Here is a 42,832-nt window from a genome sequence, read left to right as displayed (position 1 = left end):
GAGATGTGTATAAGAGACAGCGCGAAGGTCGTTCGCGAGCAGGCTCGCTCCCACAATAGGGCTTGACCTGCAACAGAGTATCTACAGGGTGTGGATCAACCGCGAGCCTGGTTGATCAGCTCGATGTACTCGTCAGCATTGCGCTGGTCCTTGATGATGTCCACGAACGTCTGGCCCTGTTCGTCTTTGCCATCCAGGTCGTAGCCAGCTTCCTTGAAGAAAGCCAGGAAGCGCCCGAAGTCATCGATGCGCAGGCCACGATAAGCCTTGATCAGTTTGTGCAGCGACGGTGAAGTAGCGTCCACAGGCTCAAAGTCCAGGAACAACTTGATCTGCTCGTCGCCGATCTCGTCACCAATCAAGTGCTTTTTGTCTTTACGCATGTCCGGCTCCAGCCTGTTGATACTTCACGGGGCCCGCAGTTTACCCAAGGCTTATCGTGCGCGCACGCTGCCGGTGTGCAAGTCGGCCCAAATATGGCCATTGGCATAGGTCAAGAACTGGACATAAAGCGTGTCATTACGCAGCAAATCAATCACGACCCGGTACTGGCTCTGTGGATAAGACAAGCTCAGGGTTCGCGTCTTGCTGTCGAACACGGGCTTTTTCAGGCTTTTGCTTTCGCCATCAAATGAAATCAGCACCTGGCGCACGGTAGCGCCCTGGCTCATCGGCTTGCCCTTCAAGCGCACCAGCAGTGGCGAAGTCACCGGGATAGGCTGCTGATTGGACTGGCGCTGGCTACCCACCACCACCGAGTACGAAGTCACCAGCATCAACTGCTGTTGCTCGGGTACTTCGCTGCGCACTTGCAGATCATCGGCAGGCAGAAACTGCCCGTGCAACAGCGGTGTGGCCACAGGAGCCGCCGCCAGAGGCAAGCTTGCCAGCAGCAGGCTCAGGGCAACACTGCGAAATAGAAGACTCATGTCAGGTTCCAGAAAGCGGGAAGCAGCACTCTAGCATGTCGCGCGCCCGCCTCTTCTACTGTGCAACCAGTTGCCCCGCCACGATCCGCACATGCTGCGGATGAAAGCGCGCCAGGCTGCTGCGATGGCCCACGCTGACAATGCTCAAGCCCGGCAGTTGATCGATCAGGGCCTGGTACACCATGGCCTCGTCTTCCTCGTCCATTGCCGAGGTTGATTCATCCATATACAGCCACTGCGGGCGATACAGCAGCGCGCGGGCAAAAGCCAGGCGCTGCTGCTCACCACCGGACAGCAAGCGTTGCCAGTGATTGATCTCATCAAGCTTGGGAATCAGGTGCTCAAGCCGGCAAGTACGCAGCACCTCTTCATAACGCTCAAGGGTGTAGGTGTCCCCGGTCTGTGGATAACTCAGGGCATCGCGCAAGGTGCCTATGGGCAAGTAGGGTTTTTGCGGTAGAAACAGCGCACGCTCGCGGGGCATGCAGATCGCCCCGCCCCCTCTAGGCCAAAGCCCGCCCATCGCCCGGAGCAAGGTACTCTTACCACTGCCGGAGCGACCGCTGAGCATCAGCCTCTCACCCTCCTGCACCTGCAGGCTGGCGTCATGCAGCAGCGGGCGACCATCGGCCAGATCCAGGCTCAAGTCATGGATCTGCAAGTTTTCGCCCAGATGCTGCACATCAATCGCCGGGCTACGCTGCTCGTTGTCGGTCATGGCCTGACGAAAACTCAGCAACCGGTCGCAGGTGGCACGCCATGCCGCCAGAGTCACGTAGGCATCGATAAACCAGCTGAAGTTCTCTTGCACATTGCTGAAGGCCGAGTTGATTTGCATCAGCTCACCCAGCTCGATCTTGCCGGAAAAGTAACGCGGGGCCGCGACGATAAACGGAAAGATAATGGCGATCTGCGAGTAACCGGCGGTGAAAAACGTCAGGCGTTTTTGTACCTTCATTTGCGTCCAGAAGTTTTTCCAGACCTTGTTGAAACGCGTGCTCAGTTGCTCATGCTCATTGGCTTCGCCGTTGTACAAGGCAATGCTCTCGGCATTCTCGCGCACCCGCACCATCGAGAAACGCAAGTCAGCTTCGAAGCGCTGTTGCTGGTTGCTCAAGCCAATCAGCCGCCGACCGATCAGATGCGCCAGCCAACTGCCCACGGCGGCATACAACAGCGCGCACCAGAACATATAGCCGGGGATGGTGACGCCAAAGACTTCGATGCTGCCCGAAACGCCCCACAGGATGATCGAAAACGACACCAGGCTGACCACGTTACGGATCAGCCCCAGGCCCAGGGTCAAGGTGCTGTCGGTGAACGAATTGATATCTTCACTGATGCGCTGGTCAGGGTTGTCGGTATAGCCGCCCTGCTCCAGCTGGTAATAGTTCTTGTGGGCCAGCCAGCGTGCGAAGTGCTGCTCGGTAAGCCAGCGGCGCCAGCGAATGGTCAGCATCTGGGTCAAATAGAGCCGATACACCGCGCCGACAATACCCGCCGCGGCAATGATGCCGAAGTAGCCGATCAGGCTCCAGAACGCCTTGGCGTCCTTGTTTTCCAGGGCATTGTAGAAGTCCTTGTACCAGTGGTTGATCCACACCGAAATGCCCACGCTGACCAGCGACAAGGCAACCACGGCGATCAACAGCAACCACGCCCTGGCGCGTTCTTCACTGCGCCAGTAGGGGGTTATAAGGCGCCACACCCGAGGGATGAAATCCCCACGCACAGCATCATTCACGACAGAAGGCTCGGCGTTCTGATTCATCGTTCAGGCTCGTTCGGAGTAAAGAGCAACCTGCAAGCCGGTCAGGACAACCGGCCCACGACGCTGGGACACGTCTTGTTACAGGTTAGAAGCTGTAGCCGTCAGCATGCAAGGCGCAATGCAAATGCTACAGCTCCCGTTCAGCGTCGCACCGGACGCTTCTGCAATTTGCGCTGCAAGGTACGCCGATGCATGCCCAGGGCGCGGGCAGTGGCCGAAATATTGCCTTCATGCTCACCCAGCACGCGCTGGATGTGTTCCCACTGCAGGCGGTCAACCGACATCGGGTTGTCCGGCACCAGGGTTTCCAGGTCGGCATGCTGGGACAGCAAGGCGGCGAGCACGTCATCGGCATCGGCTGGTTTGCACAGATAGTTGCAGGCTCCGCGCTTGATCGCCTCAACGGCGGTGGCGATGCTCGAATAACCGGTGAGGATCACCACCCGCATCTCCGGGTCGAGTTCCAGCAGCTTGGGCAGCAGGACCAGGCCGGAATCGCCGTCCATTTTCAGATCCAGCGCGGCAAAATCGGGCAGATCCTGTTGTGCCAGGATCAGCCCCTCTTCGGCGGAACCTGCCGTGCTCACGCGAAAACCGCGTCGGCTCATGGCGCGAGCCATCACACGGGTAAAAGTGGCGTCGTCATCTACCAACAACAAATGCGGCAGTTCTTCGCCTTCGACCTGAATTTCTTCACTCATTTTCATTTCCTCGGGCGACACGTGGCAGGCGCAGCTCAGTGAGCGTACCGCCATCCTCATGACTGTAGAGTTTTACCGAGCCGCCAGCGCGGGTCACGCTGGCCTTGCTCAAGAATAGGCCCAGACCGAAGCCTTTGCCCTTGGTAGTAAAAAAGGGTTTGCCGATTTGTTCGGCGATGGCCAACGGTACACCCGGACCGTGGTCACGAATACTGATTGTCAGATCAACCGCATCCCAGTCGACTGTCACTTCCAGCCCTTCCGGGCAGGCATCGGCGGCATTGTTGAGCAGGTTGAGCAGCGCCTGGGTCAAGTCAGGTGGCGGCGCCAGGCGCGGAACCGGCGCGTGGCCCAGGCACTGGAAGCGGTAAGTGGCTTCAGGCCGCATCAAGTGCCAGCGGTTCAGGGCTTCATCCAGCCATTGCGTAACGTCCTGAACCTCGATCGCCAGCCGACGGTTGGCCTCGGCGGCACGCACCAGTTGCTGCAGGGTTTCCTTACACAGTTTGACCTGATCCTGAAGCACGCTCAGATCGTCCTGCAAATCCGGGTCAAGGTGATCGCGACGCATCTCCTTGAGCAGCACGCTCATGGTCGACAACGGCGTCCCCAGTTCATGGGCTGCGCCGGCCGCCTGCGTGGCCACGGCCAGCAATTGCTGGTCGCGCAGGCCTTCTTCACGGCGCAGGGCGCGCAGTTCTTCCTGACGGCGCAGTTCCTCACCCATTTTGGCGGCAAAGAACGTGATCACCGCAGCTGACAGGGCGAAACTCAACCACATGCCATAAATCTGCAGCTTTTCGCGGAAGAACGGCACGGTATCTATAGGGTAGAACTGCATCAACAGCAGCGTATACAGCGCCAGCGCAATCCCGGTCAGCACCAGCGAATAGCGCCAGGGCAGCGTGACGGCGGCGATAGTCAGCGGCACCAGATAATACGAAACAAACGGGTTGGCCGAGCCACCCGAAAAGTACAGCAGGGCACTGTGGATAAACAGGTCACAGGCCAGTTGCAGCGCATATTCCAGCTCAGTCACCGGCCAGGTGGTGCGCAACCGGATTGCGGTAAACGCGCACAACAGCATGGAAAACCCAAGGGTGATGCTGAGCTGAAACCAGGGTAATGGCAGCAGGTTGAACAGATAGGCAAAGCCCACTGAACCCGCTTGCGCGGCCAGCACCAACATGCGGATAAACGTAAGACGCCAGAGGTTCTGGCGTGTTGCGGACAATAACTGAACGGGGGCGAGCATGAGCTCTCCTGATGAGCGCTCCAGGCGGATCACCGGGAGTATAACCAAGCAGGCGGCCCCGCAGGCAAAAGTGCGGCAAACAGCCACAGTGTTTTTTATGAAAATGCGGCTAAAAGCCTGCGTAAAAAACGCCCTCGTAGCAGCTGCCGAAGGAACGAGGCTGCGTTCGGCTGCGAAGCAGTCGCGAAATCAGACATTGCGATCTATCAGTTAAACCTGGTTCTCAGCATTGACGACCGCTTCGCGCTCGAACGCAGCCTCGTTCCTTCGGCAGCTGCTACGCAATCTGTGGAGACCATATGTATCGAAAATGTAATTGGGCGAACTGATGGCCACTGATTAGAGTCATATGGCCATTGCTGTTCTCAATCAAGGAGCCTCCATGTCCAACTTCCAACGCACCGCTGCCCTTTTGACCCTGAGCATCGGCGCACTTGCCAGCCTGCCGGCCCTGGCAGACGACATTCATTACAACCAGATTTCCCTGCGTGCCGAAGCCAGCCAGGAAGTGCCTCGCGACTTGATGATCGTGACGCTCTATACCGAAGCGCAAAATACCGACGCCGCCAAGCTGGCCGCAGAAATCACTACGTCGATGAACAAAGCCATCGGCCAGGCCAAATCCGTCAAGGAAGTCACCCTGCGCCAAGGCAATCGCAACAGCTACCCGATTTACGACAACAAAACCCAGAAGATCACCGGCTGGCGTGAACGCGCAGAACTGCGCCTTGAAAGCACCGATTTTGCAGCTCTGTCCAAGCTCACCGGCGATCTGATGCAAACCCTGAAAATGGGCAGCATGCAGTTCACCGTCGCCAATGCCACGCGCAAAACCAGCGAAGACGCGCTGCTCAAGGACGCTGTCAATGCGTTCAAGGCCCGCGCCCAGTTGGCCACCGACGCCCTGGGCGGCAAGGGTTACAAGATCGTCAACCTGAACCTCAACACCAACGGCTACCCGCAACCTTACCTGCGCAGCGCAATGATGATGAAGGCCGCAGCCCCGGCGATGGACTCGGCGCCTACCCCGGAAGTCGAAGCCGGCACCAGTGAAGTCAGCATGAGTGCCGATGGCGTGATTGAAGTGCAGATGCAGTAAGCCTGATACGCCCTGCCAACCCCTGAAGCCAGACCGTTTCAGGGGTTTTTTTATGCCCCCGGGAAAACGCCTGCAATCGTTCTAGAATTTCAAGGTGATTACCTGCAGCAGCGCTGCCCTTCACAACAATGTTTCCCGCACAGGGGTATTGATTAGTAACAACACTGTCCTAAAACAGTGCAAGAAGGTCGCAAAAGCCCCCCGCAGATGTAAGCAAATGAGTCGAAATGCCATGCGCAAACGATCAAATGCGTCATAAGTTATATAAAAGCGACATTCCTGTACGATCGTCCCACCTTTTCAAGCTTCAACTGCTTCCACATATTGCATTGGGTATGGGCTGTGCATAAGTATCGCCGGGTCGACTCATAAGGTCGCCCTCAAACCAAAAATGACAAAAATCATGAGGCCACCATGTTCAAACACGCGGTCATTCCGTTTTTAGTAGGCGCCAGCCTGTTGGCAAGTGCACCTTTCGCCCACGCTGCTTCCAACCTGGTGTTTTGCTCTGAAGGCAGCCCGGCAGGTTTTGACCCTGGCCAGTACACCACCGGTACTGACTTTGATGCGTCGGCCGAGACCATCTTTAACCGCCTGAGCCAGTTCGAACGTGGCGGCACCAAGGTTGAGCCCGGCCTGGCGACCAGCTGGGATGTCTCGCCAGATAACCTGACATGGACCTTCCACCTGCGTGATGGCGTCAAGTTCCACACCACCCCTTACTTCAAGCCAACCCGCGATTTCAACGCCGACGACGTGCTCTTCACGTTCAACCGCATGCTCGACAAAGACATGCCGTTCCGTAAGGCTTACCCCACCGAATTCCCTTATTTCACCGACATGGGCATGGATAAAAACATCGCCAAGGTGGAAAAAATCGACGACAAGACCGTCAAGTTCACCCTGAACTCGGTCGATGCCGCGTTTATCCAGAACATGGCGATGCACTTTGCATCCATCCAGTCCGCCGAGTACGCCGACAAACTGCTCAAGGAAGGCAAGCCTGCCGACATCAACCAGAAACCGATCGGCACCGGCCCGTTTGTGTTCAAGAGCTACCAGAAAGACTCGAACATCCGCTACACCGGCAACAAGGACTACTGGAAGCCAGAAGACGTCAAGATCGACAACCTGATCTTCGCCATCACCACCGATCCCTCGGTACGCGTCCAGAAGCTCAAGAAGAACGAGTGCCAGGTCACCCTCTTCCCGCGTCCGGCCGACCTCAAGGCCCTGAGTGAAGACCCGAATCTGAAGATGCCCCATCAAGCGGGCTTCAACCTCGGTTACATCGCCTACAACGTGATGGACAAGATCAAGGGCAGCAACGAGCCAAACCCGATGTCCCAGCTCAAGGTCCGCCAGGCCCTGGACATGTCGGTGAACAAACAGCAGATCATCGACTCGGTGTACCAGGGTGCAGGCCAACTGGCGGTGGGTGCCATGCCACCGACCCAATGGTCCTATGACACCAGCATCAAGGACGCACCTTTCGATCCGGAAAAAGCCAAACAACTGCTCAAGGAAGCAGGCGTCAAGGAAGGCACCGAGATCGTACTGTGGGCCATGCCGGTGCAACGCCCGTATAACCCCAATGCCAAGCTGATGGCTGAAATGCTCCAGTCGGACTGGAGCAAGATCGGCATCAAGGCCAAGATCACCAGCTACGAATGGGGCGAGTACATCAAGCGCTCCAAAGGCGGCGAGAACGGCGCGATGCTGATTGGCTGGAGCGGCGACAACGGTGACCCGGACAACTGGCTCGGCACCCTGTTTGGCTGCGACTCGCTGGAAGGCAACAACTTCTCCAAATGGTGCGACCCGGAGTTCGACAAACTGGTCAAAGCCGCCAAGGCCACCACTGATATTGCAGAGCGCACAAAACTGTACCAACAGGCGCAGCAACGACTCAAAAGCCAGATTCCGATGACACCTATCGCACACTCGACGGTGTATCAACCGATGCGCAAAAACGTAGAAGATTTCAAGATCAGCCCGTTTGGCCTGAACTCCTTCTACGGGGTCAGCGTCGGCAAATAACAAGGACCGGTGAATGCGGCTACAAGGCTGCATTCACTTATCTACCAGGACGGTGGAAATCACCTACAGCCTAAAGCCATATCTGACTACATCAGAGGCTATAGGAAGCCAAGACGATTCCTACAAGATTGTCAGATCCCATGTATTTACTGCTGAGCGCCGGCTGCTTAACTTCGGCCAAGGGCAGTCTATTGCAGCGGGTGAGGCGCAGTAGTTGATGGCATCGACGCCCTGAACCGTACGCCTTCGATCAAGGCGCGCTCAGGACTCAAAAATAAAAAAAGGATAGGGAACGCCATGCGCAACCCTCTGGTTTTATCAGTATTGATCGGCGCCGGCGTACTTGCCGGCAGCCCACTCGCAAACGCAGCCAACAGCCTGGTGTTTTGTTCCGAAGGCAGCCCGGCCGGTTTTGACACCGCGCAGTACACCACCGCCACCGACAACGACGCGGCCGAGCCCATTTACAACCGCCTCGCTGAGTTTGAAAAAGGTGGCACCGCAGCCGTTCCGGCCCTGGCAACGAGCTGGGATGTTTCCGAAGACGGCCTGACGTGGACGTTCCACCTGCGTGACGGGGTCAAGTTCCACACCACAAAATGGTTCACCCCGACCCGCAACTTCGATGCCGATGACGTGCTCTTTACGTTCAACCGTATGCTCAACCCGGACCATCCCTTCCGCAAGGCCTACCCCACCGAGTTCCCGTACTTCAACGGCATGAGCCTGGACAAGAACATCGCCAGCGTCGAAAAAACTGGTCCCATGACCGTGGTCATGAAACTCAACTCGGTAGACGCCGCTTTTATTCAAAACCTGGCCATGAGCTTTGCCGCCATCCTGTCGGCCGAATACGCCGACCAGTTGCTCAAGAGCGGCAAGCCCAGCGATATCAACCAGAAGCCTGTCGGCACCGGCCCGTATGTGTTCCAGCGTTATCAGAAAGACTCGAACATCCGCTACGCCGCCAACAAGGACTATTGGGCCCCCAGCCAGGTCAAGCTCGACAACCTGATTTTCTCGATCAGCGTCGATGCCTCGGCGCGCATGCAAAAGCTGCGTAAAAACGAATGCCAGGTCTCGCTCAACCCGCGCCCGGCCGACGTTGCCGGCCTCAAGGCCGATCCGAAGCTGCAGGTGATTGAAAAGCCCGGCTTCAACCTCGGTTACATAGCCTACAACGTGCAGCACAAACCGTTCGACCAGTTGCAGGTGCGCCAGGCCCTGGACATGGCGGTCAACAAGGACGAGATCCTCAAGGCGGTGTATCAGGGCGCAGGCCAAAAAGCCGTCAACGCCATGCCGCCAACGCAATGGTCCTACGACGAAACCATTACCGACGCCCCCTACAACCCGGAAAAAGCCAAAGAGCTGCTCAAAGCCGCTGGGGTCAAGGACGGCACCGAAATAACCCTGTGGGCCATGCCCGTACAGCGCCCCTACAACCCGAACGCCAAGCTGATGGCCGAAATGCTGCAGTCGGACTGGGCCAAAATCGGCCTCAAGGTCAAGATCGTCAGCTATGAATGGGGCGAGTACATCAAACGCACCAAAAATGGCGAACACGACATCAGCCTGATCGGCTGGACCGGCGACAACGGTGACCCGGACAACTGGCTCGGCACCCTCTACAGCTGCGACGCAATCGGTGGCAACAACTACTCCATGTGGTGCAACAAGGAGTACGACACCCTGGTCAAGAATGCCAAGGTCGTGACCGATCGCGATCAGCGCACAGTGCTCTATAAACAGGCCCAGCAGTTGCTCAAGCAACAGGTGCCGATCACCCCCATTGCGCACTCCACGGTCAACCAGCCGCTGAGCGCCAAAGTCGAAGGATTCACGGTCAGCCCCTTTGGCCGTAACGCCTTCTCAGGTGTCAGCCTCAAAGACTGAGTACTCCTATAGAGCAGTGCCACTGTGGGAGCGAGCCTGCTCGCGAAGTCCTCAAGAGCAGCGCGGTATCGCCAACGACCTTCGCGAGCAGGCTCGCTCCCACAACAGAGATCACAAACAACACCGCTCTTTCAGCAGGTCACTTAACCCATGGCCCGCTAAAACTTCGCCAAATCTGCACCAGGCAAACGTTTGCAATGCTTTAAATCGTTTCACAACAGCCGAGTCATCACAAAAAAAGACCGGCCATAAAAAGAAGAAACCAAAGAGGAGCCTCAACCATGAAACTCACCAGCCGCGCGTTATTGGCCTTGTCCATCAGCAGCATCACTGCGATGGCCAATGCCGATGAATTCATGCCGACCGAACTCAAAGCCAGCAGCGCTCAAAGCGAGACCAAGGGCTTTGTCGAAGACCAGACCCTAAGCGGCACTACCCGCAACTGGTACGCCAACGAGCTCAAACGTCGCGATGACCGTTTCAGCTACAACAACCACGGCACCCGTGAATCCACCCCGCGCCGGATCAACTGGGTACAGGGCACCATCCTCGACTACAAGTCGGGCTTCACTGAAGGCACCGTAGGCTTCAGCACCCAGGTCGCGGCTTACAACGCCATTGCCCTGGATCGCGACGCCAAGGACATCGCCGGGCCAAACAACCGCACCCTGACCCACAGCGACGGCGACGCCGTCGGCCAGTGGAGCAAACTGGGCCTGGCCAACCTCAGCGCCCGCATTTCCAACACCACGCTGACCGTGGGCCGACAGAACTTCAGCAGCCCGACCATCGACGTGATCGGTAACCGCGCACTGCCTTCCAGCTTTCAAGGGGTGGGCCTGCACAGTGAAGAGTTCAACAACCTGTCGTTCGATGCCGGCTCCTTTGACCGCGTGTCCCCGCGTACCGAGTCGAGCCTGAGCAAGTTCCGCAGCGAATACGGCGCAACCGGGGTTGAAACCGATCGCGCCAGCGTCGCCGGCCTCAACTACCAGCCGTTCAAGAGCCTGAAGACCACGCTGTACGCAACCCACGTTGAAGACTTCTGGAACCAGTACTACTTCGGCGCCGTACACGACATGGGCGACAACGCCACCCTGGGCCTGAATACCAACTTCAACTACTACAAGACCCTGGATACCGGCAGCAAGGCCCTGGGCAACATCAACAACGACGCCTACAGCCTGGCCTTCGCCCTGACCCACCAGGCCCACACCCTGAGCCTGTCGTTCCAGCAGATCGTCGGCGACGAATACTTCGACTATCTGCACGAAACCAACGGTATTTACCTGGCCAACTCCCTGCTCTCGGACTTCAACGGCCCGAACGAGAAATCCCTGCAACTGGCCTACAGCATCAACATGGCCCAGTACGGCATTCCGGGCCTCAAGTTCAACGCCTACCACGCCCGCGGCTGGGATATCGACGGCACCAAGTACACCGGCACCGCCTACGACGTGAAGAACATGGACGGCGAAACCCATTACGAGTACAGCGTTGGCACGTCCTATGCAATCCAAAGTGGCCCGCTGAAAGCCACCGCGATTCGCGCGACGTACACCACGCACCGCGCCAGCAAAAACCAGTCTGACGGCAACATCAACGAATTCCGCCTGGTGACCACCATTCCGTTCAACATTCTGTAAAAAACTGCTCAAACCCGAAGGCTGCGGCTGATTCGACGAATCAGCCGCAGCCGTTACGCTGGCTCACCCGACTCTGGAGAGGGTTGCAATGAAAAGATTCCCACTACGCACTGCCCTGGCCGCGGCACTGCTCTGCACCACTGTGAGTGTCAGCGCGAAAACCCTGGTGGTCTGCACTGAAGCCAGCCCTGAAGGGTTCGACATCGTTCAGTTCACCACCGCCGTGACTGCCGATGCTTCGGCCGAGACCATACTCAACCGCCTGGTCGACTTTGCCCCCGGCACCACGGATGTGGAGCCCGCCCTGGCCGAGCGCTGGGACATCAGCCCGGACGGGCTTGAATACACATTTCACCTGCGTCCCGACGTAAAGTTTCACACCACTGATTATTTCAAACCGACCCGAACCCTGAACGCCGATGACGTGGTCTGGAGTTTTCAGCGCCAGCTGGACCCGAATCACCCGTGGCACAAACTGTCGCTGGTCGGTTACCCCTACTTTGAAAGCATGGGTTTCAAGGACCTGCTCAAGAGCGTCGAGAAAGTTGACGACCTGACGGTAAAAATCACTCTCAACCACCCTGAAGCGCCGTTTCTGCGCGACGTGGCCATGCCGTTCAACTCCATCTACTCCGCCGAATACGCCGACCAGTTGCTCAAGTCCGGCAAAACCGCCGACCTCAATACCAAGCCGATCGGCACCGGCCCGTTTATCTTCGTGCGCTACAACAAGGATGCCCAGGTACGCTTCAAGGCCAACCCGGACTACTTCCGTGGCAAACCGCCCAGTGATGCGCTGATCTTCGCCATCGCCACCGACAGCAACGTGCGCCTGCAAAAGCTCAAGGCCAACGAATGCCAGATCGCGCTGTACCCCAAGCCTGATGAGGTCAAGAACATCCGCAAGGACCCCAACCTCAAGGTCGATGAGCTGGCCGCCCTGATGACCAGCTATATCGCCATGAATACCAGTCACAAGTACCTGAGCGATGTGCGCGTACGCAAAGCCATCGACATGGCCTTCGACAAGCAGACCTATCTGAACTCCGTCCACGGCGAAGGCAACGCACTGCTGGCCGTCAACCCTTACCCGCCGACCATGCTGGGCTACAACACCAGCATCCAGAGGCCGCCCCGCGACCTGGACAAGGCCCGGGCCTTGCTCAAGGAAGCCGGGGTACCTGAAGGCACGGTACTGACCCTCTTCACCCGCAACGGCGGCGGCCCGACCAACCCCAACCCGATGCTGGGTGCGCAGTTGCTGCAGTCCGACCTGGCACAAATCGGCCTCAAGCTGGATATCCGGGTCATGGAATGGGGCGAAATGCTCAAACGCGCCAAAAATGGCGAACATGATCTGGTGTCGACCGGTTGGGGCGGCGATAACGGCGACCCGGATAACTTCCTGACCCCGCTGCTTAGCTGCGAGGCGGCCAAAAACGGCGAGAACTACGCCCGCTGGTGCAACAAGGACTTCGAAAGCCTGATCACCAAAGCCCGTGGTATCACTGAACCCTCGCAACGGGCCGAGTTCTATCAACAGGCACAGATGATTTTTAATCAGGACCAACCCTGGATCAACGTAACCCATCCTATGCTGTTCACGGCGATGCGCAAAAACGTCGAGGGCTATACCCTTAGCCCCCTGACCAACAACAACTTCGCCACAACCCAGGTGAAGTAGAACAATAAAAACCCGCCAGGGTTTACCTCAACCCCGGCGGACCTGCCTGACCGGCTGATAAGGAACACCACACGATGTTTAGTTTTATTGCCCGCCGAGTGGGGTTGTTGATCCCCACGTTCTTCGGCATCACCTTGCTCACCTTTGCCCTGATTCGCATGATCCCGGGTGACCCGGTCGAAGTCATGATGGGTGAGCGCCGGGTAGACCCTGAAATGCACGCCCAGGCCATGGAGCGCCTGGGTCTGAACAAGCCGCTGCACGAGCAGTACATCGACTACGTCAGCAAACTGGCACATGGCGATCTGGGCGAGTCATTGCGCACCCGTGAAAGCGTGTGGAGCGAATTTTCCGCACTGTTCCCCGCCACGCTGGAACTGGCCAGCGCCGCCCTGTTGTTCGCCGGCATCCTCGGGCTACTGGCGGGAGTGATCGCGGCACTCAAACGCGGCTCATTGTTTGACCACGGCGTGATGGGTATCTCCCTGGCGGGGTATTCGATGCCGATCTTCTGGTGGGGCCTGATCCTGATCATGTTCTTCTCCGTGGGCCTGGGCTGGACCCCGGTGTCCGGGCGTATCGACCTGCTCTACGACATAGAGCCCAAAACCGGCTTCATGCTTATCGACACCCTGCTCAGCGACGAGCCCGAAGCCTTCTGGGACGCGTTGCACCACCTGATTCTGCCGGCCATTGTGCTGGGTACCATTCCGCTGGCCGTGATCGCGCGGATGACCCGCTCATCCATGCTTGAAGTGCTGCGCGAAGACTACATCCGTACCGCCCGCGCCAAAGGCCTGTCACCCGCCCGCGTGGTGTTCGTGCACGGCCTGCGCAACGCCCTGATCCCGGTACTGACCGTGGTCGGCCTGCAAGTGGGCACCCTGCTGGCCGGTGCAGTCCTGACCGAAACCATTTTTTCGTGGCCCGGTATCGGTAAATGGCTGATCGAAGCCATTGGCGCCCGGGACTATCCCGTGGTGCAAAACGGCATCCTGCTAATCGCCTGCCTGGTGATTCTGGTCAACTTCGTAGTCGACATCCTCTACGGCTTTGCCAACCCACGCATCCGTCACCAGCGCTGAGATCCTGACCATGAGCACCTCCCCAAGCACGACCGAAGTGGATCAAAGCCTGCTTTATCCATCACCGTACAAAGAATTCTGGCATGCCTTCTCCCGGAACAAGGGCGCTGTGGCGGGTCTGATTTTCATGACCATCATCGTGTTCTGCGCGATCTTCGCCCCGTGGGTCGCCCCCCATAGCCCGAGTGAGCAATACCGCGACTTTCTGCTGACCCCGCCGGTCTGGCTGGAAGGCGGCAACTGGCAATTTCTGCTGGGCACCGATGAACTGGGTCGCGACCTGCTGTCACGCCTGATCGAAGGTTCACGGCTGTCGCTGTTGATCGGTTTGTCGTCTGTGGTCATCTCGCTGATTCCGGGCGTGATCCTGGGCCTGTTTGCCGGCTTTTTTCCGCGCCTTCTCGGCCCGGGCATCATGCGGTTGATGGACATCATGCTGGCCCTGCCTTCCTTGCTGCTGGCCGTGGCGATTGTCGCCATCCTCGGCCCTGGCCTGATCAACACCGTGATCGCCATTGCCGTGGTGTCGTTGCCATCGTACGTGCGTCTGACCCGTGCCGCCGTGATGGGCGAGCTGAACCGCGACTATGTGACCGCTGCCCGCCTGGCCGGTGCCAGTCTGCCGCGCCTGATGTTTATCACTGTGCTGCCCAACTGCATGGCGCCGCTGATCGTGCAGGCCACCCTGAGTTTCTCCTCGGCGATCCTCGACGCCGCAGCACTGGGCTTTCTTGGCCTCGGCGTACAACCGCCAACCCCTGAGTGGGGCACCATGCTGGCTTCGGCCCGCGACTATATCGAACGCGCGTGGTGGGTCGTCAGCCTGCCTGGCTTGACCATTTTGCTCAGCGTGCTGGCAATCAACCTGATGGGCGACGGCCTGCGCGATGCGCTGGACCCGAAACTCAAGAACGCCGCCTGAGGAGATTCCCATGTCACTGTTAGAAATCAAGAATCTCAATGTCCGTTTTGGCGACGCTACGGCCGTGCCGGTGGTAGACGGCCTGAGCCTGTCTGTGGATAAAGGCGAAGTACTGGCAATTGTCGGTGAGTCGGGGTCGGGCAAGTCCGTGACCATGATGGCGCTGATGGGCCTGATCGAGCACCCCGGTATCGTCAGCGCCGACGCGCTGACCTTCGACGGCAAGAACATGCTGACCCTCAGCGCGCGTCAGCGCCGCCAGATCGTCGGCAAGGACATGGCGATGGTCTTCCAGGACCCCATGACCGCACTGAACCCCAGCTACACCGTGGGTTTCCAGATCGAGGAAGTGCTGCGCCTGCACCTGAAAATGTCCGCCAAGGCGGCGCGCAAACGGGCCATCGAGCTGCTGGAAAAAGTTGAAATCCCGGGGGCTGCCAGCCGCATGGACGCCTACCCGCACCAACTGTCAGGCGGCATGAGCCAGCGCGTGGCGATTGCCATGGCGATTGCCGGTGAACCCAAACTGCTGATCGCCGACGAACCTACCACTGCCCTGGACGTAACCATCCAGGCGCAGATCATGGACCTGCTGCTGAGCCTGCAACGCGAACAGAACATGGGCCTGGTGCTGATTACCCACGACCTCGCCGTAGTCGCCGAAACCGCCCAGCGGGTATGCGTGATGTACGCCGGCCAGGCCGTGGAAGTCGGCAACGTGCCGGGGCTGTTTGATGTGCCCGCGCACCCGTACAGCGAGGCGCTGCTGGCTGCGATCCCGGAACACAGCATGGGCGCTGCCCGTCTGTCGACCTTGCCCGGCATCGTGCCCGGTCGCTATGACCGACCCAAAGGCTGCCTGCTGTCACCGCGCTGCCCGTATGTACAAGAGCAATGCCGTCAACAACGTCCTGCGCTGGAGCAACAGGCTCACAGCCAGGTGCGCTGCTTCTTCCCCTTGAATCAGGAGGTGGCGTAATGACTGTTGTTCTTACCGCCCGCGACCTAACCCGTCACTACGAAGTATCCCGTGGCATGTTCAAAGGCCATGCGCTGGTGCGCGCACTCAACGGCGTGTCATTTGAACTGGAAGCCGGTAAAACCCTTGCCGTGGTGGGAGAGTCCGGTTGCGGAAAATCCACCCTGGCCCGCGCGTTGACCTTGATTGAAGAGCCCTCCTCGGGCTCGCTGAAAATTGCCGGGCAAGAAGTTGCAGGGGCCAACAAGGCCGAGCGCAAACAACTGCGCAAAGACGTGCAGATGGTGTTCCAGAGCCCCTACGCCTCGCTCAACCCGCGGCAGAAAATCGGCGATCAACTGGCCGAGCCACTGCTCATCAACACCAGCCTGAGCGCCAGCGAGCGCCGCGAAAAAGTCCAGGCCATGATGAAACAGGTCGGCTTGCGCCCCGAGCATTACCAGCGCTACCCGCATATGTTCTCGGGGGGCCAGCGCCAGCGTATCGCCCTGGCTCGGGCCATGATGTTGCAACCCAAGGTGCTGGTGGCGGACGAACCAACCTCGGCGCTGGACGTGTCGATCCAGGCGCAGGTGCTTAACCTGTTTATGGATTTGCAGCAGGAGTTCAACACTGCCTACGTGTTCATTTCCCACAACCTGGCGGTGGTGCGACATGTGGCCGACACGGTACTGGTGATGTACCTCGGTCGCCCGGTAGAGATGGGCCCCAAGGAAGAGATCTACACCCGGCCGTTGCACCCCTACACCCAGGCGCTGCTGTCGGCCACGCCGACGATCCACCCCGATCCGCTCAAGCCAAAAATCAAGATCGTCGGCGAGCTGCCCAACCCGCTGAACCCGCCATCAGGTTGCGCCTTTCACAAGCGCTGCCCGTATGCGACCGAGTTGTGCAGCACAGACGAACCTGTACTGCGCCTGCTCGACAACCGCCAGGTTGCCTGCCATCACGCGGAGCAGTTTTTGCAGAGCTAAACACGACCCGTAGCAGCTGCCGAGGAACGAAGGCTGCGTTCGGCGGCGCAGCCGTCGTAAAATCGAGGCCCGCGGAGTAACAGACATACCGCAAGCTCAGGTTTTACGATTGCTTCGCAATCGAACGCAGCCTTCGGCAGCGGCTACACATAGGGGTAATGCATTACGTCTGGCTATCGCCTTCATCGCCCTCATCGCCGTTATCCCCACCGTCACTGCCGCCATCACCATCGGTCTGGTCATCATCCCCCGAACTGCCGCCCTGCCCCTGGTCCCCAGGTTCGGAATCCGACTTGTAGATGGCATGAAGTGTCGGCCCCGGCACGCCTGTTACTGAAAACCCGGCCCCCGTGCTGCTCAGCGGGTTGCTCGCCCAAGCCGCCGAGGCACTCACCGTCAGCAGCACCAGCACCTTGAGCAACAGCACAATGCGTTGAAAAAGCTTCATCGCGATTTCCATCCTGTTATGAGAAAAGCACCCTTTAAACCTAGTCCGCCCCTCTCAGCTTTTCCAGAAACTCACAGGCTGGGATATACCCATTCGGAGTAACACAGCCGCGTTTGTCGATACTGTGTGGTGGGCCATACGCTCCCTTGTAGCCGTTGACGAGCAGCGCGAGGCTGCGTCCGGCTGCGTAGCAGTCGTAAATTGCTTCGGGCGCGATCGCAGCCTTCGGCAGCGACTATAAAGTTCGCGGGCAAAAAAAAGCGAAGCCCAAGGGCTTCGCTTTATTTCAACCAGACACCGAAGTGTTTAGTGATGCTCACGGGTAGCGCGGAATTTCACATCCGGCCAGCGCTCTTCCATCAACGCCAGATTGACGCGGGTCGGGGCCAGGTAGGTCAGGTGACCACCACCGTCCACAGCCAGGTTTTCCACCGCCTTGACGCTGAACTCTTCAAGCTTCTTCTTATCGTCGCAATCAATCCAGCGCGCCGAGTACACGGTGATCGGCTCGTAGGAGCATTCCACTTTGTATTCTTCTTTCAAGCGGCTGGCGACCACGTCGAACTGCAGCACACCCACGGCGCCCAGAATGATGTCGTTGCTGCGCTCCGGGAAGAACACCTGGGTGGCGCCCTCTTCGGCCAGTTGCTGCAAACCCTGGCGCAATTGCTTGGACTTGAGCGGGTCACGCAGGCGTACACGACGGAACAGTTCCGGGGCAAAGTGCGGAATACCGGTGAAGCTCAGGCTCTCACCTTCGGTGAAGGTGTCACCGATCTGGATGGTGCCGTGGTTGTGCAAACCGATGATATCGCCTGCAAAAGCTTCTTCGAGCTGTTCACGCTCGGAGGAGAAGAACGTCAGCGCATCGCCGATACGAACATCTTTGCCGGTGCGCACATGGCGCATTTTCATGCCCTTTTCGTATTTGCCCGAGCAAATGCGCATAAAGGCGATACGGTCGCGGTGTTTCGGGTCCATGTTCGCCTGGATCTTGAACACGAAACCGGTGAATTTCTCTTCAACCGGCTCGACGGTACGCTCGTTGGCAACACGGGCCAGCGGCTTCGGCGCCCAGTCCACTACCGCGTCGAGCACATGGTCGACACCAAAGTTGCCCAGTGCGGTACCGAAGAACACCGGGGTCAACTGGCCGTCGAGAAATTCCTGCTGGTTGAATTCATGGCAAGCGCCCTGAACCAGTTCCAGTTGATCAACAAAACGATCGTACTCGTCGCCCAGGTGCTCACGGGCTTCATCGGAATCAAGTTTTTCGATGATTTTGGTTTCGGTGCGCTCATGCCCATGACCGGCGGTGTAGACGATGATGTAGTCGTCTGCCAGGTGGTAGACACCCTTGAAGTCGCGGTAGCAGCCGATCGGCCAGGTGATCGGCGCCGCCTTGATTTTCAGGACCGCTTCGATCTCGTCCAGCAACTCGATCGGGTCGCGAATATCGCGGTCGAGTTTGTTGATAAAGCTGACGATTGGCGTGTCACGCAGACGACACACGTCCATCAGGGCGATGGTACGTGGCTCAACGCCCTTACCGCCGTCGAGGACCATCAGCGCCGAGTCGACCGCGGTCAGCGTGCGGTAGGTGTCTTCGGAGAAGTCTTCGTGGCCCGGGGTGTCGAGCAGGTTGATCATGTTGTCGCGATACGGGAACTGCATGACCGACGTGGTAATCGAAATACCCCGTTGTTTCTCCATTTCCATCCAGTCGGAGGTGGCATGGCGGTCGGACTTTCGCGATTTCACCGTACCGGCGACAGCAATCGCCTTACCCATCAGCAAGAGCTTTTCGGTGATGGTGGTCTTACCCGCATCGGGGTGGGAAATAATGGCGAAAGTGCGGCGTTTCGCGACTTCGGCGGCCTGGTTGGTCATGGGAAATCGCCTGACGATTGATTCAAAAAAGGGCGCGGATTATAGCTCAAATCAGGCGCCTACAGCCACCGTTGGAACCGTGGCTCGTCGGACAAGGGTGGCAATGTGCCGTAAAAAATGTGAACCTTTTAAACAGTGGAGGCGTCCACTCTCCTGATACGACAAAGCGTCAGGGGCTGAAATATCAGCAAGTTAGCCTGACGAGGCTGCGCTAATGACAGGTGTTGAGGGCGCATTTTCGCCACCACCTGTTGCTCTTCGCGAACATATTGCCGGCAGCCAGGAATGGCCTTGCCACACGACGATGTGTTCGCCGACTGAAAAAAAAGGAGTCCGTCTATGGCGAATCGCTATGGAAAAGGGCTTATAGGATGCGCGGTCGTTATCGCGCTTCTGGCCCTGTTGGTCCACTGGATCGGCATCAGCACTATCGAACACTATCAAGATGATTTGTTGTTCTACCTGCAAGCCCACCTGTACCTGGTACTCGCTTCAATGCTCGCCGCCCTCCTTGTAGGGATACCTGCCGGCATTTTCCTCAGCCGACCTTCAATGGCCGGACGTGCGGAACGCTTCATGCAAGTCTTCAACATCGGCAACACCGTGCCTCCTCTGGCGGTACTGGCCATTGCCCTGGGTTTCCTGGGCATCGGTAGCGGCCCTGCCATCTTCGCCCTGTTTCTCGCCTCGTTGCTGCCCATTGTGCGCAATACCTACGAAGGCTTGAAAAACGTCCAGGGTTCGCTCAAGGAAGCCGCCGTCGGTATCGGCATGACCCCGCGCCAGGTGCTGTGGCGGGTCGAGTTGCCCAACGCCGTGCCCATCATCATGGGCGGTGTGCGCGTGGCACTGGCGATCAACGTCGGTACCGCCCCGCTGGCGTTCCTGATCGGCGCCAACAGCCTGGGCAGCCTGATTTTTCCAGGCATTGCCCTCAACAATCAGCCGCAACTGATCCTCGGCGCCGCCTGTACTGCGCTGCTGGCACTGCTGCTCGACGGCCTGGTGATACTCATCAGCCGCCAGTGGTTGGAACGCGGTCTGCGACCTGCTTAAGGTCTGGCTGAGCAAAGGAATAACCATGAAAAAAATTAGCTTTTTACTAGGCTGCATCCTGCTGTGTGCAGGAATTGCCCAGGCTGCGGAAAAACCCTTGATTCGCATTGGGGCGCGGGTGTTTACCGAGCAAACCCTGCTCGCGGAAATCACTTCGCAATACCTCAACAGCAAGGGCTATAACGCTCAGGTCACCGGCGGGCTGGGCAGCAGCCTGGCGCGTTCGGCCCAGGAGTCGGGGCAACTGGACATGGTGTGGGAATACACCGGCGTTTCGCTGGTGGCCTACAACCACATCACCGACAAACTCGACAGCCAGCAATCCTACGACCGGGTAAAAGAGGTCGATGCTAAACAAGGACTGGTCTGGCTGCATCCGTCCAAGTTCAGCAACACCTATGCGCTGGCACTGCCACAAAAGGTGGCCGAAGCGTTTCCGGGCATCAACAGCATCAGCGACCTGAACAAGGCAATGCGCGAACCGGACAACAAAAATGCGCTGGTGGCCCTGGACACCGAGTTCGCCAACCGCTCCGACGGCTTGCTGGGTATGGTCAAGCTCTACGACATGGACCTGACCCGTCGCAATATCCGCCAGATGGACGCCGGGCTGGTCTACACCGCGCTGAAAAACGGCCAGGTGTTTGCCGGACTGGTCTACACCACGGACGGTCGCTTGAGCGCCTTCAATCTCAAATTGCTTGAAGACGACAAGCACTACTTCCCGGACTACACCGCCGCGCCGGTAGTGCGTCAGGCCTACCTGGATCAGCACCCCGACCTTGCGGGGCTGCTCAAGCCACTGGCCGATCTGTTTGACGATGAAACCATGCGTCAACTCAACGCCCGGGTCGATGTAAACCACGAAAGCCCGTCCAAAGTCGCCGCAGACTTTCTGCGCCAGCATCCACTGAACTGAAAAGAGGAGAAGACATGGAATTTTTAAACGCCTTTTCCCACATGGACTGGTCGCTTGTTCTGCATCTGACCTTGCAGCACATCACCCTGGTCGGCATTGCCGTGATTCTGGCAATCCTGATCGGCGTGCCGCTGGGCGTGCTGATGACACGCTTTCCGTCGCTGGCCGGCCCGCTGCAAGCCAGCGCCACGGTGCTGCTGACCATTCCTTCAATTGCCCTGTTCGGCCTGCTGCTGCCGTTCTACTCGAAGTTCGGCCAGGGCCTTGGCCCTATGCCGGCCATTACCGCCGTGTTTTTGTACTCACTGCTGCCGATCATGCGTAACACCTTCCTGGCCCTCACCGGCGTGGAACCGGGGATTCGCGAAGCCGCTCGCGGTATCGGCATGACCTTCAGCCAGCGCCTGCGCATGGTTGAACTGCCCATCGCCGTGCCGGTGATTCTGGCCGGTGTGCGTACCGCCGTGGTCATGAACATCGGCGTCATGACCATTGCCGCCACCATCGGTGCCGGTGGTCTGGGTGTACTTATTCTTGCTGCAATCAGCCGTAGCGACATGTCGATGCTGATCGTAGGCGCCGTGTTGGTCAGTGTTCTGGCCATCATCGCCGACCTGCTTCTGCAATGGCTGCAACGCTCGCTGACTCCAAAAGGACTGCTCAAATGATCGAACTTCAAAACCTCAGCAAAACATTCCAAAGCAACGGCAAAGATGTAAAGGCCGTGGACTCGGTAAACCTGACCGTCAATGAAGGCGAAATCTGCGTATTCCTCGGGCCTTCGGGCTGCGGCAAAAGCACCACGCTGAAAATGATCAACCGTCTGATCAAGCCCACGTCGGGCAAGATCCTTATCAATGGCGAAGACACCACTGACCTCGACCCGGTAACCCTGCGTCGCAATATTGGTTATGTGATCCAGCAGATCGGCCTGTTCCCCAACATGACCATCGAGGAGAACATCACCATCGTTCCGCGCCTGCTGGGGTGGGACAAGCAAAAGTGCCATGACCGTGCCCGCGAACTGATGAGCATGATCAAGCTGGAGCCCAAGCAATACCTCAACCGTTATCCGCGCGAACTGTCTGGTGGTCAGCAGCAACGAATCGGCGTGATTCGCGCCCTGGCGGCCGATGCGCCGCTGCTGCTGATGGATGAACCGTTTGGTGCGGTGGACCCGATCAACCGCGAGATGATCCAGAACGAATTCTTCGAGATGCAGCGCGCGCTGAACAAGACCGTAATCATGGTCAGCCACGACATCGACGAAGCGATCAAACTGGGCGACAAGATCGCCATCTTCCGTGGCGGCAAACTGTTGCAAATGGACCACCCGGATACCCTGCTCGCTCACCCGGCGGACGACTTCGTGAGCAACTTTGTCGGCCAGGACAGCACCCTCAAGCGCCTGCTGCTGGTCAAGGCCGAAGATGCCGCGGACAACGCGCCATCGGTGAGCCCGGAAACCCCGGTGGCCGAAGCCCTGGAGCTGATGGACGAACTGGACCGTCGCTATGTGGTGGTCACCTGTGCCGACAACAAGGCACTGGGGTATGTACGTCGTCGTGACCTGCATCGCCAGACAGGCACCTGTGGCCAGTTCCTGCGGGAGTTCACCGCGACCGCTGCGTCGGAAGAACATTTGCGCATCCTGCTGTCGCGCATGTACGAGTTCAACCGATCGTGGTTGCCGGTGATGGACGCCGAACGCGTGTTCCAGGGTGAGGTGACGCAAGAATCGATTGCGGCGTACCTGAGCTCGGGTCGTTCGCGTGGCGCCAAGACCAGCATTGTTTCACCGGCTGAAATAGCTTCCGCTTGACCCTGCAGCCGTTGCCGCAGACTGCGCTGGGTTGCGCAGCCTGCGGCAGCGGCTACAACCTGTTGTATCCAACACGAATCATGTTCTGAGCCATCACTGCATCGCCATTGATGGTGCTCCCCGCGTCCTTATGATGGTTCGCACGCCTCCCGCTGCGAGCCATCACCATGCCCCATGCCAAAACCCTCTACGACAAGCACATTGATGCGCACACCGTGTGCGCGCTCGATGATCAAGGTCACGTCTTGCTATACATAGACCGTCAGGTCATTAACGAATACACCAGCCCGCAAGCCTTCAGTGGTTTGCGTGAAGCCGGGCGCGAAGTGTGGCGCCCGGAAACCGCCCTGGCGGTGGTTGACCATGTGAACCCGACCGCCCCCGTGCGCGTGGCCGCCATGGCCGATGCAGGCGGCGCTTTGCAGGTGTCGTATCTGCAACAGAACTGCGAAAAGTTTGGCATCGAGCTGTTCGATGTGCTCGACCAGCGCCAGGGGATCGAACACGTTATCGCCCCCGAGCAAGGCTTCATCCTGCCCGGCATGATGATCGCCGCAGGCGACAGTCACACCACGACTTATGGCGCGCTGGGTGCCTTCGGCTTTGGTATCGGCACCTCTGAAATCGAGCACCTGCTGGCCACTCAGACACTGGTCTACAAACGTCTGAAAAGCATGCGAGTGACCGTCCAGGGCGCGCTGGGCCTGGGGCTGACGTCAAAAGACCTGATCATGGCCCTGATCGCCAAAATCGGCGCTTCAGGCGCCACCGGCTATGCCATTGAATTTACCGGCTCGACCATCGATGCATTGAGCGTCGAAGCGCGCATGACCATCTGCAACATGGCCGTGGAAGCCGGTGCCCGCGGTGCTTTTATGGCGCCCGATGACAAGGTGTACGCCTACCTCAAAGACAAACCCCGTGCCCCACAAGGCGAGTTGTGGGAACAAGCGGTTGAGCATTGGTGCCTGCTTTATAGCGACCCCGACGCGCAGTTCGATCAAGAGGTGCAAGTGGACGCCACTGACCTGCAACCGATGGTCACGTGGGGCACCAGCCCCGATCAGGCCGCCGCCATTGGCAGCCGCGTGCCGGACCCGCAGGCGATCAGCGACTTGATCTTGCGTCAGGACATGCGCCGGGCCTTGAACTACATGGGCCTGGAGGCTGGCACGCCGCTCAATGAAGTGGTGATCAGCCATGCCTTTATCGGTTCGTGCACCAACGCCCGCATTGAAGATTTACGTGACGCCGCACAGGTGGTGCGCGGCCAGAAAGTGGCCACGCATGTGCGGGCGATGATCGTGCCGGGGTCGACTCAGGTGCGTGATCAGGCCGAGGCCGAAGGGTTGGCCGCGATCTTTATCGACGCCGGTTTTGAGTGGCGCCAGTCCGGGTGCTCCATGTGCCTGGCCATGAATGATGACGTACTCGCCCCCGGCGACCGCTGCGCCTCCAGTACCAATCGCAACTTCGAAGGCCGCCAGGGCGCCGGGGCACGCACCCATTTGATGAGCCCGGCGATGGTCGCGGCCGCCGCCATTACCGGCCATCTGGTCGACGTTCGCCAACTGTCAGGGAGAGTCTGAGCATGCAACCTTTCACCACCGTCAGCGGCAAGGCAGCACCGATGCTCGCGGCCAACATCGATACCGATGTGATCATGCCCAAGCAGTTTCTTAAAGGTATTGATCGCAACGGACTGGATCGCGGTCTGTTTTTTGACCTGCGTTTCCTGCCTTCGGGCGAGCCGAACCCGGCGTTCGTCCTTAATCAGCCGGGCTGGCAAGAGGCACGCTTTTTAGTCACCGGGCCGAATTTTGGCTGTGGCTCCAGCCGTGAACATGCAGTCTGGGGATTGAAGCAACTCGGTATCCGGGCCTTGATTGGCAGCAGCTTCGCCGGGATCTTTTATGACAACTGCCAGCGTAACGGGGTGTTGGTGATTACCCTGGAAGAGGCGCAGGTGCAGGCGCTAGGGCACACTGTCAGCCACGCAGATATGGCTGAAATTGCCGTTGACCTGCCGAGCCAAAGCATTTGTCTGGCCGATGGTTCAACGGTTGAGTTCCAGATCGACGGCCTGCGTAAAACCGCGCTGTTGCAGGGGCTGGATGCCATTGGCAGCACCTTGCAACGCAGTCGGCAGATTCGCGAGTTCCAAGAGCGGCACTTGCAGGCCAACCCTTGGTTGAGCTGAAAAGCGCCCTCACGGCAGAGGTCACAAGCGCCCCAATTGCGTCTGCAAAAACTCCACACACACCCGCAGCTTGCCCGAGTTAGCCAGCCGTGTCGGGTACACCGCCCACACGTCAGCGCTTTGCCAGTAATCAGGCAGTACCTGCACCAACCTGCCCTGTTCCAGCAGTGGCCTGACATCCCACATCGAGCGCAGCAACACGCCACGCCCGTCCAGTGCCCACTGCAACACTATCTCGCCACTGTTAGACGACAACGGCCCGCTGACGCGCACGCTGGCTTCGCCTTCCGGGCCTTGCAGTTGCCAGATGCCAAACGCGTTGTCGCGCTCTTTAAGCACCAGGCAATCGTGCTGCCCCAGGTCTTCCAGATGTTGAGGTACACCCCGGCGCTTGAGGTAGTCAGGGGAAGCGCACAACACGCGATTGTTGGTCACCAGCCGGCGCCCGATATGCTGGCCCGGAATGTCATCGCCCACATGAATCTCCAGATCGAAGCCTTCATGGACGATATTCACCACTCGATCAAACACGTCGAGGCGAATCTCCAGCTCGGGGTACTGCTCGGCCAGCAAGGAAATGGCAGGCGCCACATGGTTGCGGCCAAAACCGAAAGTACTGCATACGTGCAAGCGTCCACGCGGGGCCGAATGCGCTTCGGACAGCTCATCCTGTAGCTGCTGAACATCATCCAGAATCCGTACCGCCCAGCGCTGCACCCGCTCGCCGTCATCGGTCAGCGCGATACGGCGGCTGGTGCGATGCAGCAAGCGACTGCCCAGGGTAGTTTCGAGAATTTGAATACGTTTGCTGACATAGGCTGGAGACAACCCCAGCTCTTCTGCCGCTGCGGCAAAGCCGCCTTTGCGCACCACCGTGAGGAAGACCCGCAGGTCTTCAGGCAACGGCGCACTGTATTTTATTGGCGGCATGGTCATGAGCGGCTTGGCGGCAAGAGCGTACAGAATAGCTCAGCGCAGAAAAGGCAGCACATGTTCAAGCAGCAGTTCAGGGACTTCTTCGGCAATGTAGTGCCCGGAGGGCAACGCCTGGCCACGCACATCGGTCGCGACTTTCTGCCATTCGCCAAGCGGGTCGAAACAACGCCCCACCGTGCCCTCCGCGCCCCACAACAGCAACACGGGCATATTCAAATACCGACCCGCGGCAATGTCCTCGCGGTCATGCTCAAGGTCAATCCCGGCGCTGGCACGATAGTCTTCGCAGATCCCCCGCGCCGCGCCCGGCAGTTTGATGCAGCGCACGTATTCAGCCAGCGCTTGGGCCGTAAACGGTTGCAAGCCCGCACTGCGGCTGCCCATCACGCTGAGCAGGTACTGTTCAGGATCGGCCTCGATAAGGCGTTCAGGCAACGGCGCCGGGCGAATCAAGAAGAACCAGTGCCAGTAAGCACGGGCAAAGGCCTCATTGGTTTGCGCGTACATAGCCAGCGTCGGCGCAATGTCGAGCATGACCAGGCGGGTAATCGCCTGCGGATGGTCCAGCGCCAGACGATGGGCAACTCGCGCGCCACGGTCATGGGCCAGTACCGAAAACTGCTCGAAACCCAGGCTGCTCATCAGCCTCAGCGAGTCACGGGCCATTTCACGCTTGCTGTAGTTGCTATGGTCGGCTACCGCTTCGGGCTTTTCACTGTCACCGTAGCCACGCAAATCGGCCACGACCACTGTGAAGTGCTCGGCCAATTGCCCGGCAACCTTGTGCCAGATCACGTGCGTCTGCGGGTGCCCGTGAATCAACAGCAACCCCGGCCCGTGACCGCCGACCCGGAAGGCAATCTGCACGCCATTGACCTGGCGCTGTACTGTGTTAAAACCGGCGAACATGAGGCTGCTCCTTCTAATGGTCAGCCCATGCTAGAGCTCCCAGATTCGGCGACAAGGGCCAAACCGTGGCGGCTCGATTCATGAAGTGTGGTACATCAGCTCGGCATCAAGGTCGGTGACTCAAATAGATCTCTCTACCCCCGGGTCAAGGCTTTTGAAGTTCCGACGTGTTGAGTTGCTCTCAAGCCTTTGCCTGAGCGCTTGCGCCCTCACCCTCCCTGAGCGGCAAGAAAATACAGGCGGTCAAACCTCCCCCTTCACGATTGCCAAGCACCAGGCTGCCCTTATGGCTGACGGCAATACGCCTGGCGATACTAAGCCCCAGTCCAAAACCGCCAGATTGATCATTGCGTGAGGTATCCGCACGTACGAACGGATCGGTGACTGAATGCAGAACAGATTGCGCTATACCAGGCCCGCGATCATTGACTCGCAACGTCACACCGCTTGACGAGCGCTCGACCTCAATCGTTATTTCCCGGGCATAGGCCTGCGCGTTCACCAGCAAATTCTGCAAGCAACGGTGCAGCAACACGCCGTTTGCGTAGAGCATCCCGCCCCGGCCGCTGACAGGCAATGGCTCGGCGGGTGTCGACAACTCGGTACACAGGTTGCGCAATACGCTGTCGAGATCAATAAACTGGCATGTGTGTTGGTTGGCACTCTGCAGATAGACGAGTACCTGAGTAATCATCTTGTCCATTTGATAAATGTTTTGCTTCAAGCGCTCACGCTGATCGAGATCGCTCAACCGCTCAATGCGTAAACGCATGCGGGTCAAGGGCGTTCGCAGATCGTGGGACACTGCCGCCAGAAAAAAACTCTGGTCATTGACCATCGCGACAATCTGTTTCTGCATGGTGTTAAACATCTGGGCGGCCTGGCGGACTTCCAGAGGCCCTTCAATCGCCAACGGCGTCTGATCAAGGTTATCGCCCAACGCATTGGCGGCGTCACTGAGCCGTTTTAGAGGGCGCAGGCACAGTCGCACAGCCAGCCAGCACATCCCGATGACGCCGATAATGCGCACCACATAGACCCGCAGAATGTAGTCGGCAATTAACGCCCATGCTGACTCGCCGCTCCAGCCCTGCAACTCGTGCCCCTCGATGCTCAACCAATGACCATCGGCCAGGGGCACGGCGAAATCCACATGGGCGGTGGCCGTTTGCAGGCCAAAAAGGCTGCGCCAGACCAGCGGCTGACCGGATGCATCGGTCAGGTCGACCTCTATCATCTCAATCGCTGGCGCGTAACCCAACTCATACGCCAGTGCCTGTTTCAACAGCAAAGCCGTGCGTCGAGCCGCGCGATCATTGCCGGGTTGAGTATCGGGTTTCGTGGCCAGGCACCTGGCCGTGTAATTGGCCGGTGCTGTCTGGGGTTGCCCCGCAATGCAACGGTCTTGGTTAATCAATTGTGCCGTTCGGCTGGCCATCAACCGGACAGGCGCTTCGAGGACTTGCGCATAGCGCACATCGAACCAGATGCTGCTCGACAACAATTGAATAGCCAGCGTGCCGCTGACCAGAATCAGCGTCAGTTGGCCGAACAGGGTTTTGGGCCACAGGCGCATCACCCCCCGCACCAGAGCATCGCGCACCTGGTTAAACCGCCGCTTCAGGGCTGTAGACACTTAGCAGGTAACCTTCATTACGCACGGTCAGTATCTGGACGTGCCCCTCCTTGAAATGCTGGCGCAGACGGCTGATGCACATGTCGATCGAGCGGTCGTCGGGCGAGTATTCTCGTCCCATCGCACTGAGTGTCAATTGATCACGCGACAACACTTGTTCACGGGCCTGGAGCAAATCACGCAACACCCTGAAGTCGGAGCGCGGCAAGGTCAGGGTCTGGCCACCCGGGGTGTGTAACAGGCGCTTTACATAATCGAGGCGATAGCCGACGAAGTCGCGGTGGGTCGTGACCGGGCGATCCGCGATGGGCTCGACCCGTGCTTGCCGGCGCAGCACCGCCTTGATTCTGGCCACCAGCTCACGGGGCTCGAAAGGCTTGGTCAAATAATCGTCGGCGCCAACCTCCAGGCCAATGATGCGATCCAGCGCTGATCCCTTGGCGGAAAGCATGATCACGCTAAGGCCGGGGCGCGATTGAAGCTGGCGACACAGACTCAGGCCGTCCTCTCCCGGCAGCATGACGTCGAGCACGACCAGATCGACAGCCTGGCGCTCCAACTGCGCCCACATCTCAAGGCCATCGGCTGCTGCCAGCACATGGTCGCCGTTCTCACTCAGGTAATCACATAACAACTCGCGAATTTCATCATCGTCATCCACCACCAACAGCGTTTTGGCGGCCACGGGAGGTTTTGACGTGGGTAAAACGTGGCGCTCATTACATTCCATTACATACCCACACATATCCGTAATAGTGCCTGGCGGCGTGATACCTAAAATGCTACCAAACATTATCTGCAAATACGAAGTATTACCAATGACAACGCAGGGCATGATGACGGATCTCTCAGCACGACCTTTGATGCTAACCACCCCGGCTCGCCGAAATGCACCCCGCAACCAGGCCGCCCTCATGGCCGCTATCAGCCTCAGCGCCATGGTCGGCTTGGCCAGCCAACCGGCAATAGCGGGGACGATTGAACTGGACCCCCTGAATGTCGAAGGTACCCAGCCATCAGCCGATGAAAACACCGGCCAACTGGGTTACACCGTCAAGAGCACCACCAGTTCTACGGGCATGAAACTCACCCCGCGCCAAACGCCACAATCGGTCACCACCATCACCCAGGAACAAATGGCAGACCGCCAGATCACCAATATCGAGCAAGCGCTGGACAGCGCACCCGGCGTCACCATGAGCAAGTCAGAAGTGGGCGGACGCACCGAGTACCGCGCACGCGGCTATCCGATTACCAACTGGAAAACCGACGGCCTGCAGTTTCAGGGCGGCTCGGACTTCAGTGGTGCAGGCAGCTCGCTGAACATGGATATGTACGAGCGTATCGACATCGTACGCGGTGCCAATGGCCTGCTGGGTGGCACCGGCGACCCATCGGCCACCGTCAACCTGATCCGCAAACGCCCTGGCTACGAGTTCGGCGGCAGTGCATACGCCACCTATGGCAGTTGGGACAAGCGACGCCTGGGCGCTGACCTGAACCTGCCCTTGTCTGAAGATGGCCGATTGCGCTCTCGCCTGGTCATGACGCAAGAGGACGCCAACTCTTTCCGCGATCAACAGTCCGAGCGTTCGCGGGCCGCGCTGGCCAATGTCGAGTTTGACCTGACGGATGCCACGACCCTCGGTGCCGGCTATCAATATGAGTACTACAAGATCGTGGGCGGCGGCTGGGGTGCGAACATCCCTATCTGGTACGGCGATGGCAGTAAAACAAGCTTGCCGCGCAGCACCAACGTGGTGCCCAGCTGGAGTTTTGGCGAGTACACCACGCGTACAGCGTTCGGCTCGCTGGAGCATCGCTTTGATAATGACTGGACGCTCAACGTCAAAGCGGCGCAAAGCACCACCGATGCGTTGAATCACCGCGGGCTGGCCAAGGTCAACTCCAAAGGTGGCGGCGCATTCGGCGGTTACTGGAACCAGGATGGTAGCGGGGCCATTCTCAATGGCCTGCACAGCTCCACCGACACGACCCAGCAATCGGCACAAGTCGACGTGACCGGACCTTTCAGCCTGTTCGGACGCACCCACCAGGCCATGTTCGGCTACAACGACAGTCGCACCGTCGCCTGGTCACCTCAATATCGTTGCAATATGGTCAGCGATGACCGCACCAGCCCTAGCGCGCTGGGGTGCCAGTTCCGGGCAAACAACGGTTTCCCGATTACCGACTGGCACAACGGGGTCGATAGCGACTACCGGATCAACGCTTACAAAACCGGCCTGCACAGCAAAACCACCACCCGCCTGCAAGGCATGTATGCGGCCACCCGCCTGAGCATTACCGATCCGTTGTCGGTGATCCTGGGCGCGCGCATCAGCGATTACAGCAGCACCACGGTGTCGACCGCCGGAGTGCGCAGCAATCAGCAACAAAACGGTATCGTCACGCCTTACCTGGGGGCGGTGTATGACCTCAACGACACCTACTCGCTGTACGCCAGCTACACCGATATCTTCAGCCCGCAAAGCGAAGAAAACGCCAGCGGCAACAAGCTCGAGCCGATTCGCGGCCAGAGTTATGAAACCGGTATTAAAGGAGAATGGTTTGACGGTCAGGTCAATGCTCAAGCGGCCTACTTCCTGACCCGCCAGGAAAACAAGGCAGTGACCGATGGCGCCAACCTGACGCCCACCGGAGCCCAGGCCTACACGACCGGCACCGGCGTAGAGACAGAAGGTATCGACCTCGAAGTCTCCGGCGCGTTGACGCCCAACTGGAATGTCTACGGTGGCTACACCTATCTGCACTTTCGTCGCCTTAACGCCGACGGCCAAAGTGACCCGTCGCACCTGTTCAAGGCTTCGACCACCTACCGCCTGTCGGGTGCTCTTGATCGCTTGACCGTGGGTACCGGTGTCACCGCGCAAACCAGCATTCGCGCCACCTCTACTCCGGCAGGCATTCCCACAGACGGTGTGAGCCGCGGCCCCACCGATGTGACCTGGGCAGGTTATGCCATCTGGAGTGCAATGGCCAAATACGACCTCACCGAAGATACGGCCGTTACCCTGAACGCCAACAACCTCTTCGACAAAACCTACTACACCCGCTACGGCTTCTACGCTGGCGCCATATACGGTGATCCGCGCAGCCTGTCGTTAACCCTGAGTACTGCATTTTGAGACCTGGCCTGTTCCTTCCCCCAAGGTAAGCCTTGCTTCAACATGCAACTACCGAAGCCCGCCAAATGGCGGGCTTCGTCTGTTTGGCAACGGCCAAAAAAGCCACCGGGGGAACATCACACCGTCATCAAGGTCGGTTACTTAAATGGCTCACTTTGGCCCCACGACGAAGGCTTATAAAATTGCGACATTTTTTGTTGATCTAAGCGCAGTCACGCCCTAAAGTTCGCGCCGAACATCCATGCTGGAAACGATCCATCCGGCTCAAGTACTGACGACGAGACAGCAAGGTCCATTTACCTTATTTGCTTTCGGCGGACATGCCTTGGGAAGTAGGCGAACCAAAGTGGGGATACGGAGGATGTTCAGCTGCACCCATTTATTGATGACGTTTGCCACAGGAGTTCCCCAGCATGTCGATCCAGGTCGAAGACTATTACGCGCGCGACACCTTCAACAAAATGAAGGCGTTCGCTGACACCCAGGAAACACCGTTCGTGGTGATCGATACCGCCATGATCAGCAAGGCTTACGATGACCTGCGCGCAGGCTTCGAATTCGCCAAGGTGTATTACGCGGTGAAGGCCAACCCGGCCGTCGAAATCATTGATCTGCTGCGCGACAAAGGTTCGAGCTTCGATATCGCGTCGATCTATGAGCTGGATAAAGTCATGGACCGCGGCGTCAGCCCGGACCGCATCAGCTACGGCAACACCATCAAGAAATCCAAAGACATTCGTTATTTCTACGAGAAAGGCGTGCGTCTGTTTTCCACCGACTCCGAAGCCGACTTGCGCAACATTGCCAAGGCCGCGCCGGGCGCCAAGATTTACGTGCGCATCCTTACCGAAGGTTCGACCACCGCTGACTGGCCTCTGTCGCGAAAATTCGGCTGCCAGACCGATATGGCCATGGACCTGCTGATTCTGGCCCGTGACCTGGGCCTGGTGCCTTACGGCATTTCGTTCCACGTAGGTTCGCAGCAACGTGACATTAGCGTGTGGGACGCAGCCATCGCCAAGGTCAAGGTGATCTTCGAGCGTCTGAAAGAAGAAGACGGCATCGTCCTCAAGCTGATCAACATGGGCGGCGGCTTCCCGGCCAACTACATCACCCGTACCAACAGCCTGGAAACCTACGCCGAAGAAATCATTCGTTTCCTGAAAGAAGACTTCGGTGACGACCTGCCAGAAATCATTCTGGAACCGGGCCGTTCGCTGATCGCCAACGCAGGCATCCTGGTCAGTGAAGTGGTTTTGGTCGCACGTAAATCGCGCACCGCCGTCGAGCGTTGGGTGTATACCGATGTGGGCAAATTCTCTGGTCTGATCGAAACCATGGACGAAGCCATCAAGTTCCCGATCTGGACTGAAAAGAAAGGCGAGATGGAAGAAGTGGTCATCGCCGGCCCAACCTGTGACAGCGCCGACATCATGTACGAAAACTACAAATACGGCCTGCCCCTGAACCTGGCCATCGGCGATCGCCTGTACTGGTTGTCGACCGGTGCCTATACCACCAGCTACAGCGCCGTTGAGTTCAATGGCTTCCCGCCGCTGAAATCGTTCTACCTGTAACAACTGGCCCCCCGCGCAAGCGTGCGGGGGGCAGCCCCTATCGGCTGATGTGCCGTAAGAAACGCAGAAAACCCGCCAGCTCTGCCGAGGCTTGCACCATCGAGTGCTCATTTGCATCAATGGCTGCATTGACCCGAGTGGAAAACACGGTCAACCCGTTGGCAATCCGCTTCATGTTGTCGACCCAGTACGCCCGCGCTTCAACCAGCTCTGCGTGACGCCTTATTTTTTCAGCGCGCTCCTTGAGCACGCGCCTGTCTGACTTGTCCCTGGATTTACGCATGCTCAAATCAGCCAGTTTGTCGGTGATTTTGTTGCGTGCTTCAATCAGCGAAAACATCCTGTACCCACTGTCAATAAAACCCAGGTACTGCGTTATACGCTCAATGGCGGCAGTCACCACATCCGCCTCGACCTTTCCCACTGCAGCTGTTGTCACAAGTACCTGAATTTGTTCAATACCAGGCAGCAAATCCCTTGCATGATCAAGCCAGGTCCTGGACTGAAGGATCTCCAGAGCCGCGACGACAACCTGTTTGTCCGCACGCAATTGATCTTCTTCCAGTTGCAGCGTAATCGCCTGTTGCTCCAGTTCATCCAGCCTGGCCACGTCATACGCCAGCAGCGGATCGGAATAGTGTTCGAGATTCAGTCCCTCGCCTTCGGCAGTACGCAATGCTATTTGCGCTTTGGCCGCCGCAACAGCACTCACCAGGCGCCGGCTTCGCTGAGTGAAGGTTTCATTCAGAATATGGATTGCAGAGGTGCGAGCCTCTGGCGTTAATGGGCCATGAGTGTGAATGGCTGCCCATTGTTCCGCCAGTTCATCAAAACCCGCACTGTCCACCATTACTTCAAGGCTACGCACCTTGTCGACAATACTGCGCGCACCACGACTCAAGCATCTGGCCGCCAGGCTTAAACGCTCCTGCAACGATGGAATAAAATCGTATTCATGACTGACCGCCACAGCATTAAACTTTTTTAGCCCGCTGAAAACACCTGGCATATCAGGGTTTTCATACTCCACTTCATCGACGCCCGCATTCATATTGTGACTTCCTTTTCAAATACGCTTTTCAATAATCTCATTAAATGCATTGGATATTTGCACGCTGTAATCCTTAACACGCTTCCACGGATTCAGCAGCTGTGCAAAATCAACTTTAAGTTTGTATAAGCGACCAAAAGAATCCACGTACCCCAATTCATGATCAACTTCATCCAGGTAGTTACTGATATAGCTCCATACTTGCGCCAGACGCTTGGCGCCCTCTTCCGCTCCCAGCATGCGACTGCGCAAGTCGGTAAAACGCTGCTGGGTGGCATCCAGCACCATCGCGAGTTGCTCTTGCTCCTGGCTGCCTTGCCTGGCAATGTCACGCTCGGCAATCAGTTTGTTTTTTCGTGTGCGTATTGCTTCGGCCTTTACCCCGAATATCCCGCCTGTGACAGCCAAGCCGATAGGCCCCAGAAAAATCCCTGAGTGCCCGTACAAAACCTGAGACCTGTAATCCCTTATCAATCGCTCGATTTCGCTGTCCAGCTCTTTGATGCGCGCAGTCAGTGTTTCACGGTCCCTGGAAAGGCCCGCTTTGGCATAGGCATCCAGTTTGGCATTGACTTCATGAGTCAATTCATCGGACAGGACGCGCTCAAACTCGGCCGCCAATGCCCCCACTTCGTAGGCTCTTTTTATATAGGACTCGGCGCTGCTTTTGATCGACTTTACATGTTCGCGCATGATGGTGACTGCCTTGAGCTCTGTAGAGCTAAGCCCATCAGCCAACTGCGCGGTTTCCGCGGTCGTCAGATCGTCCAGCCCACCAGAGAACAGCCGATCGGAATCCAGCCTGTTTATTAACTCAATGATGCCATTGGCATGGGTGATGAAACTGTCCGAGAACCGGTTCAGTTGGCGAGCAAGTTCCTTTGTTTCCCGCTCGAGCGCCGACCAGCTGCCGGCATGCTGCACGACGCGTTGATGAAAAGACTGAATACTGGCGGGTTCTAGCCCCGGAACACTTGTAGTGTCCAGACCAAACCAGGCCACAATCTTGTTGTAATCCACGGGTAACTTGCGTGATTCACTCACATAGGCTCGAACACTGTGAATATCACTGCGCCGGATAATAAAACCCAATTCTTCCTTTGAAACAGCGGAATCTTTTTCACCGGCCAGCATTTGAATATAATGCGATGGTAAATAGATAGCCGCTTCCAGAGCGCTCATTTTCTCAAGCGATCTGGCCTCCTCAGCACTGTTGCTGAACGCCTTATTATCAACCTGCATATTAATTCCCTTTAAAAAATGATCCTGTTCGAACAGCATCACTTCTCAAAGAGCATCCATCAATAACCGAACTACCCGAGTACCTGTAAGACCGGGACAAAAATAAAAATGAATAATTACCCGAATAAACAGTTATTGGCTAGGACACGCTTGAAAGCTGCGTACGAGCATTAACTTTGACGGTGTAATCACGGTCAGCCGTTGTTGCCCTGCAAGGCATCGATACGCACTTGCCAGGCAGCGCTCAGTGCCCGGATACGGGGTTCCCGAGCCTCTAGCAGGGTGCCCAGGGTCACCCGCAAGAAGTTCAGATTGCCGCCATTCAGGGCACGCTCGAACCAGCGCAACGCGTCATCAATATTGCCGTCTTCGGCCAGTACCGAGGCATGGCTGAACTGGCCACGAAAATCACCGCCGCGTGCCGAGCGCTCGTACCAGAGACAGGCCTCGGCTTTGTCGGCCGGGCAATGCTCGCCTTCTTCGAGGTAACGCCCCAGCAGGTTCATCGACTTGGCATGGCCCGCCTGTGCCGCCACCCGGTACAGCTGGTACGCCGCGTTCTGGTCTTGGGTTACGCCGCGACCGGTAGCGAGCAAGTTGGCGTAGTTGTAGAGCGCCCAATCCAGTCCAGCTTCAGCGGCTTGTCGATATTCCAGGCTTGCCAGGGTGCAGTCGACGGGCCCGCCCCAACCATGCTCCCAGCAGCGACCCAGCATGTTGCGGGCCATCAAGTGGCCGGCATTGGCCGCAATCTGAAACCAGCGCTTGGCCAGCACCGGGTCGCGCTCGATGCCCTGGCCGTCGAGCAGGATCTGCCCCAGCAACGCCTGACCATCGACGATGCCCTCTTTGGCCGCCATCAAAATGGCCTGGGCCGCTTTGGCCGGGTTCTCGCTCAACATGGCGCTCAGCTGGTCACCATTGAGTACTTCTTCGCGGCGTAATTGAAAGCTCATGAATTACACCTCGGCCCATCGACGCAACAGGTTGTGATAAGTGCCGGTGAGCTGGATCAGCGAAGGATGATCAGGAACGTCACGGGTCAGTTGCTGGATCGCGCCGTCCATTTCAAACAGCAACGTGCGCTGACTGTCCTCGCGTACCAGGCTCTGAGTCCAGAAGAACGACGCAAAACGTGCCCCACGGGTAACGGCATTGACCTTGTGCAAACTGGTACCGGGGTACAAGACCATATCGCCAGCAGGCAGTTTGACCTGCTGCACACTGTAGGTGTCCTGAATCACCAGTTCGCCGCCGTCGTACTCCTCGGGGTCACTGAAAAACAGGGTCGCCGACAGATCAGTACGCACCCGTTCAGGGCTGCCCTTGGGCTGGCGCACGGCATTGTCGATATGGAAGTCGAAACTGCCGCCCCCGGTGTAGCAGTTCACCAACGGCGGGAAGACCTTGTGTGGCAGGGCCGCCGACATATACAGCGGATTTTTCCACAGCCTGTCTACCATCGCCGCGCCGATCTCCTTGGCGAGGGGATGGTCTTCGGGCAGTTGCAGATTGTGCTTGGCCTTGGCCGATTGAAAGCCGGCGGTGATTTTACCGTCAGCCCATTGCGTCTGCTGCAGCGCCTCACGGATGCGCTGCACCTCTTCACGGGAGAACAAGCCGGGGATATGCAGCAACATGACGCAATACCTGATAGCAAAGGGATGGCAATGGTATTGATTCTTATTGTCTATGTAAAACTTTGTTAAGAGACCTGTAGACGAACGAGTGTGAAAAAACCGTAAAGGCAATTTGTAAAGAATGTAAATTCAGCGCAAATAGTAATGCCTCTCAATTGATAGTCAGAATTGTTTGCCATATATTTCGCGGCTCAAATTCTGGGGGAAGGGATCTTCAAATGTCGCGCCAACAAATAAAAATACCCGTCAGCTCACCGCGTTTACTGGCTTCGGCCATCGGTGTCGCGATTACCGCGACCTCGGCAGGCCATATGGTTCAGGCTGCCGAGAGCACTGACAGCAAGGCACAGGGCAGCAGTATTTCCCTTGGCGCGACCACAGTTACCGGTGAACAGACCGAGCAGTCTTATCAAACCGAAAAAGCCAGCTCCCAAAAATACACAGCGCCCCTGGTAGATACCCCGCGCTCTGTCACCGTGATCCCACAGCAAGTGCTGCAGGACACCGCAGCCACTTCGCTGCAGGATGCATTGCGCACCGTACCGGGCATCACCTTCGGCGCAGGCGAAGGCGGCAACCCACAGGGCGACCGTCCATTTATCCGTGGTTTTGACGCACAATCCGATATGTACCTGGACGGCGTGCGCGATGCTGGCGGCCAGACCCGGGAAATCTTCGACATCGAATCGATCGAAGTCAGCAAAGGCCCGAACTCCACCTTTGGTGGTCGTGGCTCGGCTGGCGGCAGCCTGAACATGGTGAGCAAGACCGCCAAGGCGGGTGACTTCCTCAACGGCGGCTTCACCTATGGCTCCGACCAGACCCGCCGCTACACCCTGGATGTAAACCGCCAGTTCCTGGACACCGCAGCGTTCCGCCTGAACCTGATGAGCCACGAGCAGAATGTCGCTGGCCGTGAGTCGGTCAACTACGACCGCTGGGGCGTAGCGCCATCGCTGACCTTCGGCCTGGGCACTGAAAACCGCCTGAACGTCAGCTATTACCACCTGGAAAGCAACGACCTGCCGGACTCGGGCATTCCATACGGCTACAGCAACAGCTCCAAGACCGCTGTTCACGCCCACGACAAACCGGACGATGGCGGCGACAGCAAAAACTTCTACGGCTTGAAAGACCGTGACTTCCGCAAGACCCGCGTGGACATCAGCACCATCTCGTTCGAGCATGACTTCAACGATGCGATGACCCTGAAAAACACCTTCCGTCACGGCAACACCGGCCAGGACTACATTCTCACCCAGCCGGACGACAGCCAGCACAACGTCAACCAGTACGGTACCGTATGGCGTCGCGCCAACACCCGGGTTTCGACCACTGAAACCACTACCAACCAGACCGATCTGTTCGGCAACTTCCAGGTCATGGGTTTCAAGAACAACTACTCCACAGGTGTTGAATTCACTCGTGAAGAGACTCGGGCCAGCGGTTACACCGTGACCCCGAACAGCAACCCCAACTGTACACCGGATAAAGTCGGTAACAGCGGCGGCCAGTGCACCTCGCTGTCCAACCCGAACCCGAACGATGTGTGGACCGGTACTGAAGCGCGTAACTACTACGGCACCAACACCGTGGGTGTGACCAAAGCTGCCTACGTATTCGACACCATTGAGCTTGATCCGAAGTGGCTGTTGAACGCCGGCCTGCGTTACGACGCATTCAGCACCACCGCCAATACCAATGCGGCGAGCGGTCGTACCAAGGCCTCAAACGACAGCCATTTCTTCAACTGGCAGACCGGCCTGGTCTGGAAGCCACTGGATAACGGCAGCGTTTACCTGTCCTACGCGACCTCGGCTACACCGCCAGGCGGCGTGGTGGGTGAAGGCGTTGAAGGCAACGGCCTGGTTGCCCCAGGCAGCACCATCACCAGCGACCTGAAGCCGGAAGAAACCGTCAACTACGAACTGGGCACCAAGTGGGACGTGTTCCACGATCGTCTGTCGCTGACAGCAGCCATCTTCCGTACCGAGAAGAAAAACACTCGCGTCCTGACTGACTCGTTCACCTACGAAAACGCCGGTGAATCCCGCGTTGACGGTCTGGAACTGTCGGCCAGCGGTAAAATCACTGACAAATGGCAAGTGTTTGCAGGCTACAGCTACCTGAAAAGCGAGCTGGTTGATCCAGGCCAGAAAGCCAACCGTAACGGCACTATCAATACCGCAGCGGTTTCGGACAAAGGCAACGAAATGCCGAACACCCCGAAAAACAGCTTCAGCCTGTGGACAACCTATGAAGTGATGCCAAAGCTGACCATCGGCGGCGGCGCGTTCTATGTTGACGAAGTCTACGGCGACACGGCCAACACCGTTTACGTGCCGGCTTACACTCGCTACGACGCAATGGCCAGCTACAAGCTGACCAAAAACATCGACCTGCAACTGAACGTACAAAACCTGACCGACAAGACCTACTACGACAAAGCCTACGCTGCGCATTTCGCCAGCCAGGCAGCGGGCCGTACTGCCCTGTTGACCACCAGCTTCCACTTCTAACTCGAAGTTGAGCTGAACCAGGCCCCGTCCATTCAATGGTCGGGGCTTTTGTGTGTAAAAAGACGTACACGGCATACTGCGCCGTGATGAATTCAATTGAGCAAGCAAGGCGGTCGTTGTGTTTAAGAAAACACTGTTTCAGCTGCACTGGTTTTTCGGCATAACCGCCGGGCTGGTTCTGGCCCTGATGGGGATAACCGGTGCCACGGTGTCGTTTCAGGACGAGCTGCTGAACTTGCTCAACCCTTCAGTGCTCAAGGTCGAGAAACTCGACAGCGGCGTGCTGCCACCGGCCGAGCTGGTGCGCAGGGTCGAGGCCACCGAGGGCAAGCAAGTCGCCATGCTCTGGGTGGGCGTGGACAGCGGCACCGCTGCACGCATCTTCTTCACCCCGCCACCGGGCGAGCGTCGTGGCCAGTTGCGTTATGTTGACCCCTATACCGGTACCTATCAGGGCGAGGCCAACGGCCAGGGCTTTTTCGACCTGATGCTGCAATTGCACCGTTTCCTGGCCATGGGCCAGAGCGGTCGCCAGATCACCGGCGCCTGCACCCTGATGCTGGTGTTCTTCTGCCTGTCGGGCCTGTACCTGCGCTGGCCGCGCCAGGCGCTTAACTGGCGCACCTGGCTGACCCTGGACTGGGCGAAAAAAGGTCGCAGCTTCAACTGGGATCTGCACGCCGTGGCGGGCACCTGGTGCATGGTCTTTTATCTGCTGGCCGCACTGACCGGCTTGTCGTGGTCCTATGAGTGGTACAACCAGGGCCTGCAAAAACTCCTGTCCGATGCCCCGAGCGGCGAGCAGCGCCAGGGCGGCGGTCGCGGCCCCCGTGGTCAGGGCGGGCCAGCCGGGCCAGCTCCGGTCGCCGATTACGATGCCATTTGGGCCAGCATCCAGAAAACCGCCGGGCCTGAGCTGAGCATGTACAACGTGCGTATGCCGCCAGTGGCCGGCCAGACTGCCACGGTGTTCTACCTGTTGAACACCTCACCCCATGAGCGCGCGTTCAACCAGATTGTGCTCGACCCGGCCACCGGTGCCGTCAAAAAAGTCGATCGTTATGACGACAAGTCCTACAAGGCACAATTGCTGACCAGCATTTACGCGCTGCACACAGGCAGTTACTGGGGCATTACCGGGCGCGTGCTGGTGACCGTAGCCAGCCTGACCATGCCGCTGTTCTTTATTACCGGCTGGTTGCTGTATCTGGACCGTCGACGTAAAAAGCGTCAGATCAAGCAGGCACGCCAGGGTTTTGCCGCTACGAGCAGCGATACGCCGTCCTGGCTGATCGGTTTTGCCAGCCAGAGCGGCTTTGCCGAGCAACTGGCCTGGCAGACCGCCGGGCAATTGCAAGCCGCCGGATTGCCGGTACGGGTGCAGCCCTTGGCCGCCCTGAGCGAAAACGATTTACAACAGGCCAGCAACGCGCTGTTTGTGGTGAGCACCTTTGGCGATGGCGAAGCGCCTGATAGCGCGCGGGGCTTTGAACGCAAGATCCTCGGCCAGCCTCTGGGACTGAACCGCCTCAAGTACTCGGTGCTGGCACTGGGCGATCGTCAGTACCCGCACTTTTGCGGTTTTGCCACGCGGATCCAGCACTGGCTGAGCGAGCGCGGTGCCCAAGCGTTGTTCAGCCCGGTGCAGGTGGACAGCGGCGATGCCGAGGCCCTGCATCAATGGCAACAGCAGCTTAGCCAACTGACCGGAGGCACGCCGAATGCCAACTGGCAGGCGCCTGGTTACAACAACTGGCCCCTGACTGAGCGCAAGCTGCTCAACCCCGGCAGCAGTGGCTCGGGGGTGTACCTGTTGGGGCTCAGCGCGCCTGACACCAACAGCCTGTGGCAGGCCGGTGATCTGGTGGAAGTGATGCCGCGGCAATCGAGCTGGGCGGTTGAGCACTTCCTGGAGGGGCTGGGGCTGTCGGCTGACACTCCGGTGCAACTCGATGGCCTGCAGGAAACTTTGGCTCAGGCCCTGGCTGGCCGACAACTGCCGGAAAATCGCGGCCATCTTGTGGGCATGCACGCCCAGGCACTGGTGGACGCACTGATCCCGTTGAACATGCGCGAATACTCCATTGCCTCGATCCCGCAGGACGGTCTGCTGGAGTTGATCGTACGTCAGGAGCGGCATGCTGATGGCAGCCTGGGCATCGGTTCGGGCTGGCTTACCGAACATGCCGCAGTCGGCTCGGCGATCAGCCTGCGCGTGCGCCGCAACAGCGGTTTTCATTTGCCGGCCGAACCGGTGCCAATGATTCTCCTCGGCAATGGTACCGGCCTGGCAGGGCTGCGCAGCTTGCTCAAGGCTCGGATTGCCCAGAGCCAGCAGCGCAACTGGCTGTTCTTTGGCGAGCGTAATGCCGAGCACGACTTCTATTGCCGCGATGAGCTGCAGGGCTGGTTGGCCAGTGGCGATCTGGCGCGGCTGGATCTGGCGTTTTCACGGGATCAAGCGCAGAAGGTGTATGTGCAGGACCGCTTGCGCGAGTCTGCCGAGCAGGTACGCCAATGGCTGGACCAAGGCGCGGCGATTTATATCTGTGGCAGTTTGCAGGGAATGGCGGCGGGTGTGGATCAAGCGCTGATCGACATGCTGGGGGCAGAAGCGGTAGAGAGGCTGATCGAGCAAGGGCGTTATCGGCGGGATGTGTACTAGTCGGACAAGCTGCTCAGCTCTTGTGGGAGCGGACTTGCTCGCGATGGCATCGCCACGGTTTGCCTGACAGACCCCAGTATCTGCATCGCAGGCAAGCCAGCTCCCACTGGATTTACGGTGACATTGTGGGAGCGGGCTTGCTCGCGATGGCATCGCCACGGTTTGCCTGACAGACCCCAGTGCCTGCATCGC

At 58.3% G+C, this 42,832-nt stretch carries 34 protein-coding genes; 19 read left to right on the top strand and 15 right to left on the bottom strand.

Features of this window, described 5'->3' with window-relative positions; translation table 11 throughout:
- Positions 1-95: 95 nt before the first annotated feature.
- The 5 genes from QN377_RS15230 to QN377_RS15210 form a co-directional block, all read right to left on the bottom strand.
- Complete coding sequence (locus QN377_RS15230; protein ID WP_322213581.1) at positions 96-383, bottom strand: PA4642 family protein; 288 nt, start codon at positions 381-383, stop codon at positions 96-98.
- A gap of 51 nt (positions 384-434) precedes the next feature.
- Positions 435-929 (bottom strand): hypothetical protein, encoded by a 495-nt coding sequence (locus tag QN377_RS15225; RefSeq protein ID WP_095001567.1) that lies wholly within the window; start codon positions 927-929, stop codon positions 435-437.
- Between the two features lie 55 nt (positions 930-984).
- On the bottom strand, positions 985-2,700 hold the full coding sequence (locus QN377_RS15220) for an ABC transporter ATP-binding protein/permease (protein ID WP_095024051.1): 1,716 nt from the start codon (positions 2,698-2,700) through the stop codon (positions 985-987).
- 140 nt (positions 2,701-2,840) lie between these two features.
- Positions 2,841-3,401: a response regulator transcription factor gene (locus QN377_RS15215; protein WP_016779485.1), complete on the bottom strand. Its 561-nt coding sequence runs from the start codon at positions 3,399-3,401 to the stop codon at positions 2,841-2,843.
- Positions 3,394-4,656 (bottom strand): ATP-binding protein, encoded by a 1,263-nt coding sequence (locus QN377_RS15210; RefSeq protein WP_095001569.1) that lies wholly within the window; start codon positions 4,654-4,656, stop codon positions 3,394-3,396. The genes QN377_RS15215 and QN377_RS15210 overlap by 8 nt, the downstream gene beginning before the upstream one ends.
- Positions 4,657-5,038: 382 nt before the next feature.
- Here QN377_RS15210 and QN377_RS15205 point away from each other — a divergent pair, with 382 nt between their 5' ends.
- The 9 genes from QN377_RS15205 to QN377_RS15165 all read left to right on the top strand — a co-directional run bounded on the left by QN377_RS15205 (position 5,039) and on the right by QN377_RS15165 (position 16,981).
- Positions 5,039-5,755 carry an SIMPL domain-containing protein gene (locus tag QN377_RS15205; RefSeq protein WP_095001570.1) on the top strand — a complete coding sequence of 239 codons (717 nt, stop codon included), beginning with the start codon at positions 5,039-5,041 and terminating at the stop codon, positions 5,753-5,755.
- Between the two features lie 414 nt (positions 5,756-6,169).
- Entirely contained in the window at positions 6,170-7,795 is a 1,626-nt protein-coding gene (locus tag QN377_RS15200; protein ID WP_095018283.1) for an ABC transporter substrate-binding protein, read from the top strand.
- A 297-nt stretch (positions 7,796-8,092) separates the two neighbouring features.
- Positions 8,093-9,691: an ABC transporter substrate-binding protein gene (locus QN377_RS15195; protein ID WP_095001573.1), complete on the top strand. Its 1,599-nt coding sequence runs from the start codon at positions 8,093-8,095 to the stop codon at positions 9,689-9,691.
- A gap of 281 nt (positions 9,692-9,972) precedes the next feature.
- Positions 9,973-11,337 carry an OprD family porin gene (locus QN377_RS15190; RefSeq protein ID WP_095001574.1) on the top strand — a complete coding sequence of 455 codons (1,365 nt, stop codon included), beginning with the start codon at positions 9,973-9,975 and terminating at the stop codon, positions 11,335-11,337.
- Between the two features lie 88 nt (positions 11,338-11,425).
- A complete protein-coding gene (locus QN377_RS15185) occupies positions 11,426-13,021 on the top strand; it encodes an ABC transporter substrate-binding protein (RefSeq protein ID WP_095018281.1) in 1,596 nt (531 codons plus the stop codon).
- A 74-nt stretch (positions 13,022-13,095) separates the two neighbouring features.
- Positions 13,096-14,106, top strand: a complete 1,011-nt coding sequence (locus QN377_RS15180) for an ABC transporter permease subunit (RefSeq protein ID WP_095001576.1) — start codon at positions 13,096-13,098, stop codon at positions 14,104-14,106.
- A gap of 10 nt (positions 14,107-14,116) precedes the next feature.
- Positions 14,117-15,028 carry an ABC transporter permease subunit gene (locus tag QN377_RS15175; RefSeq protein WP_095001577.1) on the top strand — a complete coding sequence of 304 codons (912 nt, stop codon included), beginning with the start codon at positions 14,117-14,119 and terminating at the stop codon, positions 15,026-15,028.
- A gap of 10 nt (positions 15,029-15,038) precedes the next feature.
- Complete coding sequence (locus QN377_RS15170) at positions 15,039-16,007, top strand: ABC transporter ATP-binding protein (protein WP_095001578.1); 969 nt, start codon at positions 15,039-15,041, stop codon at positions 16,005-16,007.
- Positions 16,007-16,981 (top strand): peptide ABC transporter ATP-binding protein, encoded by a 975-nt coding sequence (locus tag QN377_RS15165; protein WP_095001579.1) that lies wholly within the window; start codon positions 16,007-16,009, stop codon positions 16,979-16,981. The genes QN377_RS15170 and QN377_RS15165 overlap by 1 nt, the downstream gene beginning before the upstream one ends.
- Positions 16,982-17,144: 163 nt before the next feature.
- Here QN377_RS15165 and QN377_RS15160 read toward each other — a convergent pair whose 3' ends face one another.
- A complete protein-coding gene (locus QN377_RS15160) occupies positions 17,145-17,429 on the bottom strand; it encodes a hypothetical protein (protein ID WP_095018279.1) in 285 nt (94 codons plus the stop codon).
- 306 nt (positions 17,430-17,735) lie between these two features.
- On the bottom strand, positions 17,736-19,319 hold the full coding sequence (locus QN377_RS15155; protein WP_095018278.1) for a peptide chain release factor 3: 1,584 nt from the start codon (positions 19,317-19,319) through the stop codon (positions 17,736-17,738).
- A gap of 339 nt (positions 19,320-19,658) precedes the next feature.
- Between QN377_RS15155 and QN377_RS15150 the strand changes: the two genes are divergently transcribed.
- The 6 genes from QN377_RS15150 (at position 19,659) to leuD (ending at position 25,316) form a co-directional block, all read left to right on the top strand.
- Entirely contained in the window at positions 19,659-20,375 is a 717-nt protein-coding gene (locus QN377_RS15150) for an ABC transporter permease (RefSeq protein ID WP_095001582.1), read from the top strand.
- Positions 20,376-20,400: 25 nt separating this feature from the next.
- A complete protein-coding gene (locus tag QN377_RS15145; protein WP_095001583.1) occupies positions 20,401-21,294 on the top strand; it encodes a glycine betaine ABC transporter substrate-binding protein in 894 nt (297 codons plus the stop codon).
- A gap of 14 nt (positions 21,295-21,308) precedes the next feature.
- The gene (locus QN377_RS15140) at positions 21,309-21,962 is read left to right on the top strand and encodes an ABC transporter permease (protein ID WP_095001584.1); all 654 of its coding nucleotides are present in this window, start codon (positions 21,309-21,311) and stop codon (positions 21,960-21,962) included.
- Positions 21,959-23,116, top strand: a complete 1,158-nt coding sequence (locus tag QN377_RS15135; RefSeq protein ID WP_095001585.1) for a betaine/proline/choline family ABC transporter ATP-binding protein — start codon at positions 21,959-21,961, stop codon at positions 23,114-23,116. The genes QN377_RS15140 and QN377_RS15135 overlap by 4 nt, the downstream gene beginning before the upstream one ends.
- Before the next feature lie 167 nt (positions 23,117-23,283).
- Positions 23,284-24,705, top strand: coding sequence for a 3-isopropylmalate dehydratase large subunit (leuC, locus tag QN377_RS15130; RefSeq protein ID WP_095018277.1), 1,422 nt, complete (start codon positions 23,284-23,286; stop codon positions 24,703-24,705).
- Entirely contained in the window at positions 24,702-25,316 is a 615-nt protein-coding gene (gene leuD / locus QN377_RS15125) for a 3-isopropylmalate dehydratase small subunit (RefSeq protein ID WP_095001587.1), read from the top strand. Before leuC ends, leuD begins: the two co-directional genes overlap by 4 nt.
- Before the next feature lie 21 nt (positions 25,317-25,337).
- On the opposite strand, the gene QN377_RS15120 is transcribed toward leuD, so the two are convergent.
- From QN377_RS15120 to QN377_RS15105, 4 genes are all read right to left on the bottom strand, one after another.
- Entirely contained in the window at positions 25,338-26,246 is a 909-nt protein-coding gene (locus tag QN377_RS15120; RefSeq protein ID WP_217901442.1) for a LysR substrate-binding domain-containing protein, read from the bottom strand.
- A 39-nt stretch (positions 26,247-26,285) separates the two neighbouring features.
- Positions 26,286-27,161: an alpha/beta fold hydrolase gene (locus QN377_RS15115; RefSeq protein WP_095001589.1), complete on the bottom strand. Its 876-nt coding sequence runs from the start codon at positions 27,159-27,161 to the stop codon at positions 26,286-26,288.
- A 181-nt stretch (positions 27,162-27,342) separates the two neighbouring features.
- Positions 27,343-28,749, bottom strand: coding sequence for an ATP-binding protein (locus QN377_RS15110; protein ID WP_169916833.1), 1,407 nt, complete (start codon positions 28,747-28,749; stop codon positions 27,343-27,345).
- A 19-nt stretch (positions 28,750-28,768) separates the two neighbouring features.
- Positions 28,769-29,527, bottom strand: coding sequence for a response regulator (locus QN377_RS15105; protein WP_095018275.1), 759 nt, complete (start codon positions 29,525-29,527; stop codon positions 28,769-28,771).
- Positions 29,528-29,711: 184 nt separating this feature from the next.
- Here QN377_RS15105 and QN377_RS15100 point away from each other — a divergent pair, with 184 nt between their 5' ends.
- On the top strand, positions 29,712-31,946 hold the full coding sequence (locus tag QN377_RS15100; protein WP_095018274.1) for a TonB-dependent siderophore receptor: 2,235 nt from the start codon (positions 29,712-29,714) through the stop codon (positions 31,944-31,946).
- Between the two features lie 413 nt (positions 31,947-32,359).
- Complete coding sequence (locus tag QN377_RS15095) at positions 32,360-33,523, top strand: type III PLP-dependent enzyme (protein WP_095001593.1); 1,164 nt, start codon at positions 32,360-32,362, stop codon at positions 33,521-33,523.
- A gap of 37 nt (positions 33,524-33,560) precedes the next feature.
- On the opposite strand, the gene QN377_RS15090 is transcribed toward QN377_RS15095, so the two are convergent.
- The 4 genes from QN377_RS15090 to QN377_RS15075 form a co-directional block, all read right to left on the bottom strand.
- Positions 33,561-34,574, bottom strand: coding sequence for an alpha-xenorhabdolysin family binary toxin subunit B (locus tag QN377_RS15090; protein ID WP_095018273.1), 1,014 nt, complete (start codon positions 34,572-34,574; stop codon positions 33,561-33,563).
- 15 nt (positions 34,575-34,589) lie between these two features.
- Entirely contained in the window at positions 34,590-35,855 is a 1,266-nt protein-coding gene (locus QN377_RS15085) for an alpha-xenorhabdolysin family binary toxin subunit A (protein ID WP_254925874.1), read from the bottom strand.
- 155 nt (positions 35,856-36,010) lie between these two features.
- The gene (locus QN377_RS15080; protein ID WP_095018272.1) at positions 36,011-36,772 is read right to left on the bottom strand and encodes a tetratricopeptide repeat protein; all 762 of its coding nucleotides are present in this window, start codon (positions 36,770-36,772) and stop codon (positions 36,011-36,013) included.
- A 3-nt stretch (positions 36,773-36,775) separates the two neighbouring features.
- Positions 36,776-37,456 carry a Fe2+-dependent dioxygenase gene (locus tag QN377_RS15075; protein ID WP_095018271.1) on the bottom strand — a complete coding sequence of 227 codons (681 nt, stop codon included), beginning with the start codon at positions 37,454-37,456 and terminating at the stop codon, positions 36,776-36,778.
- 218 nt (positions 37,457-37,674) lie between these two features.
- Here QN377_RS15075 and QN377_RS15070 point away from each other — a divergent pair, with 218 nt between their 5' ends.
- Together QN377_RS15070 and QN377_RS15065 are read left to right on the top strand one after the other, a co-directional pair.
- The gene (locus QN377_RS15070) at positions 37,675-39,975 is read left to right on the top strand and encodes a TonB-dependent receptor (protein WP_095001597.1); all 2,301 of its coding nucleotides are present in this window, start codon (positions 37,675-37,677) and stop codon (positions 39,973-39,975) included.
- A gap of 118 nt (positions 39,976-40,093) precedes the next feature.
- Positions 40,094-42,640 carry a PepSY domain-containing protein gene (locus QN377_RS15065; RefSeq protein WP_095018270.1) on the top strand — a complete coding sequence of 849 codons (2,547 nt, stop codon included), beginning with the start codon at positions 40,094-40,096 and terminating at the stop codon, positions 42,638-42,640.
- Positions 42,641-42,832 lie beyond the last annotated feature (192 nt).

Source organism: Pseudomonas sp. CCC4.1 (assembly GCF_035019225.1).
GTDB classification, from domain to species: Bacteria; Pseudomonadota; Gammaproteobacteria; order Pseudomonadales; family Pseudomonadaceae; genus Aquipseudomonas; species Aquipseudomonas bubulae.
The sequence above is the reverse complement of the archived record's forward strand: the minus strand, read 5'-3'. Positions and strand labels throughout refer to the sequence as shown.

What these genes read in the sequence shown, in the direction of transcription:
- QN377_RS15230 (WP_322213581.1), bottom strand. Translation starts at nt 383, where the DNA reads ATGCGTAAAGACAAAAAGCACTTGATTGGTGACGAGATCGGCGACGAG.
- QN377_RS15225 (WP_095001567.1), bottom strand. Translation starts at nt 929, where the DNA reads ATGAGTCTTCTATTTCGCAGTGTTGCCCTGAGCCTGCTGCTGGCAAGC.
- QN377_RS15220 (WP_095024051.1), bottom strand. Translation starts at nt 2,700, where the DNA reads ATGAATCAGAACGCCGAGCCTTCTGTCGTGAATGATGCTGTGCGTGGG.
- QN377_RS15215 (WP_016779485.1), bottom strand. Translation starts at nt 3,401, where the DNA reads ATGAGTGAAGAAATTCAGGTCGAAGGCGAAGAACTGCCGCATTTGTTG.
- QN377_RS15210 (WP_095001569.1), bottom strand. Translation starts at nt 4,656, where the DNA reads ATGCTCGCCCCCGTTCAGTTATTGTCCGCAACACGCCAGAACCTCTGG.
- QN377_RS15205 (WP_095001570.1), top strand. Translation starts at nt 5,039, where the DNA reads ATGTCCAACTTCCAACGCACCGCTGCCCTTTTGACCCTGAGCATCGGC.
- QN377_RS15200 (WP_095018283.1), top strand. Translation starts at nt 6,170, where the DNA reads ATGTTCAAACACGCGGTCATTCCGTTTTTAGTAGGCGCCAGCCTGTTG.
- QN377_RS15195 (WP_095001573.1), top strand. Translation starts at nt 8,093, where the DNA reads ATGCGCAACCCTCTGGTTTTATCAGTATTGATCGGCGCCGGCGTACTT.
- QN377_RS15190 (WP_095001574.1), top strand. Translation starts at nt 9,973, where the DNA reads ATGAAACTCACCAGCCGCGCGTTATTGGCCTTGTCCATCAGCAGCATC.
- QN377_RS15185 (WP_095018281.1), top strand. Translation starts at nt 11,426, where the DNA reads ATGAAAAGATTCCCACTACGCACTGCCCTGGCCGCGGCACTGCTCTGC.
- QN377_RS15180 (WP_095001576.1), top strand. Translation starts at nt 13,096, where the DNA reads ATGTTTAGTTTTATTGCCCGCCGAGTGGGGTTGTTGATCCCCACGTTC.
- QN377_RS15175 (WP_095001577.1), top strand. Translation starts at nt 14,117, where the DNA reads ATGAGCACCTCCCCAAGCACGACCGAAGTGGATCAAAGCCTGCTTTAT.
- QN377_RS15170 (WP_095001578.1), top strand. Translation starts at nt 15,039, where the DNA reads ATGTCACTGTTAGAAATCAAGAATCTCAATGTCCGTTTTGGCGACGCT.
- QN377_RS15165 (WP_095001579.1), top strand. Translation starts at nt 16,007, where the DNA reads ATGACTGTTGTTCTTACCGCCCGCGACCTAACCCGTCACTACGAAGTA.
- QN377_RS15160 (WP_095018279.1), bottom strand. Translation starts at nt 17,429, where the DNA reads ATGAAGCTTTTTCAACGCATTGTGCTGTTGCTCAAGGTGCTGGTGCTG.
- QN377_RS15155 (WP_095018278.1), bottom strand. Translation starts at nt 19,319, where the DNA reads ATGACCAACCAGGCCGCCGAAGTCGCGAAACGCCGCACTTTCGCCATT.
- QN377_RS15150 (WP_095001582.1), top strand. Translation starts at nt 19,659, where the DNA reads ATGGCGAATCGCTATGGAAAAGGGCTTATAGGATGCGCGGTCGTTATC.
- QN377_RS15145 (WP_095001583.1), top strand. Translation starts at nt 20,401, where the DNA reads ATGAAAAAAATTAGCTTTTTACTAGGCTGCATCCTGCTGTGTGCAGGA.
- QN377_RS15140 (WP_095001584.1), top strand. Translation starts at nt 21,309, where the DNA reads ATGGAATTTTTAAACGCCTTTTCCCACATGGACTGGTCGCTTGTTCTG.
- QN377_RS15135 (WP_095001585.1), top strand. Translation starts at nt 21,959, where the DNA reads ATGATCGAACTTCAAAACCTCAGCAAAACATTCCAAAGCAACGGCAAA.
- leuC (WP_095018277.1), top strand. Translation starts at nt 23,284, where the DNA reads ATGCCCCATGCCAAAACCCTCTACGACAAGCACATTGATGCGCACACC.
- QN377_RS15120 (WP_217901442.1), bottom strand. Translation starts at nt 26,246, where the DNA reads ATGCCGCCAATAAAATACAGTGCGCCGTTGCCTGAAGACCTGCGGGTC.
- QN377_RS15115 (WP_095001589.1), bottom strand. Translation starts at nt 27,161, where the DNA reads ATGTTCGCCGGTTTTAACACAGTACAGCGCCAGGTCAATGGCGTGCAG.
- QN377_RS15105 (WP_095018275.1), bottom strand. Translation starts at nt 29,527, where the DNA reads ATGGAATGTAATGAGCGCCACGTTTTACCCACGTCAAAACCTCCCGTG.
- QN377_RS15100 (WP_095018274.1), top strand. Translation starts at nt 29,712, where the DNA reads ATGGCCGCTATCAGCCTCAGCGCCATGGTCGGCTTGGCCAGCCAACCG.
- QN377_RS15095 (WP_095001593.1), top strand. Translation starts at nt 32,360, where the DNA reads ATGTCGATCCAGGTCGAAGACTATTACGCGCGCGACACCTTCAACAAA.
- QN377_RS15090 (WP_095018273.1), bottom strand. Translation starts at nt 34,574, where the DNA reads ATGAATGCGGGCGTCGATGAAGTGGAGTATGAAAACCCTGATATGCCA.
- QN377_RS15085 (WP_254925874.1), bottom strand. Translation starts at nt 35,855, where the DNA reads ATGCTGTTCGAACAGGATCATTTTTTAAAGGGAATTAATATGCAGGTT.
- QN377_RS15080 (WP_095018272.1), bottom strand. Translation starts at nt 36,772, where the DNA reads ATGAGCTTTCAATTACGCCGCGAAGAAGTACTCAATGGTGACCAGCTG.
- QN377_RS15075 (WP_095018271.1), bottom strand. Translation starts at nt 37,456, where the DNA reads ATGTTGCTGCATATCCCCGGCTTGTTCTCCCGTGAAGAGGTGCAGCGC.
- QN377_RS15070 (WP_095001597.1), top strand. Translation starts at nt 37,675, where the DNA reads ATGTCGCGCCAACAAATAAAAATACCCGTCAGCTCACCGCGTTTACTG.